48 protein-coding genes are annotated in these 57,671 nt (G+C 39.9%); 32 read left to right on the top strand and 16 right to left on the bottom strand.

What is annotated here, in order from left to right; all coding sequences use genetic code 11:
- Positions 1-130 precede the first annotated feature (130 nt).
- The 3 genes from BLR27_RS05925 to BLR27_RS05915 all read left to right on the top strand — a co-directional run bounded on the left by BLR27_RS05925 (position 131) and on the right by BLR27_RS05915 (position 6,918).
- Positions 131-3,256, top strand: coding sequence for a SusC/RagA family TonB-linked outer membrane protein (locus BLR27_RS05925; protein WP_090701854.1), 3,126 nt, complete (start codon positions 131-133; stop codon positions 3,254-3,256).
- Between the two features lie 11 nt (positions 3,257-3,267).
- Positions 3,268-4,713, top strand: coding sequence for a SusD/RagB family nutrient-binding outer membrane lipoprotein (locus BLR27_RS05920; protein ID WP_090702290.1), 1,446 nt, complete (start codon positions 3,268-3,270; stop codon positions 4,711-4,713).
- Positions 4,714-4,812: 99 nt separating this feature from the next.
- A complete protein-coding gene (locus tag BLR27_RS05915) occupies positions 4,813-6,918 on the top strand; it encodes a S9 family peptidase (RefSeq protein ID WP_090701850.1) in 2,106 nt (701 codons plus the stop codon).
- A gap of 120 nt (positions 6,919-7,038) precedes the next feature.
- Here the strand turns inward: BLR27_RS05915 and ispE are convergent, their stop codons facing one another.
- Entirely contained in the window at positions 7,039-7,842 is an 804-nt protein-coding gene (ispE, locus tag BLR27_RS05910) for a 4-(cytidine 5'-diphospho)-2-C-methyl-D-erythritol kinase (RefSeq protein WP_090701847.1), read from the bottom strand.
- Between the two features lie 238 nt (positions 7,843-8,080).
- On the opposite strand from ispE, the gene BLR27_RS05905 reads away from it, so the two are divergent.
- From BLR27_RS05905 to BLR27_RS05870, 8 genes are all read left to right on the top strand, one after another.
- Positions 8,081-8,875: a thymidylate synthase gene (locus BLR27_RS05905; RefSeq protein WP_090701843.1), complete on the top strand. Its 795-nt coding sequence runs from the start codon at positions 8,081-8,083 to the stop codon at positions 8,873-8,875.
- A gap of 5 nt (positions 8,876-8,880) precedes the next feature.
- The gene (locus tag BLR27_RS05900; protein ID WP_090701838.1) at positions 8,881-9,366 is read left to right on the top strand and encodes a dihydrofolate reductase; all 486 of its coding nucleotides are present in this window, start codon (positions 8,881-8,883) and stop codon (positions 9,364-9,366) included.
- Positions 9,367-9,479: 113 nt separating this feature from the next.
- The gene (secDF, locus tag BLR27_RS05895; protein WP_090701834.1) at positions 9,480-12,425 is read left to right on the top strand and encodes a protein translocase subunit SecDF; all 2,946 of its coding nucleotides are present in this window, start codon (positions 9,480-9,482) and stop codon (positions 12,423-12,425) included.
- Positions 12,426-12,533: 108 nt separating this feature from the next.
- Entirely contained in the window at positions 12,534-12,977 is a 444-nt protein-coding gene (locus BLR27_RS05890; protein WP_090701831.1) for a MarR family winged helix-turn-helix transcriptional regulator, read from the top strand.
- A gap of 45 nt (positions 12,978-13,022) precedes the next feature.
- Positions 13,023-14,027, top strand: coding sequence for an NAD(P)/FAD-dependent oxidoreductase (locus tag BLR27_RS05885; protein WP_090701827.1), 1,005 nt, complete (start codon positions 13,023-13,025; stop codon positions 14,025-14,027).
- 1 nt (position 14,028) lies between these two features.
- Positions 14,029-14,349 carry a 2Fe-2S iron-sulfur cluster-binding protein gene (locus BLR27_RS05880; RefSeq protein ID WP_090702287.1) on the top strand — a complete coding sequence of 107 codons (321 nt, stop codon included), beginning with the start codon at positions 14,029-14,031 and terminating at the stop codon, positions 14,347-14,349.
- Positions 14,350-14,385: 36 nt separating this feature from the next.
- Positions 14,386-15,720 (top strand): NAD(P)/FAD-dependent oxidoreductase, encoded by a 1,335-nt coding sequence (locus BLR27_RS05875; protein WP_090701823.1) that lies wholly within the window; start codon positions 14,386-14,388, stop codon positions 15,718-15,720.
- Between the two features lie 109 nt (positions 15,721-15,829).
- Positions 15,830-16,678, top strand: coding sequence for a hydroxymethylglutaryl-CoA lyase (locus BLR27_RS05870; RefSeq protein WP_090701820.1), 849 nt, complete (start codon positions 15,830-15,832; stop codon positions 16,676-16,678).
- 55 nt (positions 16,679-16,733) lie between these two features.
- On the opposite strand, the gene BLR27_RS05865 is transcribed toward BLR27_RS05870, so the two are convergent.
- Together BLR27_RS05865 and fbaA are read right to left on the bottom strand one after the other, a co-directional pair.
- Entirely contained in the window at positions 16,734-17,198 is a 465-nt protein-coding gene (locus BLR27_RS05865) for a GNAT family N-acetyltransferase (RefSeq protein ID WP_090701813.1), read from the bottom strand.
- A gap of 96 nt (positions 17,199-17,294) precedes the next feature.
- Positions 17,295-18,374, bottom strand: coding sequence for a class II fructose-bisphosphate aldolase (fbaA, locus tag BLR27_RS05860; RefSeq protein WP_090701809.1), 1,080 nt, complete (start codon positions 18,372-18,374; stop codon positions 17,295-17,297).
- A 165-nt stretch (positions 18,375-18,539) separates the two neighbouring features.
- On the opposite strand from fbaA, the gene accD reads away from it, so the two are divergent.
- The gene (gene accD / locus BLR27_RS05855) at positions 18,540-19,382 is read left to right on the top strand and encodes an acetyl-CoA carboxylase, carboxyltransferase subunit beta (RefSeq protein ID WP_090701806.1); all 843 of its coding nucleotides are present in this window, start codon (positions 18,540-18,542) and stop codon (positions 19,380-19,382) included.
- 65 nt (positions 19,383-19,447) lie between these two features.
- Here the strand turns inward: accD and BLR27_RS05850 are convergent, their stop codons facing one another.
- The 3 genes from BLR27_RS05850 to glmM form a co-directional block, all read right to left on the bottom strand.
- Positions 19,448-20,344, bottom strand: coding sequence for an MBL fold metallo-hydrolase (locus tag BLR27_RS05850; RefSeq protein ID WP_090701802.1), 897 nt, complete (start codon positions 20,342-20,344; stop codon positions 19,448-19,450).
- Positions 20,345-20,683: 339 nt separating this feature from the next.
- On the bottom strand, positions 20,684-21,826 hold the full coding sequence (locus BLR27_RS05845) for a cysteine desulfurase family protein (protein ID WP_090701798.1): 1,143 nt from the start codon (positions 21,824-21,826) through the stop codon (positions 20,684-20,686).
- A 120-nt stretch (positions 21,827-21,946) separates the two neighbouring features.
- The gene (glmM, locus tag BLR27_RS05840; RefSeq protein ID WP_090701795.1) at positions 21,947-23,338 is read right to left on the bottom strand and encodes a phosphoglucosamine mutase; all 1,392 of its coding nucleotides are present in this window, start codon (positions 23,336-23,338) and stop codon (positions 21,947-21,949) included.
- Positions 23,339-23,436: 98 nt separating this feature from the next.
- On the opposite strand from glmM, the gene BLR27_RS05835 reads away from it, so the two are divergent.
- The 3 genes from BLR27_RS05835 to BLR27_RS05825 are packed head-to-tail and all read left to right on the top strand — an operon-like array spanning position 23,437 to position 25,443.
- A complete protein-coding gene (locus BLR27_RS05835; RefSeq protein ID WP_090701791.1) occupies positions 23,437-24,174 on the top strand; it encodes a class I SAM-dependent methyltransferase in 738 nt (245 codons plus the stop codon).
- The gene (locus tag BLR27_RS05830) at positions 24,167-24,748 is read left to right on the top strand and encodes a phosphatase PAP2 family protein (protein WP_090701788.1); all 582 of its coding nucleotides are present in this window, start codon (positions 24,167-24,169) and stop codon (positions 24,746-24,748) included. Before BLR27_RS05835 ends, BLR27_RS05830 begins: the two co-directional genes overlap by 8 nt.
- Entirely contained in the window at positions 24,730-25,443 is a 714-nt protein-coding gene (locus BLR27_RS05825) for a ZIP family metal transporter (RefSeq protein ID WP_090701784.1), read from the top strand. Before BLR27_RS05830 ends, BLR27_RS05825 begins: the two co-directional genes overlap by 19 nt.
- Before the next feature lie 48 nt (positions 25,444-25,491).
- Here BLR27_RS05825 and BLR27_RS05820 read toward each other — a convergent pair whose 3' ends face one another.
- The 9 genes from BLR27_RS05820 to BLR27_RS05785 form a co-directional block, all read right to left on the bottom strand.
- The gene (locus BLR27_RS05820) at positions 25,492-25,941 is read right to left on the bottom strand and encodes a MarR family winged helix-turn-helix transcriptional regulator (RefSeq protein ID WP_090701781.1); all 450 of its coding nucleotides are present in this window, start codon (positions 25,939-25,941) and stop codon (positions 25,492-25,494) included.
- A gap of 74 nt (positions 25,942-26,015) precedes the next feature.
- The gene (locus BLR27_RS18485; protein ID WP_176767617.1) at positions 26,016-26,174 is read right to left on the bottom strand and encodes a DUF5522 domain-containing protein; all 159 of its coding nucleotides are present in this window, start codon (positions 26,172-26,174) and stop codon (positions 26,016-26,018) included.
- Entirely contained in the window at positions 26,164-27,144 is a 981-nt protein-coding gene (locus tag BLR27_RS05815) for an MBL fold metallo-hydrolase (protein WP_245704452.1), read from the bottom strand. The genes BLR27_RS18485 and BLR27_RS05815 overlap by 11 nt, the downstream gene beginning before the upstream one ends.
- The gene (gene coaE / locus BLR27_RS05810; protein WP_090701774.1) at positions 27,116-27,712 is read right to left on the bottom strand and encodes a dephospho-CoA kinase; all 597 of its coding nucleotides are present in this window, start codon (positions 27,710-27,712) and stop codon (positions 27,116-27,118) included. Before coaE ends, BLR27_RS05815 begins: the two co-directional genes overlap by 29 nt.
- A complete protein-coding gene (locus BLR27_RS05805) occupies positions 27,709-28,656 on the bottom strand; it encodes a CdaR family protein (RefSeq protein ID WP_090701771.1) in 948 nt (315 codons plus the stop codon). The genes coaE and BLR27_RS05805 overlap by 4 nt, the downstream gene beginning before the upstream one ends.
- A gap of 82 nt (positions 28,657-28,738) precedes the next feature.
- Positions 28,739-29,029, bottom strand: a complete 291-nt coding sequence (gene yajC / locus BLR27_RS05800; protein WP_221406300.1) for a preprotein translocase subunit YajC — start codon at positions 29,027-29,029, stop codon at positions 28,739-28,741.
- A 25-nt stretch (positions 29,030-29,054) separates the two neighbouring features.
- Positions 29,055-29,498, bottom strand: coding sequence for a DUF1573 domain-containing protein (locus BLR27_RS05795; protein WP_090701767.1), 444 nt, complete (start codon positions 29,496-29,498; stop codon positions 29,055-29,057).
- Between the two features lie 56 nt (positions 29,499-29,554).
- Entirely contained in the window at positions 29,555-30,502 is a 948-nt protein-coding gene (gene nusB / locus BLR27_RS05790; protein ID WP_090701764.1) for a transcription antitermination factor NusB, read from the bottom strand.
- Positions 30,503-30,540: 38 nt separating this feature from the next.
- A complete protein-coding gene (locus BLR27_RS05785; RefSeq protein ID WP_090701760.1) occupies positions 30,541-31,629 on the bottom strand; it encodes a Glu/Leu/Phe/Val family dehydrogenase in 1,089 nt (362 codons plus the stop codon).
- 311 nt (positions 31,630-31,940) lie between these two features.
- Between BLR27_RS05785 and BLR27_RS05780 the strand changes: the two genes are divergently transcribed.
- Positions 31,941-33,725, top strand: coding sequence for an ABC transporter ATP-binding protein (locus BLR27_RS05780; RefSeq protein ID WP_090701757.1), 1,785 nt, complete (start codon positions 31,941-31,943; stop codon positions 33,723-33,725).
- A 172-nt stretch (positions 33,726-33,897) separates the two neighbouring features.
- Positions 33,898-34,227: a DUF3276 family protein gene (locus tag BLR27_RS05775; RefSeq protein WP_090701754.1), complete on the top strand. Its 330-nt coding sequence runs from the start codon at positions 33,898-33,900 to the stop codon at positions 34,225-34,227.
- Between the two features lie 103 nt (positions 34,228-34,330).
- Here BLR27_RS05775 and BLR27_RS05770 read toward each other — a convergent pair whose 3' ends face one another.
- The gene (locus BLR27_RS05770; protein WP_090701750.1) at positions 34,331-35,350 is read right to left on the bottom strand and encodes a DUF3500 domain-containing protein; all 1,020 of its coding nucleotides are present in this window, start codon (positions 35,348-35,350) and stop codon (positions 34,331-34,333) included.
- Between the two features lie 363 nt (positions 35,351-35,713).
- Here BLR27_RS05770 and BLR27_RS05765 point away from each other — a divergent pair, with 363 nt between their 5' ends.
- The 15 genes from BLR27_RS05765 to BLR27_RS05690 all read left to right on the top strand — a co-directional run bounded on the left by BLR27_RS05765 (position 35,714) and on the right by BLR27_RS05690 (position 57,456).
- Positions 35,714-36,871, top strand: coding sequence for a Gfo/Idh/MocA family protein (locus BLR27_RS05765; protein ID WP_090701748.1), 1,158 nt, complete (start codon positions 35,714-35,716; stop codon positions 36,869-36,871).
- Positions 36,872-36,881: 10 nt separating this feature from the next.
- Positions 36,882-37,937 (top strand): sugar phosphate isomerase/epimerase family protein, encoded by a 1,056-nt coding sequence (locus BLR27_RS05760; RefSeq protein WP_090701744.1) that lies wholly within the window; start codon positions 36,882-36,884, stop codon positions 37,935-37,937.
- Positions 37,938-38,014: 77 nt separating this feature from the next.
- On the top strand, positions 38,015-39,388 hold the full coding sequence (locus BLR27_RS05755; RefSeq protein ID WP_090701740.1) for a Gfo/Idh/MocA family protein: 1,374 nt from the start codon (positions 38,015-38,017) through the stop codon (positions 39,386-39,388).
- Positions 39,389-39,772: 384 nt separating this feature from the next.
- On the top strand, positions 39,773-40,663 hold the full coding sequence (locus BLR27_RS05750; RefSeq protein ID WP_090701737.1) for a helix-turn-helix domain-containing protein: 891 nt from the start codon (positions 39,773-39,775) through the stop codon (positions 40,661-40,663).
- Between the two features lie 264 nt (positions 40,664-40,927).
- The gene (locus BLR27_RS05745; protein ID WP_090701733.1) at positions 40,928-44,173 is read left to right on the top strand and encodes a SusC/RagA family TonB-linked outer membrane protein; all 3,246 of its coding nucleotides are present in this window, start codon (positions 40,928-40,930) and stop codon (positions 44,171-44,173) included.
- A 25-nt stretch (positions 44,174-44,198) separates the two neighbouring features.
- A complete protein-coding gene (locus tag BLR27_RS05740) occupies positions 44,199-45,752 on the top strand; it encodes a RagB/SusD family nutrient uptake outer membrane protein (protein ID WP_090701730.1) in 1,554 nt (517 codons plus the stop codon).
- Positions 45,753-45,853: 101 nt separating this feature from the next.
- Positions 45,854-47,293: a 3-keto-disaccharide hydrolase gene (locus tag BLR27_RS05735; protein ID WP_090701727.1), complete on the top strand. Its 1,440-nt coding sequence runs from the start codon at positions 45,854-45,856 to the stop codon at positions 47,291-47,293.
- A 14-nt stretch (positions 47,294-47,307) separates the two neighbouring features.
- Positions 47,308-49,284, top strand: a complete 1,977-nt coding sequence (locus BLR27_RS05730) for a hypothetical protein (RefSeq protein ID WP_245704451.1) — start codon at positions 47,308-47,310, stop codon at positions 49,282-49,284.
- A gap of 459 nt (positions 49,285-49,743) precedes the next feature.
- Positions 49,744-51,456 carry an IlvD/Edd family dehydratase gene (locus BLR27_RS05720; RefSeq protein WP_090701719.1) on the top strand — a complete coding sequence of 571 codons (1,713 nt, stop codon included), beginning with the start codon at positions 49,744-49,746 and terminating at the stop codon, positions 51,454-51,456.
- Positions 51,457-51,472: 16 nt separating this feature from the next.
- A complete protein-coding gene (locus BLR27_RS05715; protein ID WP_090701715.1) occupies positions 51,473-52,240 on the top strand; it encodes an SDR family NAD(P)-dependent oxidoreductase in 768 nt (255 codons plus the stop codon).
- Positions 52,241-52,288: 48 nt separating this feature from the next.
- Entirely contained in the window at positions 52,289-53,155 is an 867-nt protein-coding gene (locus tag BLR27_RS05710) for a sugar phosphate isomerase/epimerase family protein (RefSeq protein WP_090701711.1), read from the top strand.
- Between the two features lie 65 nt (positions 53,156-53,220).
- The gene (locus tag BLR27_RS05705) at positions 53,221-54,960 is read left to right on the top strand and encodes a GMC family oxidoreductase (protein ID WP_090701706.1); all 1,740 of its coding nucleotides are present in this window, start codon (positions 53,221-53,223) and stop codon (positions 54,958-54,960) included.
- 45 nt (positions 54,961-55,005) lie between these two features.
- A complete protein-coding gene (locus BLR27_RS05700; RefSeq protein ID WP_090701702.1) occupies positions 55,006-55,692 on the top strand; it encodes a gluconate 2-dehydrogenase subunit 3 family protein in 687 nt (228 codons plus the stop codon).
- Between the two features lie 173 nt (positions 55,693-55,865).
- A complete protein-coding gene (locus BLR27_RS05695; protein ID WP_090702276.1) occupies positions 55,866-56,510 on the top strand; it encodes a 3-keto-disaccharide hydrolase in 645 nt (214 codons plus the stop codon).
- 73 nt (positions 56,511-56,583) lie between these two features.
- Complete coding sequence (locus BLR27_RS05690) at positions 56,584-57,456, top strand: SMP-30/gluconolactonase/LRE family protein (RefSeq protein WP_090701698.1); 873 nt, start codon at positions 56,584-56,586, stop codon at positions 57,454-57,456.
- The last annotated feature ends 215 nt before the right edge of the window (positions 57,457-57,671 follow it).

The raw sequence follows: 57,671 nt of genomic DNA, 5'->3' as shown, positions 1-57,671 counted from the left end.
ACTAATAATTCAAAATTTCATTTGAAACCCCTGAATCCATCTGCTTAATTCAATGAATTAGGGATTAATTTTCATTTCCCTATTATTTTTTCATAATTTTCCCAATTATTCACAATTTAATCGTGTTTTTATGAAAAAAATCTATACCCTCTTTTTTCTGCCCATTTTATTATTTCTGACTTTAAGCGCAAGCGCCCAGGTTAGAGAAATAAATGGCAAAGTTACCATCGCAGAAGACGGAAGTACACTTCCGGGAGTAAGCGTTAGAGTAAAAGGTACAAGTACCGGGGCTACAACAGACCCAAATGGTAATTACCGCATCCAGGTACCTAACAATGATGCTACTCTGGTATTTACATTCATTGGTTTCTCCATACAGGAGATTCGTGTAGGTACACAAAGTACAATCAATGTTGCGATGAATACTGATAGTAAACAACTGGAAGAAGTTATAGTAACTACAGGATTAGGTATTTCCCGTCAGCAGAAATCATTAGGATATGCTGCTCAGGGTGTAAAAGCTGAAGAACTGAATATTAATCGTCAGCCAAACATTCTAAACGCATTGCAGGGTAAAGTTGCAGGTGCAACCATTTCCAGTGTAGGTGGTGGTCCCGGTCAGGGAGCAAATATCCGCATCAGAGGTATAAACTCAATTGATGCATCTGCTTCAAATGATCCTTTGTATGTAATTGATGGTATACAAATTGACAACTCAACCTCTACTCAAGGATCTGGATCAGGTGCAAACGTACGTTCTGTGGGAAACAGAGCATCGGACATAAATCCGGATGATATTGAAACGATCAATATTCTAAAAGGTGGTGCTGCAACAGCTTTATATGGTCTTAGAGGATCAAATGGTGTTGTTTTAATCACGACAAGAAAAGGTAAAGGCGCAGGAGTAAGAACAAACTTCACAAGCACTTACGGTTTCGAAAACGTTAATAAAACACCAGCCATTCAAAAAGAATATACAGCGGGTATCCTTGGGGTTTATACACCAATAGGCCTGGGACCAGCATGGGGACCAACAATTGCTGAAGCAAAAGTAATTGACCCAACCCATCCTGATTTCATATATGAAAATTACAAAAACGCATTTGATACAGGCAGCCAGTTAAGAAACACTGTTTCTGTTGCCGGTGGTTCAGATGTAGTTAAATTCTTTTCTTCAGTATCTCAGTTCAATCATGATGGTATGTTACCATTCACTGATTATCAAAACTTATCAGCAAGGTTAAATACTGACATCAAGATCAGTCCGAAAATTGTTGCAGGTGTAAATATGAGCTTTAACAATTCCGGAGGTTATCGTTATGATGCCGACCGTTATGGTGAGAGTTTAACGTATTATTCAGGTCGTTGGGATGTTAGAGATTATATCAACGAAAATGGCACTCAAAAATACAGAGGAACCAATAACCCTATTTTTGGTGCTGCTACAAACAGATTAAAGGATAATGTTAACCGTTATATCGCTGGTGCGAATGTGGGTTACGCTCCAACCAGCTGGTTAAATTTCAACTACCGTGTTGGTGTTGATACTTATACCGACAGCCGTAAACGTACTGCTCCGGGAAGATTAGGTCTTCCGGGTGAGGCTGTATATGATAATGCTGATGGTTTTGTTGGAGAATATCTGACAACATACAGAGCAATTAACTCTACATTCCTTGCAACTGCAACCAAACAGATCACAAAAGATATCAGTGGAACACTGCGTTTGGGTTATGAACTTTATGACAGAAGTACTAAAGACAATGGTGTTTTAGGAAGTGTTCTAAGTATCTACAATGATTTCAGACTTGTAAACGCAAAAACTCTTGCTGTATCACAGGGAATGAATGAATATCGTTCAAACGGTTTCTTTGGTGAAGCTACTTTTGACTATAAAAACTACTTATTCTTAACATTAACAGGCCGTAATGATATCACATCTACACTTTCTGCAGATAACAGATCATTCTTCTACCCTTCTGCAAGTTTAAGTTATGTGTTTTCTGACAACATGAAGTTGCCAGCTTTCATCGGACAAAGTAAATTGAGGTTATCTTATGCTCAAATTGGTAAAGATGCTTCTCCTTACTCTACATCGACTGGTTTCTCAAACTACACAGGCTTACCTACAGGATCAACCGGACTTACTATCGCGTCTAACCTGGGTGATCTGAATTTAAGACCTGAGTTTACTGATACCTATGAAGCAGGACTTGAAATGGCATTTCTTAAGAACCGTTTAAGTTTTGACTTCACTTATTATTATTCATTAAGTAAGGATCAGATCACAAGAGCTCAAGTATCTTCAGCAACCGGATTCGTAACTGCTTCAATCAATGCAGGAACAATACGTAATAAGGGAATTGAGCTTGTTTTGGGAGGTACTCCAATCAAAACCAAAGATTTTACATGGGATGCATCTTTAAACTTTTCTGCTAACAGGAATAAGGTCATAAGCCTTAAAGAAGGTTTAAGCGAGATCGTTTATGGATCAGGAACTGGTGGTTATATTAACTCACCTGTAACTTTTAAAATCATTCCCGGACAACCTTATGGTAATATCTATGGTTCTTACTACCTGCGCTATTATGGCAGCAGTGTAGAAGATCCAATGGTCACTGATAAATCAAAACCATTATTGATCGGTGCTAATGGATTCCCAATTTCTTCTCTAACCAAGCAAAAATTATTAGGTAATTCACAACCTGACTGGATCGGTGGATTCTCAAATAACTTTACTTACAAGAAATTGACCTTATCTACACTTATTGATGCTCGTTGGGGTTTTGAAAAGTTCAACAGATTGGAAAACTTTAACTCAGCATTTGGTATTGCAGATTATACTGCAAATAGAAGATCATTCTACACTTTCCCTGGAAACCTTGCTGATGGATCAGCCAATACTAAATCAGTTTGGTTAGATCAGAGAGTAGGCCCTGATGGTGTAAATTATGGTGAAGGATATTACAGACTATACCATAGATCACTTTCTGAACCATTTGTTCAGGATGCATCATGGATACGTTTACGTTCTGCAAGTCTTTCTTATTCATTACCATCAAAATGGTTGCCTGCAAAGACTATTCGTAATGCGAATATATCTATCACAGGTAATAACCTCTTCCTGCGTACTGATTATTATGGATTGGATCCAGAATCATTATCTGCAGATAGCGGAAGTAATGTGGACGGTTCTGCAGGTATGACCTACCCGGCCGCAAGAACATTTTTATTTACACTTAATGTTGGATTTTAAAGATCATGATAATGCATAAAATATATAAATACTCCCTGATCATAGTTGCCGGTACTGCATTAGCCTTACAGGGCTGCGGCAAAGATTATTTTGATGAGCTTAGCACCAATCCTAACCAGGTAACGGTAGCTACACTTCCGGCTCTTCTGGCAACTTCAACAGCCAAAGCCGGATTAAATACGTTTACAGTTGGAAGTAATACTGCTTCCTATGTTCAGTACACTGCAAATCCAACAGCAGCCGCAGCCAGCGATATCTATGAAACCATAGATTATACAGGTATGTGGGATGCCCTTTATTTTGCAATGGCTGATGTCAATGAAATGAAGAAGCTGGCTATCAAACAGAGTTCAAGCGAATATTTGGGTGTTTCAAATGTTCTTCTGGCTTATAACCTGATGATGGTTAATAACCTTTGGGGAGCTGCTCCATATTCTGAAGCCTTCAACCCAAGCAATTTCACGCCTAAATACGATACCGATCAGGCTGTGCATACTGCAACTATGACTCTTATCGATGAAGCCATCACTGAACTTGCAAAAACCACAGCAACCATTAAATTAACTGCTGCAAGTGATCTGATTCATGCTGGTGACCGTGCAAAATGGTTAAAAACTGCCTATGCATTAAAAGCTCGTCTTCTTATTAAAACGAGTAAGACTACCACCTATAATGCTGCTTCTGTCTTAACCGCTTTAGGAAATTCGTATACTTCCAATTCAGATGATGCAGGAATGGCAACATTTGTATTGCGGAATAACTGGGCAACTGTTTCCAGAAATAATGCTGCCTTAAGTCTTGGCGGATGGTTATCAGAACAATTTGTTGATCACCTGAACGGAAAAACCTATGGTCTTTTTGATCCAAGGATCAAGAAAATCACAGATGTAACTGTAGTTCCTGGAAACCCTACCTACCCGGCTTATATAGGTACAGTAAATGGCGCTGGTAACAGAATCAATGGAACCTTCAACAATACAACCAAGGATGAGAACTATATTTCTTTCAACTCACCATGGACAAGCGATACCTCGCCCCTGTTAATTGTAACTTATGCCGAGCTTAAATTCATAGAAGCTGAAGCTGCATTCACATCTGATCGCCAAAGAGCTTATACAGCATATTTAGCTGGTATCCGAGCGAATATGGATAAATTATTGGTTCCAACAGCTGAGCGTGATGCTTATCTGGCTGATCCAAGAGTAGCTGTTGGCTTTACTAACCTAACTATGGATCTCATTTTCAAGGAAAAGTATGTAGCTACCTACTTAAACCCTGAAGCATTCAATGATGCACGCAGATATGATTTCAAGTATAAAGACTTCACTTTGCCGCAAAATGCAGTGCTTACATCTTTCCTCAGAAGACTCGATTATCCTTTAGGAGAACGAAGTAAAAACGGTACAAATGTTCCTGCAGGGGTTGCAAGAACTACCAAATTATGGTGGGATCTATAATAGCCTCCTGATATTAATTAGAGCCCTGACTTCGGTCAGGGCTTTTTTATGAATAAAGAATTTGTTAATGTTGAGGATCAACATAAAAAACAATAACCTATGATCAAAAAAATAATACTTCCCTTATTCCTGTTTCTTCTCTTCTTAAACTCCAGCAAAGTTCTGGCACAATCATTTTCACTGGAAAGTGTTTTAAGTTATCCCTTTCCTACAGAATTAACCAGCAGCTCCGCGGGTTCCAGAATTGCATGGGCAATGAATGAAAAAGGTTTAAGAAATGTTTATGTGGCTGAAGGACCTGACTTCAGTCCAAGAAGATTAACAGCTTACGATAAAGATGACGGACAAGAGATCAGCAGCCTGACGCTCTCAGACGATGGCAAATGGATCGTTTTTGTAAGAGGTGGAGATCATAGCTCCCGCGAAGGGAACACGCCTGTAAACCCTTCCTTTGACCCTATGGGTGCAAGGGTACAAGTGATCAGCATTCCTTTTGAGGGAGGACAGCCAATAGTATTGGCAGAAGCCGACAATCCTGTTATTTCACCTAATAGTGAAAAGGTACTTTTTACTAAAGGCGGACAGATCTGGTCAATAACTATAAATGGATCATCACCTGCAAAACCTCTGTTTAATTCACGCGGATCAAATGGCTCTGCTGTATGGTCGCCAGATGGTAGCAGGCTGGCTTTTGTTTCATCAAGGGGTGATCATTCATTCATTGGCATTTATACCGATGAAAAAACACCAATCAATTGGTTATTGCCTTCATTTTCAAGAGATGCTTCACCAAGATGGTCTCCAGACGGACAAAAGATCGCGTTTATTAGAACTCCGGGTTCTGGCGGTGAAACAGATTCCATATTTGCAAGAAAGCATCAGCCATGGGCAATCTGGACGGTGGATGTCTCAAATGGACAAGGCAGATCGATATGGAAGGCTCCTGAAACATTGGAAGGCTCATTCCCATCTACAGAAGGCGGAACTAATTTAAACTGGGCAGCTTCTGACCGGATCACATTTGTTTCCTACCAGGATGGATGGCCTCATCTTTACTCTATAAAATCAACAGGCGGGTCGGAATTATTACTTACTCCGGGGAATTTCATGGTTGAGCATATAAAACTTAGCGGAAATGGAAAATGGCTTGTATTTTCAGCAAATACAGGTAAGGAAAAAGCAGATATTGATCGCAGGCATATTGCAAGAGTTTCAGTAGACAAAGCTGACATGGAAATTCTTACTAAAGGAACCGGAATTGAAGCCTATCCAGTGATCACTGGTGACATGTCAAACATCGCATTTTTAAGTTCCAACGCACAAAGACCTCTGTTACCTGCTGTTATGGGTGTCAATAGTACGAAACCTAAACTTCTTTCGGAAGATTTGATCCCGGCAGGATTTCCTCATAATCAACTGGTTACACCCAGTCATATAAGCTTTAAAGCTGCTGATGGTCAAACAGTTTATGGCCAGTTGTTTGAGCCTAAACAATCTTCATCAGTTAAACGTCCGGCGATAGTTTATGTACATGGTGGGCCACAGCGTCAAATGCTGGTGGGATGGCATTTCATGGATTATTACTCCATTGATTATGCGCTGAACCAATACCTGACAAGTTTAGGATTTACAGTTCTTTCTGTAAATTACAGGCTGGGCATTGGTTATGGCTATAATTTCCAAAAAGCTGTAAATGCAGGAGCTTTAGGTGCTTCAGAATATCAGGATGTTAAAGCAGCCGGTGAATGGCTTGCCGCTCAGCCAGGAATTGACAGCAAACGAATTGGAATCTATGGTGGTTCATATGGCGGCTATCTGGTTGCACTCGGCCTGGCTAAAGATTCGCCTCTGTTTGCAGCTGGTGTCGATATCCATGGAGTAAATAATCGTTTCAGCAGTCCGCTTTCTACCGGAAGAGAACCCGCTCCTGACGCTGCGCTGGCAGAACAAGCGGTGAAAAGATCATCTCCTGTAAGCTACCTTGATACCTGGACCTCCCCCACTTTGATCATACATGCTGATGATGACCGAAATGTATCATTCAGCCAGAGTGTTGATCTTGCCAGACGTTTTGAAAACAAAAAATTCGCTTTTGAATACCTGGCAATTCCTGATGATACTCATCACTGGATGAAATTTACCAATGCAGTAAAAGTAAGTGAGGTTACTGCCGATTTTCTGAAAAGAAAGCTGATGATTAAGTAAGGATCAGGATTTTAGAATTTAAAGATTTAGGATCAATATTCCTGAATTTTTGAAAGCATTGAGTTGACAATTGGATAAAATGATTGAGTTTAAATCAGATATCCAATTGTCATTTTTTATTTATACTCCATAAAAAATCTTATTATTCTGCTCTAAATCAGGCAATTTCAGCTCTTCCTTAAATATCCCGAATACCGAAGAACCGCTTCCGCTCATGGAGGAAAATAAAGCTCCGGCATTGTACAATTTTGATTTAATCTCTCCAATTATGGGATATTGCGAAAAAACAGAAGGTTCAAAATCATTTTTTATGACAGACCTCCATTCCTCAACGGGCAATCTTATCAGATCAGATAGTGGACTTGAAACTGCTGCGGGACTTACTCCCCTGTAAGCTTCAGATGTAGAAACCTGAACTGCAGGCATCACCAAAACGATAAAATATTTGCCAAGATCAAGATCAATCGTTTGTAGTTGATCCCCCTTTCCTACCGCCAAAGCTGGCTTATTTTTTATGAAAAATGCACAATCTGAGCCTAATTGTGAAGCATATGCCTCCATTTGAATAACATCCATCCCTAATCCGAACTTCTCATTCATCAATCTGATAAAAAACGATGCATCCGCAGATCCACCACCAAGTCCGGCTCCAATGGGGATATGTTTATGAAGATGAATGTGTACAGGAGGCAATTTATGATCAAGAGCCAACAAATTATAAGCCTTTATGCATAAATTATCAGTGGCATTTCCCGGTATTGCCAAACCTGATGAAGTAAATTCAAGTTGATCAGCTTCAACTACTTCCAATGCATCCCTGATAACCAGAGGATAAAAGATCGTCTCAAGATTATGGTAACCATCAGTTCGCCGGCTTAAAATGTTTAATCCAATGTTTATTTTTGCATTTGGAAACAGGATCATATTGTGAACATCGCTATTATTTATGAACAATTGTAGGATGACAAAAATACATTTATTTTATTTGCAGATAAGTTGTAAGTTATAAGTGGTAAGTTATAAGTTGTAAGTAATAGGTTTTAAGTTTATGGTTATTCGATTGAAACTTTATTCTACTACACATTCAGACAACTGATAACAGATAACTGACAACTAACCATCTAACAACAAACTAACCACCTAACAAACTGATAACCCGATCATGAAACAATATCACGAGTTGATGCAGCAGGTACTGCACAATGGCACTCAAAAACATGATCGTACCGGTACAGGTACTATCAGCGTTTTCGGTTATCAGATGCGATTTAATTTGCAGGAAGGATTTCCATTGGTGACCACCAAGAAAGTGCACCTGAGGTCTATCATTCATGAGCTGATATGGTTTTTGAAAGGAGAAACCAATATCAGTTATTTAAAAGAGAACGGCGTAAGCATTTGGGATGAATGGGCTGATGAAAATGGAGAACTCGGACCAGTTTACGGCTCCCAATGGCGATCATGGCCCAAGCCAGACGGAGGACATATCGATCAGATCAGTCAGGTAATCGATCAGATCAAAACAAATCCGGATTCAAGGCGACTGATCGTATCGGCATGGAATGTTGCTGAGATTGAAAACATGGCACTCCCACCCTGCCATAGTTTTTTCCAGTTTTATGTTGCCGACGGAAAACTGAGCTGTCAGCTTTATCAGAGAAGTGCTGACATATTTCTAGGTGTACCATTTAACATCGCATCCTATGCCCTGCTTACCATGATGGTTGCTCAGGTATGTGGCCTACAAGCTGGTGATTTTGTACATACCCTTGGTGATGCTCATTTATACAATAACCACCTGGATCAAACCAGACTCCAGTTGAGCCGTGATTGCCGTCCGTTACCTGTCATGAAGCTGAATCCTGACATCAAAAATATTTTCGATTTTAAATTTGAAGATTTCGAGCTCGAAAATTATGACCCTCATCCTCACATTAAAGGAGCAGTAGCTATATAAAATATATGGAAATAAATCTGATAGTTGCCGTAGATGAAAAGAATGGGATTGGAAAAGACAATAAACTTCCATGGCATTTACCGGCAGACCTTCTTCATTTTAAAAAACTGACCACTGGATTTCCTATAATTATGGGAAGAAAGACCTTTGATTCTATTGGAAGGGTGCTCCCTAACAGACGGAACATTGTGATCAGCCGTCAATCAAACCTGGAAATACCTGGTGCAGAAGTGACTGACTCTCTTCAAGGCGCGCTGGATTTGTGCAAGGATGAAAAAGATGTATTTATAATTGGCGGTGCACAAATATTTGGGCAGGCTCTGCCGCTTGCTGACAGTATTTATCTGACAGTTATTAAGCATGATTTTGATGCAGACACGTTTTTTCCTCCCATAGATAAGCAAAACTGGAAAGAATCCACAGTTTGTATCGAAAAGCCTGATGAAAAGAATATTTATTCTTATAGTTTTATAAAATACATCAAGGCCTGATTTTACTTAATATTTCTCTGCTAAAGAATTATTCCAAAAAACAAAAATTTAATTAGCTTTGGCGTCTTAACCAAAATAGGCTTAAATCAACATTAATAGACAATTAAAATAAAATGCAAGGTAAAGGATTAATAAAATTCGCAGCAATAGCGCTTACAATCGCGTGTTTGTATTCCCTCTCGTTCACATGGATAGCGAATAAAGTTGAAAAAGATGCTCAGGAATTTGCAAAAGGAGATGCCCTTAAAGAGAAGAGTTATCTCGATTCGGTTGCATCTTTACCTGTTTTTGGTAGCCTGGATTATATAACCTATCAATACGCCAAGGAACGTGAAATTCCACTGGGACTTGATTTAAAGGGTGGTATGAACGTAACCATGGAGATTTCATTAAGTGAAATGGTACGTAACCTTGCTAATAACAGCACTGACGCAAATTTTAATGCGGCTATTAAAAATGCTGAATTAGCATTAGCGCAGGGTGATAATGATTTTATTTCTGCTTTTGGTAGAGAATTCGAAAAAGTTAGTCCGAATACCAGACTTGCCACCATATTTGCAACCAAAGAAAATTCAGCAAACCTAAAGGTTGATGCTGATAACAAGACAGTTTTAGATTTTCTGAGAAAATCTGCTGATGGTGCAATTGATCTTTCCTTCAATATTCTTCGTACACGTATCGATAAATTTGGAGTAACCTCACCTAATATTCAAAAACAGCAAGGTACCAATCGTATCCTGATCGAATTGCCGGGTGTTACAGATCCTGACCGTGTTCGTAAATTATTACAGGGATCTGCAAAACTTGAATTCTGGGAAACTTATGATAATACTGAGATCTTCGGATTGCTTCAAAATGTAAATAGCATTTTGGCAACTACAGTAAAATCTGTTGATACAACAAATGCAGCTGCTCAGGATACTTCAAAAAGTAAACTTGCTGCATTAGGTAAAAAAGATAGCAGCAGCACTGATAGCGCTGCAATTAAAAGCAAACTACAAGCTGAACAGGCTAAACAAAATCCATTATTTGCACTTTTAAATCCTGCAACTTTCCAGGGACAAGACGGTCAGTCTAATTTACGTCCGGGTCCGGTTGTAGGTTATGCTGCCCTAAAAGATACAGCGAAAGTTAATGCATACCTTTCATCTCCTGCAGTCAGAGCAGTAATTCCACAGAATATTAAGTTATACTGGGGTGTTAAAGCAATTTCTGAAGAAAGTAAAGTATTTGAGTTATACGCTTTAAAAACCAGCAGTATTGCCGGTGGACCAGCTCTTGAAGGAGATGTAATCTCTGATGCCCGTTCTGATTATGATCAGAAAGGAAATCCGGAAGTAGTTATGGTCATGAATACCGATGGTGCTCGTGCATGGCGTACAATTACCGCAGCTGCATCAGCAGATCCTAACAATAAAAGAAGTGTTGCTATCGTACTAGACAATCTGGTATATTCTGCACCTACAGTACAGGGAGAAATTCCAAATGGTATTTCATCCATTAGCGGAAGCTTTAAAGTAGAAGATACTCAAGATCTTGCAAACGTTCTTAAAGCAGGAAGATTACCAGCTCCAGCTAAAATTGTAAGTGACTATGTAGTTGGTCCTTCGCTTGGAGCAGCTTCTATCTCTGCAGGTTTACTTTCTACCATCGCAGGTATCATTTTCATTCTGATCTTCATGGGAATGTATTACAGTACTGCAGGTCTGGTTGCAAACATTGCTTTACTGGTCAATTTATTCTTCCTGATGGGTGTACTTGCTTCCTTAGGAGCTGTATTAACTCTACCGGGTATAGCAGGTATCGTTCTTTCCTTAGGTATGTCGGTAGATGCCAACGTACTGATCTATGAACGTATCCGTGAAGAAATTGCCGAAGGGAAATCTGTTCGATTAGCAATAACCGAAGGATTCCGTAAAGCCATGCCATCGATCTTAGATTCGAATATCACTACCTTCTTAACAGGTGTTATTCTCTATATCTTTGGTCAGGGCCCAATTGTTGGATTCGCGACTACTCTGATGATCGGTATCATAACCTCACTGTTTGCTGCCATATTCATTTCACGTTTAGTATTCGAATGGTTATTAGACAGAAAAAAACCAATCAGCTTCTCTATCAAAGCAACTGAGAATTTATTTAAGGATTCTAAATTTGACTTCATTACAGGTCGTAAACGATTCTATTTTCTATCTGCGGCAATCATTGTTGCTGGTATAATATCAGCATTCACGCAAGGGTTTAGCCTGGGTGTAGATTTCCAGGGAGGAAGAGCTTATTTTGTAGCTTTTGACAAACCAGTTGAAGTTGAGAATGTACGTTCAATTCTGATCGATGAGTTCGGAACCGCTGTTGAAGTTAAAACATTCGGTACCTCTAACCAGGTTAAAATTACAACTGCATACCTGATCAATGATAATTCAGATCAGGCTAATGCTCAGGTAAATGAAAAACTTGCTTCAGGATTGAAAAAGATAAATCCGGTTTACGAGATCAAAGATTCACAAAAAGTTACTCCGACAATCGCTGATGACATTAAAAAGTCAGCTATATGGGCAGTCATTTTCTCAATACTTGTCATCTTCCTGTACATTTTGGTACGATTCAGAAGAATGGCCTTTGGTTTTGCGGCAATCCTTGCACTAGTGCATGATGTGCTTGTATTGCTTGCCATATTCACCATATTCAACGGATGGCTTCCATTCTCTCTGGATATAGATCAGGCCTTTGTAGCAGCTATATTAACTGTTATGGGTTACTCGATCAATGATACGGTTGTTGTATTTGACCGTGTTCGTGAATACATCGGACAACATCATTCTAAGAACGAAGATTTACCTTCAGTTATAAACAATGCCCTGAACAGTACTTTAAGCAGGACCGTTATTACCGGTATCTGTACAATTGCAGTTCTCCTTATCATCTTCATCTTTGGTGGTGAGATCTTAAGAGGATTCTCTTTTGCGATGCTGATAGGTGTTATTTTCGGTACCTATTCATCCCTTTTCGTTGCAACACCATTTGTTGTAGAATTCATTAAGGAAAAAGGAAAAGCTTAATTCTAAAAATAAAATCACAATGTATTTTAAAAGCATCCGCAAAAGCGGATGCTTTTTTTTTTGTTAAATATTAAATTTATATAGATATTTGTCACACTAACAATAAGTATGGCAACAGAATTATTCAGTACCTATTCTTATCTGCTCGATCGTACGGCAAGAAAGGTAAAGCAATACGCACAGCGTCGCTTTAATGCAGAAAATTACGATATCACGGTTGATCAATGGTTAATTTTAAAGAACCTGAGCAGCGACAATGACTTAAATCAAAGTCAGCTGGCAGAAATAACCGGTAAAGATCATCCCACACTAACCCGCATAATAGATCTGCTATGCAGAAAGGGACTCACAGAAAGAAAGGTTCATCCTACTGACAGAAGGTCTTTTCATGTTCACCTGACCGATCTTGGAAATAAACGAGTATCTGCATGGAGTCCTAAAATGTCGGAGATCCGGATGAAAGCATGGGAGAACCTTACGGAGGATGATTACATGAATTTGAAAAGAATTCTGGACACCATATATAAAAATCTTGACGAGGAGAACGAATAATCCTTGTTTTATTAAGAAAGACAAATTTAATATCAATAAAATAAAATGATTTCAACAGACATATGTATAATCGGTGCCGGCCCTGTCGGACTTTTTGCAGTATTTGAAGCAGGTTTACTAAAGATGAGATGCCACCTGATCGACACCTTGCCTCAGGTTGGCGGACAACTATCCGAGATCTATCCACAAAAGCCCATATATGATATACCGGGATATCCGGAAATAAAAGCCCAGGAACTGGTAGAAAGGTTAATGGAACAAATAGCACCTTTTGATCCGGGATTTACACTTGGGGAAAGAGTTGAAACATTAGTTAAACAAGATGATGGATCTTTTTTAGTAGGAACAAATGATGGCACCATGATACATTGCCAGGTGGTAGTTATTGCCGGTGGACTGGGATGTTTTGAACCACGTAAACCAGATATTGAGGGACTGATCGATTTTGAAGGCAAGGGAGTGGAATACATGGTGAAGAATCCTGAAACATTCAGAAACAAACAGGTGATTCTGGCCGGCGGAGGTGATTCAGCGCTTGATTGGACCATATTCCTTTCTGATGTAGCTAAGCGAGTTACCCTGATTCACCGGGGCGATACCTTCCGGGGAGCACCGGACTCAGCTGAAAAAGTACATGAACTGGCAAATAATGGCAAAATAGACCTGATCCTTCAATCTAACCTTCTGAGTATATCAGGCACTGAACAACTTAGAGAAGTATTCTTTATAGGAAGAGATCAAGTAAAAAGGTCGGTTGAAACGGATTTTCTTATCCCTTTATTCGGGCTTAGTCCTAAATTAGGCCCGATCGCAGATTGGGGATTAAATATTGAAAAATCAGCCATTCAGGTAAATACATTTGATTATTCTACCAATGTAGATCGTATTTATGCTATTGGAGACATCAACACCTACCCTGGCAAACTTAAACTGATCTTATGTGGATTTCATGAAGCCGCCATAATGGTACAAAGTGCATTCAAATATGTTTACCCTGATCAGAAACTAAGTTTTAAATACACAACCGTTTATGGAGTAAATGCATTTTAAAATGATCAATATTACCATTGAAGATAGAAACGGGGAACAACAGCCCGTTGAAATACCTGAAGAAATAAGTCTTAGTCTGATGGAAGTCCTGAAGGCTTCAGGCTATAATATATTAGCTACCTGCGGCGGTATGGCCCTTTGCGCTACCTGCCATGTACAGGTATTAAAAGGACTGGATAATTTGCCAGCAGCCGGAAATGATGAAATGGATATGCTGGACACCCTGCCTGATGCAGGTTTCGATAGCAGATTGGCTTGCCAGATCCGCATGAGCGAAAACCTGAATGGCATGGTTTTTAAGATCAGAGGTGACGAACAATAGCAATTTTGCTTTTATGATTTTTATAGATCAATTACCATGGACCAGTCTGTTAATAATTCCAGTGCATTCCCAAAAATTGTCATTATAGGCGGAGGTTTCGGAGGAATTGAGCTTACTAAACGCTTAAAAAACAAAGAAACAGAGGTATTAATGCTTGACAGGCATAATTATCATACTTTCCAGCCGCTGCTCTATCAGGTTGCAACCGGCGGACTTGAAGCTGATTCTATTGCATTCCCGCTTCGTAAAATATTTAAAGATCAAAAGAATTTTACGTTCAGAGTTACAGAGGTTGAACGTATTGATCCAAATCTAAAAAAGGTTTATTCCACTATTGGTGAGATCGATTATGATTATCTGGTCATAGCTACTGGTTCAGACACCAACTTCTTCGGACAGAAAGAGATCGAGCGCTATTCAATGCCAATGAAAACTATTCCTGAAGCATTAAATCTGAGGAGTATGATCCTTCAGAATCTGGAAGAAGCTTTAATCGAGAATGACCCATTAATTAAGAGCTCTTTGTTAAATTTTGTAGTTGTTGGCGGGGGACCTACTGGTGTTGAACTCTCAGGGGCCTTAGCCGAGCTGAAAAAACATGTTCTTCCAAAAGATTATCCTGAACTCAGCATTAATGATGTAAAGGTTTATTTGGTAGAGGGTTCTGCAGAGGTTCTGGGTGCGATGTCTGAACAGGCTTCTACTAAGGCAAAAGCTTTTTTAGAAAAACTTGGAGTACAGGTCTTAACAAATATAAGAGTAGTAAGCTATGATGGTAAACTCATTAAACTATCTGACGGACAAGCTATTGATACTAAAAATGTATTATGGTCGGCAGGAGTTAAAGGCTCTATTCCGGAAGGCCTTAGTCCTGATGCGATTACCCGAGCTAACCGGATTCTGGTAAATGAATTTAATCAGGTAAAAGGCTATGAGAATATTTTTGCTATTGGAGATGTTGCTGCATTCATTACTGACGAAAAACCAAATGGATTGCCAGGAGTAGCACCGGTAGCTATCCAACAAGGTAAAATGCTTGCAAAAAACCTGATCAGCTTTATCAATAATGAAAAACCAGAACCTTTTCAATATTTCGATAAGGGCTCCATGGCTACCGTTGGCAGAAACCTGGCTGTAGTTGATATCGGAAAGATCCGTTTTCAGGGAGTATTTGCCTGGTTTGTTTGGATGTTTGTTCACTTAATGTCTTTAGTTGGATTTCGAAATAAAGTAGTGACATTTGTGAACTGGGTATGGAGCTATTTTAGCTATGACCGGGGAACGAGGCTGATCATTAGGAGGTTTTCACGGATCGAGCCCGTGATGACAAAGGGTCGAGACCATGATGATAGCGGATCAAGTCCGCTATGACGAATGGATCAAGTCCGCTATGACAGCGGATCAAGTCCGCTATGACAAATGGGGCAATCCCGCTATGACAGGGGGGCAATTAATTATTAATTAGATTGGATAGACATTGATGACAAAATTGATTGAATGCCCCCGGGATGCGATGCAGGGAATGCACGAATTTATACCAACAGAAATTAAAGCAGAATATATCAATTTGTTACTGAAGGTTGGGTTCGATACCATTGATTTTGGAAGTTTTGTTTCAGAAAAATCAATCCCACAACTAAAAGATACAGCGGAAGTTCTTGAAATGCTTGAGATAAGTCCCGAAAGCACAAAATTACTTGCTATAGTTGCCAATAAAAGAGGCATTGAAGAAGCTGTTAAACATCCCCAGATCTCCTATCTGGGCTTCCCATTTTCTGTATCAGAAACTTTTCAGCAGCGAAATACAAATTCAGGTATAGAACAATCACTAAATACGGTAGAAGAACTACTTAACTTATGCAGCAAATCAAATAAAGAAGCCGTAATTTATCTATCGATGGGATTTGGTAACCCTTATGGTGATGCATGGAGTAACGAGATCGTTGAACACTGGGCTGGCGAATTAGCAAAACGTGGGGCTAAAATATTATCCCTGTCAGACACTACAGGTGTTTCAAGTCCGGAGAAGATCAACTACCTCTTTCCTCACCTGGTTTCCTGCTTTCCTGAGATCGAATTTGGTGTTCATCTTCATAGTAACCCTGCCAGCTGGTTCGAAAAAATAGAAGCTTCATGGAACAGTGGCTGCAGACGCTATGACAGCGCCCTCAGGGGGTTCGGTGGGTGCCCTATGGCAACTGATGATCTTACAGGAAATATTGCGACAGAAAGCCTTATTTCATTTCTGGAATCAAAAGGAGAAGATCCCGCACTGGATATGGAAAAATGGAATGAAGCGATGAACTATTCAGGAAGGATTTTCAGGTAAAAATATCTGTTGTCTGTTGTCTGTTGTCTGTTGTCTGGCTGCCGTACCCAAACTGTTAACTGTTAACTGTTAACTGATAACTGTTAACTGACAACTCATCCAGGACCATCTTAAAATGCTGAATCCCGGCTTCTTCAAATTGTTCTCCAGCCTTTTCAAATCCAAATTTAGCATATAATGGCATTGCAGCTAATTGAGCGTGCAGGTAAACATAAGTGGCATCCTTAGGAAGATCTTTTAGTACAGCGCCTACAAGAGCCTTCCCCAGCCCTACTCCCCTATACTCTTTTAATACCGCAAAGCGCTCCAGTTTATATCCCTTATCTGTTTTCCGCCATCGCGATGCAGCTGCAGGTTCGCCATTCACAGTCCCCAGAAAATGAACAGATTCATCTTCATATTCCCATTCGAGTTCAGGAGGACAGTTCTGCTCATCCACAAATACCTTCCTTCTGATGGCAAATACATGTTCCAGTTCTTCTGCATCACTCACCCTTCTGACTTCGATCGATTGTTGCATATTATATAAAGATTATAATTGTCAGTTTAAATAGTTCTGTTTTTAAAAAACTATCAGAAAAGGGCCCTTTTGAGGCCCTTGAACTAATATAAAAGCTTAAAGCTTATCGTTAACATTAATACAATTGAGGTCGTCAAATGCCTGAGCCAACCGCTTTACAAATGTATCTTCTCCTTTACGCAACCATACGCGCGGATCATAGTATTTTTTATTTGGTGAATCTTCTCCCTCCGGGTTTCCGATCTGGCTTTGCAGATAGGCTTCCTTTGATTTATAATAATCTTTGATACCCTCCCAGAATGCCCATTGCATATCAGTATCGATATTCATTTTGATCGCCCCGTAAGAGATCGCTTCTCTGATTTCTTCCTTGGTGGAACCTGAACCGCCATGAAACACAAAATTTACTGGCTTCTCTTCAGCGATCTTAAATTCTGAACGAACGTAGTCCTGAGAATTTTTCAGAATAACCGGCTGTAGTTTCACATTTCCTGGCTTATAAACCCCGTGAACATTACCAAAAGCAGCAGCAACAGTAAATTTCTCACTAATTGTACTCAATTCTTTGTAAGCATAAGCAACTTCAGATGGCTGAGTATACAATTTTGAGCTATCCACATCGCTGTTATCAACACCGTCTTCTTCTCCACCGGTTACACCCAGTTCAATTTCAAGAGTCATCCCCAGACCCTTCATACGACTAAGATACTTTTTACTGATCTCTATATTTTCTTCGATAGACTCTTCAGAAAGATCGAGCATATGCGATGAATAAAGTGGTTTTCCATTCACGGCAAAGAATTTTTCACCATGATCAAGCAAACCATCGATCCATGGTAAAAGTTTTTTAGCAGCATGGTCTGTATGTAATATTACAGCAACACCATAATGCTCAGCAAGAAGATGAACATGCTGTGCTGCTGATACACCTCCTAGAATGCAGGCGTTCAGATTATCATTATTTAAAGATTTTCCAGCGTAGAACTGAGCTCCGCCATTTGAAAGCTGGATGATCACAGGTGAATTCACAGACTTTGCCGTTTCCATCACCGCATTTATTGAATTTGTTCCAATTACATTAACTGCTGGCAGTGCGAACTGATGTTTTTTGGCAATTTCGAATAATTCCTGAACTGCATCACCATGCAATACACCCTTAAATCCTTTTAAATTCATCTTTTTTAGTTTAATTATCGGATACTAAATTATGAAAAATAGGCTCAAATTCAAGGGAACAGGCTGATAAATCTGTACAATTCAGTTTACAATAATTCAATGTTCAGGCAAGAGCATTGCTTTCTTAAAATTTTTGTTTCTTTGTACGTTATACAAATATCCAAAATGGCCTGGTTTAAGAGAGAAAAAAAGGGGATAATTACTTCTACCGAGGAGAAAAAAGAGACACCTGATGGGATGTGGAATAAATGCCCCTCCTGTAAAAAGCCCTTGCACTATGCAGAGCAAGTGGAGAATAAATATGTTTGCCAATATTGTGCATATCATTTACGAATTGGCTCTAAAGAATATTTTGAAATCCTATTCGATGATAATCAGTTCACAGAACTATTTGAAAATATCCGCTCCGGAGACCCTCTGAATTTTACTGATTCAAAAAAATATACAGAACGACTGGAAGAAAGCTATTTGAAAACCGGACTAAATGATGCAATTCGTTCAGGAACAGGAAAATTAGCCGGACAGGATATTGTTATTGCCTGTATGGACTTCAACTTTATCGGTGGTTCAATGGGATCAGTTGTAGGTGAAAAAATTGCCCGCTCCATTGATTATAGTATCAAAAATAAGATCCCATTCATGATGATCTCTAAATCGGGAGGCGCCAGAATGATGGAGGCTGCATTTTCATTAATGCAGATGGCTAAGACATCCGCAAAATTAGCTCTTTTAAGCAAAGCAAAGATACCATATATCTCATTGCTCACCGATCCTACAACTGGAGGGGTAACGGCCTCTTATGCTATGCTGGGCGATATTAATATATCTGAGCCAGGGGCATTGATCGGATTTGCAGGCCCGAGGGTAATTAAAGAAACCATTAAAAAAGATCTTCCGAAAGGTTTCCAGACCTCAGAATTCGTTTTAGAACATGGGTTTCTGGATTTCATCGTTGACAGACGACAAATGAAAGCTAAACTGGGATCTTTCCTGAAGATGATCTCCTAGATATTAAGGATTACGAGTTATGAGCGCTTTGCCCATAACTCGAAAATAAATCATTGGCTTTAATTCTAGGCAGTCAATTCTTCATACGCTGCCGTCAAACTCCTTTGTATCCCCTGACCCTGAAATTCATCAGCACCAGGAATACTCACTGCTTTTATTATATCATCTTTAGACTTACCTGCCTTAATCTCATTCCTGACAAAAACAAGCAGTTTTTCAAGATAGTTCTGCATTGCTTTCAGATCTTCTTTATTTCCTGTAACCTTTTCCGGATCAAGTGAATGTCCAAAAATGAACAATGTATCCTTATCATATTTAGCAATCGCTTTTTCAAGCACTTCGGTCCAGCTCTGAATATTAGCACCAGCACTCTTATCAATAAAAGGATAACGTCTGTTAAACATCAAATCACCCATATGGGCGATATTGGCATCCTGAAAATGGACAATGATATCCCCATTGGTATGGCCTGCGCCAAAATATTGTGCCTGAATACGTTCAGATCCAACTTTAGCCTTCCATTGATCCTGAAATACAGTATCTGCAAACAACTGTTTATCCTCTGATTTCTGTGCAGCCGCTGTTTTCTGATGGTTGGCAAGACAATTAACATGACCTACCACTTTTTCAGCCAAACCTTTAAATGCAATATTACCACCGGTATGATCTCCATGATGATGAGTATTGATCAAATATTGAAGAGGTTTTTCTGATCCCTTTTTCAATTCAGCAATAAGATGCATTGCAGGATCCTGAAATTGAGTATCTACCACTACCATTCCAGCACTGTTAGATAACCAGGCAATAGTTCCACCCTGTTCTGTAAATATTCCAACATTATTCCTCAGAAGGCTGAATTTATATTTTGGCTGTAATAAAATATCTGCAAAGGTCTTGTTATAGGATAAGGCTATCATTCCTAAAGACAGACCTGTATATTGTATGAATTTTCTGCGCTGCATTAAAATAAAGATTTATAGAAATAAATATAGTTAAAAAAAATCCCGCCTAAGCGGGATTTTTAATTACAAAGTACCGGGTTCATGGTTAAACCCAATTGAATGATAATTGACCCGGTTGTGGGAATGGTGACTGAAGCTATATCCAGGACCCAAACCGGTATAATGATGTTTGGTGACGGGTCTTTCTTTTAAGACATCTTTCGAAACATCCTTATTTAAACTTTTTGAAACATGTTTTTTAGTCATGACATCCTCCTTACCTTAGTGTTTCGGTAGTACTAATTTACGAAATACTGCTGAAATTTACAAACTAATTTAGCATTCAAATCATGTCTCTAATTATGCCTTCGAGGGCAATGAACAAAGCTCTTTCACCTTTCCAACCACATAATCAATTTCTTCACGGGTATTAAATTTGCTGAATGAAAATCTAACAGCAGGACGATCAGGGTTGGCATGTATTCCATTTAAAACATGTGACCCTATATTTGTTCCGGAACTGCAAGCACTACCTCCGGAAGCTGATATACCGGCTATATCAAGACTGAAAAGCAACATTTCTGCCATTTCCATCTCTGGAAAAGACACATTCAATACTGTGTAAAGACTTTTTTCAGGAGCTGTTTCACCATTAAATTCTATTCCAGGAACATTTTTGACCAACTCTTCCATCATGTATGTTTTCAGTCCCTGAATATATTCATGATGCTTTTCCATTTCCTCATAAGCGATCTCGAGAGATTTGGCCAGACCAATGATGCCGTACACATTTTCCGTTCCACCCCTCATGTTTCTTTCCTGTGATCCGCCAAAGATCATGGGATTGATCTTAATAGCATGATTAATATAGAGGAAGCCTACACCTTTTGGTCCATGGAGCTTATGCGCCGCACAAACCAGAAAATGCACCTTTAATTTACTTAGATCATGGGGATAATGTCCCATGGTCTGAACTGTATCGCAATGATATATGGCATTATATTGTTCACATAATTCTCCTATTGCTTCAATATCAGTCAGAGTTCCCAATTCATTATTTGCGTGCATCAATGAAACAAAGCTGCGATCATTGGTGCTCAATAATTCTTCAAGATGTTTGTAATCTATAGAACCCTTTAAATCAATATTGACATAGCTGAGACGAATCACACCGCTTTTCTCCAGAGCCTGAAGCGTATGAAGAACCGCATGATGTTCAATGGAAGAAGTGATAGCATGTTTTATTCCGTGATCAATGATCCCACAACGAATAGCCATATTATCAGCTTCTGTGCCTCCGGAAGTAAAGAAAAATTCAGATGGTGACGCATGCAGTAACCCAGCAACCGTTTTACGGGCCTTTTCAATGAGTGTACGAACCTCACGGCCGTGTGCATGAATTGAAGATGGGTTTCCATACTGGGTTTCCATCACTTCGTACATTGCCTTTAAAACCTCTTTATCAAGAGGTGTTGTTGCAGCATTATCCAGATATACACGCATTTCTAAAAATTATAATAAACGAATAAAGAGCTTGCATAAGCCATTGGTTAAAACGTATGCAAACATGAAGAGAGTTTTTCGCTCCTGAATTTAAGCGATATTAAATAATTGTTAAAAAGACTATTCAGTCAGCCTTAATATTTCTTTTATATCTGATATTATTTTTTGAGCCAGATTGTTTGCAACAGTTTCTGAACTACCTTCAGAGTATATCCTGATTATAGGCTCTGTATTCGACCTTCTAAGATGTACCCATTGCTTATCAAATTCAATTTTCAATCCGTCAATTGTACTATGAGGCTGATTTTCGTATCGTTTTTCAACTTCGGCAAGCAATGCATCGATATCCATCTCAGGCGTTAGTGTGATCTTATTCTTCGATATAAAGTAAGCAGGATAAGATGCTCTCAGAACAGAAACAGTCTGACCTTTTTTAGCCAGATGGCTTAAAAACAAGGCGATCCCAACCAGGGCATCACGGCCATAATGAGATTCGGGATAAATTACCCCTCCATTACCTTCTCCACCTATTATCGCATTGGTTTCCTTCATTACATTGACCACGTTTACCTCACCAACTGCTGCTGCAGTATAAGTGCATCCCGCAGATTCAGTAACATCCCTCAAAGCACGTGTGGAAGATAAATTTGAAACAGTATTTCCGGGAGTATGCTTTAAAACATAGTCAGACACTGCAACAAGAGTATATTCCTCTCCAAACATAGAACCATCTTCACAAACAAAACACAAGCGATCAACATCCGGATCAACGGCAATACCAAGATCGGCCTTTTTGGAAACTACTTCACGTGACAGATCAATCAGATTTTCCGGAAGAGGTTCAGGATTATGAGGAAATTCACCGTTGGGTTCACAGTAAAGTTCATGAACAGTATTCACTCCTAATGCTTTTAGCAACGCAGGAACAAAAATGCCTCCCGATGAATTAACACAGTCGATCACTACCTTAAAATCTGCCTTACGAATGGCATCCACATCAACAAGTGGCAAAGCCAGAACTTTATCAATATGTTTCTGAAGATAGCTATCATCATAAACCACTGTACCCAGATCGTTTACCTCAGCATACTCAAGATCAGTCTTTTCAGCCATTGTTAAAACCCACTGTCCATCCAGATCAGAAATAAACTCTCCTTTTTCATTAAGCAGTTTTAAAGCATTCCATTGCTTTGGGTTATGACTCGCTGTAAGAATGATCCCCCCACCTGCATTTTCATCAGGAACGGCTACCTCTACGGTTGGAGTAGTTGAAAGTCCGAGATCCACAACATCGATCCCGATGCTCTGAAGAGTTCCTACGACTAAATTTCTGACCATCTCGCCAGATATCCTGGCATCCCTGCCGATTACAATTTTCTTCTTTCCGGTATTCGCGATTACCCATTGACCGTAGGCTGCGGTAAATTTAATGATGTCAGGCGGTGTTAAACCGTTGCCTGCCATTCCACCTATTGTACCTCTGATTCCTGAGATTGATTTTATTAAAGCCACATTATATGATTAAAGACCCAAAAATAACAAATCCATTGTATACACGAACTGTAAAAAGGTAAATGTATATATTTGCAGTATAATACTGATACCTGCATATGCCAAAAAAATGGTTTCAAAACTGGTTTAGTTCCCCCTATTACCATATCTTATATCATCAAAGAAATGACGAAGAAGCTGAATTCTTTATAGATAATCTTTGCGCATTTCTAAAGCCAGCAGAAAACTTTCAGCTGCTTGATATTGCATGTGGCCGTGGAAGACATTCTGTGTACCTGAATAAAAAAGGATATGATGTTACGGGCATTGATCTTTCAAATGCAAGTATAAAATTTGCCCAGCAATTTGAGAACGAGAACCTTCAGTTCTATGTACATGATATGCGGTATACATTTTATATTAACTATTTCAATATTGCCTTCAACCTTTTTACTAGTTTCGGATACTTTGAAACCGAAAAAGATCATGTTAAGGCCCTCAAAGCATTCCATAAATCATTAAAAAAATCGGGCATATTAGTTCTGGATTATTTTAACAGCGAAAAGATCATGCGAAATCTTGCACATCAGGAAGTGAAGCATGTTGATGGTATAGATTTTTATATCAGTAAGAAGATCGCGAATGGAAAAATAATCAAAAGCATTTCTTTTGAGCATAAGAATAAAGATTTTGCATTTAAGGAAGAAGTAAAAGCCTTCACAAAAGGCGACTTTGAAAGAATGTTTGAAAAAAGCGGATTCAAGATTTTAAATCACTTTGGTGATTATGCATTAAATCCTTTCGATGAAAACAAATCTGACCGTTTAATATTCATTTGCCAAAAAGATAATGCTTGAACAATTAATTCAGTTTGATCAGAATCTCTTTTTTGCCATCAACCATGGTTTAAACAATCCTTTTTTTGATTGGCTTATGCCTGCTCTCAGAAATCGTTTTTTCTGGACGCCTTTATATCTTTTCATCATTGTGTTTTTTATCCGTAATTATGGGAAACAGGGCTGGATAATGATATTATTTCTGGGTTTGACCTTCGGATTCACTGATTTTTTTTCCTCGTCTATTGTAAAACCAAGTGTTCAAAGGCTCAGGCCCTGCAATGACCCTGATATTAAGGCTGATGTAAAAAACATCATTGCCTGTGGCAGCGGCTATAGTTTTCCATCGTCACATGCAACTAATCATTTTGGACTAGCTGCATTTTTAATAGTGATGTTCTACCCCAAATGGAAGATGATCTTGCCATTGGGATTATTCTGGGCAGCATCCATAAGTTTCGCACAGATCTATGTTGGGGTCCACTATCCTGTTGATATCCTTGCAGGGGCAATACTTGGGGGAATGATAGGGTATATTATGGGTACAATTTTATTGACAAGCAAAACATTCAAATCATGGAAACCTGGGAACTGATACTTCTTTTCAGCAGTTCTTTATTGGGCGGACTGGGAATATTTCTATTCAAAAAAGATAATTCGAACCGTTTAAAACTGGTATTGTCTTTTAGTGGCGCCTATTTATTCGCAATAACAGTATTGCATCTGATGCCCGACGTTTATTCTTCGGGAAATCCGCAAATCGGTTTGTATATACTTGGCGGATTTCTTCTTCAGATATTAATGGAGCAATTTTCTGAGGGAATTGAACATGGACATATTCACAAACACAGCCATAAACACTATATTTTCCCTTTCGGGATAATGATCAGCCTTTGCTTACATGCATTTCTTGAGGGTATGCCATTAGCTCAGGGACAGCATAAAGAACTTGTTTACGGAATTGCTTTACACCATATCCCGGCCGCATTCGCATTAGGAAGCGTTCTATTAGAGAATAAATTAAGTAAAGGCTCAGTCACATCACTTTTGATACTATTTGCACTGATGAGTCCTTTAGGCTACTGGCTGAGCTTCGAGATCGGACAAGGCTCCATCGGCAATATTGAAGTTTATTTCGACAGAATAATGGGTGTGGTGATCGGAATATTCCTCCATATTTCTACAACCATATTATTCGAATCGAGCGTTGATCATAAATTTAATTTAAAAAAGATCGTTGCGGTTCTTCTTGGAGTAAGTATTGCCCTGGCAGGTTTTTTTATGCACTAAGTGAAATTCTGTTAAAAAAAATCGCTGAGGCATAAAGTCAACTTTTGTCTATCCCCTCATTTTATCAAGCAGATCGCTCAATACCCCTGCTTCTGTAGTACTGATATTTTTGTCGAGGATGTTTTTAGACGACATTTCCACATCTAATTTAAGAAGAAGGTCCAAACCTTTGGTTGTGATCAGAATATCCACTGCCCGCCGGTCTTTGCTATTGATACATCGTTTAACCAGCTCCTTTTGTACCAGGCGATCAACAATTCTGGAGGCATCCGACATCTTATCCAGCATTCGCTCTTTCAGCATATTGATCGTTGCCGGATTCGGGTGTTGTCCGCGTAAAATTCGCAGGATATTGTATTGCTGAAGGGTTATTTTATATTTATTAAGCTGTTTCCTAAGTAAATTAGTTATCCAGCCATACGTATAGATCAGATTAATGATTGCCTTCTGGTGATTATTCTCAAACTTATTACTATAAATTTCCTTCTCTATTTCCATGTATGATATACAATTTCAATTTTGTTTAAGAATTTTGACAGCCAGGAATACCAACAAATTTGCAAAAAAGCATTCTATTTATCCTTCTCTGTCTGATTAGTATCCTGACCATATTTCCAGGGACAGTGTCTGCATTTGTTTTTACAGCAATTCCCTCTTTTCAAATGGTAAGCTTCAGTAAAAACAAGATCTCCCTCCTCATCCAGGTAGTAATCAATATTTTCAATCAGCATTATTCAGTAATTTAACCAATAACTTACCTTTAAAATGTTCCTTTAGATAGGTTCCATTACCATGAAGTGTCCAAACTTGTCTTGGCTCTACCTCTTTTAGCATAGTAATTATATCATCCCAGTCAACATGATCAGAGATCAGCAACTGAAGATCGTTATTCATTTGCAGTTTCATCCAGCCAGAAGCAAATGCCCTTACCACATTCTTTGCTCTAATATAGCTATTGAAGGTTAAAGGTGGAATAATATAAACCAGATTCTGATCAGGTTGTTTCATTTGCTTTCTATTATAAAGCTCATATTTACCCGGGCTAAACCCAAAAGATTCATAGAGCTTATTCAGGCTGAAAATTGAATGATGTACGAGTGTACTGCGTTGCGGACAATGGTCTGAGATCAGTCTGGACAACCTTTGTGCCTTACCTAATGAATAGGCTCCAAGCAATACATTATGATTAAATGCATTCAGTTTAATGATCTCGTCAACCGCATCCGGGTGCTTCACAGATGGATCAGCAAAAGTAGTTTCAGTGATCAATACATCTGCTTTCACAAATTCAATCCTTTCACAAGTTGGATCTTCCTGTAGTTTATAATCTCCTGTATATAAGTATCTTATGCCTAAGTACTCTAATAGAATCTGGGCCGACCCCAGTATATGACCAGCAGGTATAAAACTGATCTTAACCCCGTTCAAATCAAAAATATCAGACCATGAATAGATCAAAAAGTTCTTTCCCGCCTGCTTATGGTATCTGTGCTGTATAATTGCGGCACTAGCAGCCGTACAATACACATTGACATTCCCTCTTACCGCATGATCACCATGTGCATGAGATATGACTGCATGTTCAACAGCGTGTTTTGGATCAAGGTAAAAATTACCAATACGGCAATACAATCCATTGTCAGTTAGTATTAAAAAATCTTCGATGATCATCTCAGGTGCCAATCTTGAGGAACTGCTCATGCAGAGTTAGAATTTGGGGGATCAGTAAGCGACTTTCATCATTGATCAGAATATGATCTGCCAGTTTTATCTTTTGTTCATCACTAAATTGTCTGTCCATTCTCAGCAATATTTCTTCTGTGCTGATACCATCTCTGGCTATTACCCTGCGAATACGGGAAGCTTCGGGCGAAATCACCAAAACAGACAAGTCACACATTTTATAAGATTCAGTTTCAAATAAAAGTGCGGCCTCCTTGATAATATAAGGTGCATCACTATGCTTGGCTAGCCAAGCATCAAAAGCCCTGAATACAGCAGGGTGAACTAAAGCATTTAATTTAGTTAGCTCTGATTCATTATTGAAAACAATGGATGAAATATAGGGTCTGTTCAATTCTCCATCACTGAAATATGATTTTTCTCCAAATGTTTTCAGGATCTCTTGCTTTAAAACAGGATCAGTGTGCATAATCGATTTTGCAACAGTATCAGCGTAAAACACCGGGATTCCCAATAACTCAAAAACCTTACAAACGGTTGTTTTACCGCTCCCTATCCCTCCTGTTATACCAATTTTCAGCATCATTTCTGAATTATAAAATCAAGGTTCTGGGGCTCAATTTTCACCAGCTCACAAAAGTCGGGAAACTTGCTTATTACAACCGGAAATTGTTTATACCCCTTTGATTTCCAATTATTTAAATCAACATTTACCTCAAAATCGCCCCGCTCTATTTTGGAATAATTACTTAATGCAGTTAGAAAAGTAATTTTAACCTTATCAGGCAGCAACTTAACATTGCTGAATTCAGTGTTATTAAGTACCATTACCGGCACTTCAATTACTTTTTCGGTGTACTCATCAACCATAAGCTTAAGATCGACAACCCTTGGATAAATGCTAATATTAGCCTTTAATGGTCGCTGCAATGATATTTTACTTGTGATATTGCTATTAATATTTTTCAATTTCAGGGTATCTGTATACCAGTAATCGATCTGGTCAAGTTCCTTTCCAGGTCCGGTAACTGTAACATAGGATGGAGATATCTGTATCGTATCTGAGATGCCGTAATGACTCTGAAACCGAATGTTATAATTCAGACGGATCGGGATCTTTTTTACTGCACGGGATGAAAAATCAAAATAAAGGGTATCGGGACTTACTTTTACTACCTTCTGGGTAGATTCAAATTGCCTGTTTATATAACTTAACTGGTCAGAAAGATCAATAAATGTTTGTTTTTTGAGTTTCTCCAGGTCAACATCCACTGATTGGGGGTTTATCCTCAGTTTAGAGAATAACAATTGCCAGCCTGTACCTTCAACCCGAAGATCTACTGTGTCGGATTGCAATGAATGAAAGGCCTTATTATCGGGAAAATTAACATAACGAACCAAGGTTTGAACCTGATAAACATACCTGTTTGACAGTGCGAAGAACATCCAGGCTCCAACTGCAAATATCAGGCAGATGAAAAAAAGCGAAATTCGGCGACGTTCAACTTTACTGAATTTTATAAATGGCATATTTAACTATCGTTTATCAAATTTAGTTAAATAAAAACGCCGCCTCCAAAAGAAGCGGCGATCGTATAATTTATCGCAACAATTATTTGGCTGCTGGCTGGTTAAGAGCTTTAGAAGCCTCTAAGGATACTGAAGATTTCTCAAAACGGATCTTTGTACCACTCTCTACTTCAATAAGAAAGGTTGAGTCATTCATTTCAACAATTTTACCGTGTATTCCTGATGTTGTGATCACTTTATCACCTTTTTTTAATTCTTCAACATACTTTTTATGATCCTTTGCCTTCTTCATTTGAGGGCGTATCATAAAAAAGTAAAACACTACAATAATTAGCAGCATTGGTAAAAACTGCCCGATCTGTTCCATATTCATATATTATATTCTTTTTGGTTTTTAATTATTCTGCAGCCATTACATTACCCAATATATTCAACTCAGTAAGTGAGGGTATTGTATTTGCTGTGATACTAACGATCTTGTTTTGCATGCCTGGTTTACCTGCGCTATTGAATACTACACGAATAACTCCTTCAGCACCCGGTGCAACTGGTTCTTTCGGATATTCAGGAATTGTACACCCACAGGTTGCGGTTGCACTGCTGATAATTAAAGGACTGTTACCAATATTTTTAAATTTAAAATCATAGGTTACTTTTTCGCCTTCCTTTATTTCGCCGAAATCATATACTTCCTTTTCGAATTTGAATGCAGGGGCATTGGATGTATCAACTGCTGCAATTTCACTTGTTTCCTTTGAATCTGCAGTGCTTTCTACTGTTTTCTGATTATTGCATGCTGCTAAAACTACAAGACAAGCAATTGATAAAAAAATTTTTCTCATTCTTATTTAATATTTATTCTGCTCAAAATAACATTTATGAAAATCCTTGTTCAAATTTACTCCATTAATCCACGTCCTGACTTACGAACTTTTCCTGAAGCCTTCAGATCCGCCAAAATTTTATCTAAAATACCGTTTATAAATGAATTGCTTTTAGGTGTACTGAATTCTTTTGATATTTCAATGTATTCATTCATCGTAACCTTAACAGGTATGGATGAGAAATGAATAAGTTCAGTTATAGCCATTCGCATCAATAATGTATCCATTAATGCAATCCTTTCTGAGTCCCAGTTTTTAGTTTTCTGGGCTATGAGTTCCTGATATTCTTTTTCAAAGGCAATCACCTTTTTAAAGAGATCCAAAATAAAAGGCCGGTCTTCATCCCAATTGGGGCAGATCTGGGCAAGTTTATTATCATCAGGTACTGTACTGGAAAAATTCTTGAATGTTTTTGCGACCAATGCCTGAAGAACATCCTTATCCACCGGCCAGTTAATGAACTTCTCTTCGAATATCTGCTCAATACCAGGGGATTTCAGGATAAGTTTTTTGAAAATATACTTGATAATATCTTTATCAGATTGGATAGTATGTTCTGTAAGATTTAAGAAAGAAGTATACTCTGCTGAAGCCTTTAATGTGATAAAAATGGATTTACAGATCTCCGGATCAAAATCCCATGATATCTTATACTTCTTAACTGCAGCAAGATATTCAGTGTTTTGTTTTAAAGAAACAATAAAGAGATTATTCTGAATCTTGACACTTGCATTCAGGTCTTCCTCTGATGGCAAATGCTTATTAGCACGCTCTTCAGCATCAATTATACTATAATCTGCTACTTCTACAAGCAATGATAGTAACCAGATATACATTTCATATACTTTGTCAACACTTTGTAGTAAAGCCTTTTCATAAGGCAATATTTCCTTCACGTGCGATTGCTGATATGAATACAATACCTGTAACGCTTTTACCCTCAGATGCCTTCTGTTTAACATGTATAAGAACGATTTTGTGTTTAATAAATCCTATTAAATTAATAGGAAGCTTTTATTTTTCTGATATCCTCAATACGTTTCTCGGCAATTTTATTTGCCGCTTCGTTTGTTGGGATATTCTCAAGTTTTGATTTTTGCAATACTCTTCTGGTGGCATCATAGATGTTTTCAGCCATCTGAAGCGTTTTCTTTTTATTGAACCCTGCAATCTCGGAGTAACAATTGATCAGACCACCGGCATTGATCAGATAATCCGGTGCATACATGATCCCTTTCTCAAGCAACATATTACCATGAACCACTTCATCAGCAAGCTGATTATTAGCTGAACCGGCTATGATCGAGCATTTTAACCGGTTAATAGTTTCTGTGTTCACTGTAGCACCAAGGGCACAAGGCGAATAAATATCAATATCAAGGTCAAAAAGACTATTATTTGCAACGGCAATTGCTCCATATTTTTGTGCAACCTGACCTAAACGTTCCTCATCAATATCGCTGATATAAACCTTAGCGTTCTCATTTCTGAGTAATCCAACAAGATTTTCTCCAACATGGCCAATTCCCTGAACTGCAATTGATTTTCCTGCGAGACTATCATTCCCGAAATGTTCCTTCAGACATGCCTTTATTCCCATGAACACGCCTCTTGCAGTTACAGGAGAGGGATCACCACTACCGCCAATTGATTCAGGAATTCCTGTAACATACTTGGTTTCCATGCGGATATATTCCATATCCCTGGGGTTGGTACCAACATCTTCTGCAGTTATGAAAGAACCATTGAGATTCTCAATAAAGCGACCAAACCGGCGCATCAGAGCTTCAGATTTATGTAAACGACTATCTCCGATGATCACTGCTTTCCCGCCACCCAGATTTAAACCTGTAATCGCAGATTTGTAGGTCATACTGCGCGACAAACGCAATACATCATGCAATGCCTCGTATTCTGACTTGTATGGCTGCATCCGGGTTCCACCTAAGGCAGGCCCCAAAGTTGTATCATGAATGGCAATAATTGCCTTTAATCCTGTACCCGGATCACTACAGTAAACTACTTTTTGATGTCCAAAAGCATCAAGCTGACTAAAAACTGAATGTTCATCAAATTGAGATAATATCATGTTACTTGCCTGACTTTAGGCCACAAAAGTAGTAAAAATTCCAAACTATGACCTAATTCAAAATTCTAAATCATTTAAAAGTAAAACTATCTCCTTCCTCTTTTGATATTTAGGAATATCGGCAGGATTAATAACAACCACTTGCTAACAAGAACCATACAGTTGGATACTATCATTTTCTCTTCGAATAAACCAGCCCACAAAACATATTATTACAAATATCACTCTTAAATCATTTACAGTAAATAAACTTAAGACGTAAAACGTATAAGCTAAAACATAAATACCTATTTTTGCAAGCCAAGGATCAGATGAAAGAACTGGCATATCTCAATAAATTTTTCTACAAATATCGCTGGCGCTTTCTGCCTGGTGTTCTGTTTGTAATTATTTCCAATCTTTTTGCTGTGCTTCCGGCGCAGGTCATTCGTATTGCATTTGACCTTGTTAATGAAAATATTGCCATTTACAGGCTTTTTAATGGCTTTGAAAGGCAAAAACTAATTGAGATAATTTTTGGGCAGAGTTTATTGTTTTTTGGTCTGATTGTATTGGCCCTTGCTTTACTCAGAGGCCTTTTTCTGTTTTTCATGAGGCAAACAATTATCCTCATGTCAAGGCATATTGAATATGATCTTAAAAATGAGATCTATCAGCATTATCAAAAGCTATCCATGGCATTTTACCGTCGTAATAATACTGGCGACCTAATGAACAGGGTTACAGAGGATGTCAGCAGAGTAAGAATGTATCTTGGCCCTGCCATCATGTACACCATCAACACAACGGTTCTATTCATTCTGATCATTGTGGCTATGTTTAGTGTAAACGCCAGACTTGCCTTTTTTTCCTTATTGCCCCTACCCCTTCTTGCAGTCACGATCTATTATGTGCATACCATCATAAACCAGAGGAGTGAAAAAATACAACAGCAGCTTTCATCCATGTCTAGCTTTGTGCAGGAAACTTTCTCAGGAATCAGAGTGATCAAAGCCTATGTGCGGGAAGATGATATCCGTAAAAAATTCAATCAGGAAAGTGAAGATTATAAAACACATTCCATGTCACTGGTCCAGATCCAGGCCTTATTTTATCCGATGATGCTATTGCTTGTTGGTTTGAGTACCATCATAACGGTTTATATTGGTGGCATTGAAGTAATTAAGGGAACGATCAGTTCTGGTAATATCGCCGAATTTATTGTTTATGTCAATCAACTTACCTTCCCTGTTACCTCATTAGGCTGGGTAACTTCATTGGTCCAGAGAGCTTCCGCTTCTCAGAAAAGGATCAATGAGTTTTTAAAGACCCAACCAGAAATTGTTTCTTATTCTAATGAAAAAATTGACTTAAAAGGCGGAATAGAATTTAGGGATGTTAGCTTTAAGTACCCTGATACCGGCATTCAGGCAATTAAAAACATCTCATTTAAAGTTGAACCAGGGCAATTTCTTGCAATTATTGGCCGAACAGGTTCCGGAAAGTCAACGATAGCGAACTTATTAATGCGAATGTATGATGCTGATAATGGCGAAATATTAATTGATAATCATCAGGTTGAAAAGCTGGATCTGAACAATTATCGTGATCAGGTAGGTTTTGTTCCTCAGGAAGTATTTCTCTTTTCGGATACGATCTTTAATAATATAGCATTTGGCCTAACCGTGGCAGAACCCGGTCAGGTGGAAAAGGCTGCCCAAAATGCAGCCCTGCATGAAAATATAATAGGTTTTGAAAAAGGCTTTCAAACGATGATAGGTGAACGGGGTATTACCCTTTCCGGCGGACAAAAACAGAGGCTTTCCATTGCAAGAGCGATAATAAAAGAGCCTCAGATCCTTATTTTTGATGATTGCCTTTCTGCGATTGACACCCGAACTGAAGAAGAGATACTAAATAATCTTGGACGTTTAATGAATAACAAGACCAGTATTTTAATTGCTCACCGGGTATCCACTATAAAGAATGCCGACAAAATTCTGGTGATGGATGGAGGAGAGATCATTGAGCAGGGCACTCATGAGGCATTAATGGCACTAAAAGGAAGTTATTTCGAGCTATTCGAAAAACAGCTTCTGGAAGAGCAGACACCCTGATATGGGTAGTTCATATAATTAAAGGCCAGGTGGTTCACATTGGCTTCTAATTAACCAATATGAATATGTATCCCCTTAGAATTCCATTCTGAAATATGCCATCACCCTAAAAAAATCAATTTGTTACTTTCCGAATATCTATTATATTTACCCCAAGAAACTAAAAAAAACAATGGGAGATTTCGACAACAAAGAAAGAGAAGAGGTTTTTTCGAAGAAGGTAAGAGCCGGGAAGCGCACCTACTTTTTCGATGTTAAAGCTACGCGTTCAAACGATTACTATGTAACCGTAACAGAAAGTAAGAAACGGTTGGAAGATGGTGTTTTTATAAAGCACAAGATCTTCCTTTACAAGGAGGACTTTGAAAAATTTGCAGAAGGCCTGAAGGATACCATCGATTATATTAAGGCTAATCAGGAAGTCGTAGAAAAAAGATACGAATATTCAGAGAATCATACAGAGCAGACAAAAGCAGATGACGATTTCTCATTTGAGATATAACTGATTTAAAATATTTCTGGTCTAAAATAAAGGCCCCGATTCAAAAAACTGAATCGGGGCCTTTATTTTATGTCCTGATTTTTTTAACCCTGAAATCAGCTGATTATTTATGTGAATGCCCCTTTTTGTAATGCTCTAACAACAGATCTCCTCCAAAATCATGTTTTAAGTCGCGAAGTACAGAGTGAACATGGTTAGCATTATTCTGAGTATTATCGTATTCAATAAGAATTGTTGGCCCCTGTACACGGTAGTATGAACCTTTACCTATTACTGGCCTGGTATGGCCAGCCCATGCAAACCAAATATTTTCTAAACCCTCCTTTTGAATCTCCTGCATCATTTTTTCGGCAAAATCATGCTTGTAGCGATGAACATAAAGACTGATCAGCTGCAGCATTAAAGATTGCTGTTCTTTTGACAATTCAGAATACCTGATTCCAACAGGTTTTCCAAGCATCGCATCACGTTTATTAAATGTTTGGATATCTGCAAATGCTACTGTATCGATGATCGCCTTTTTTATTTGTGGATTTGTCAGGGAGTTCAATAAAGCAAATCCCCTATCTGCCTCCTGTTTCAATACCTGCTTGCCTGCCAGTGGTCCGTCAAGTACTATTGCAGGATTGCTTCCAAGAAATCCTGGAGTGCCTGCTACCAGTGTTTTTTTATTAAATGAGAAATTGAAAGAAATATGATGCCCTTCAAATCGCCAACCCCAAATGGTTTTTGATGAGGGCGTTCCAAAAATTGTAAAATGGTAATTTCCCGGATCACGAAACCGATCCTCTGGTTTTCTATTTTCCAATTCTTTCAGCACATTTTCTAATTGCATGATATCATTGGTCTTTTTGAAAGTTTCTTCACCAAGGCATGACCGTAATAATTCCAATGCCAGTTTATGTTGCGGGGGATTCATTTCATTAAAGGTGATCCCTCTCCTCTGCTTTGGAACAAAATGAAAATTATACCGTTCTTCCACATCAAAAGGGAAAACGCTTTCGGTCTTTTGGGCCTCACTGAGCAATGCGATAAAACGGTTAGCTAGTGAAACTGCATCCTGTCCAAAGACAATACCCTGCATTAGCAACAATGTGATCAGCAAAAAAAGAGTTTTCTTCATTTTTATTTATATTTTTTTTTAAATCCCTGTTAATTAATATTAAAGACAAGCAATAAATCGAATTATAGAGTTAATTATAAATTAAGACTAAAAACAAGAGAAAGAATAGTTAGCTTTTACTAACTATTTAGTAATAGGCAAAGCGATTTTTTAAAAATAATATTCAATTTCTGATTTATGATATTTTAATTTAATTTTTTTTGATCACCTCCCAAGAATATACTGTCAAATTATTTAAAAAGGCAAAATTGTTTTAAATGTGATAGTTATTGTTAAATCAACGACATTTTAGCTAAACCTGATTAATTACTTTAGTTTCTGACATATTGTTTTAATACTAGTTAATATTTTAAACAACATAGTATGAACAGAAAATTAAGAATGGGAATGATTGGCGGAGGAAAAGGTGCCTTTATCGGCGGCATTCACCGGATTGCTGCCAACATGGACGGCCTGATCGAGCTCGTATGCGGGGCACTCAGTTCCAGCCCGGAAAAAGCTCTCGAAAGCGGAAGATCGCTTTTTCTTCCGGAAGACAGAATCTATCCCAATTTTGAAGAAATGATTCTGAAAGAGAGCCTGCTTCCTGCGGACAAGAGAATGGACTTTGTGAGCATTGTCACCCCAAATCATGCCCACTTTGCTCCGGCAATGATGGCACTGGAACATGGTTTCCATGTTGTGATCGACAAGCCGATCACTTTTACTCTTGATGAAGCAAAGCAGCTTAAGAAAAAAGTGGAAGATACTGGACTGAGCTTACTCCTTACGCACACTTATGCCGGTTACCCTATGGTGAAACAGGCTAAACAAATGATCCGGGAAGGTGCCATGGGTAAGATCAGGAAAGTAATTGTGGAATACCCTCAGGGATGGTTAAGCCGATTATCTGAAAAAGATGGAAATCCACAGGCTGAGTGGCGTACAGATCCGGCAAGGTCAGGAAAAAGTGGTTGTATGGGCGATATCGGTACCCATGCCGCACATCTGGCGGAATATATCAGTGGTTTAAAAATCACAAAGCTTTGCGCCGACCTGAACATTATGGTTGAGGGCAGGGCACTGGATGATGACGGAAACGTTCTGCTAAAATTTGACAATGAAGCAAACGGTGTACTGATCGCATCCCAGGTTGCAGCAGGAGAAGAAAATGCTTTAAAGATCCGAATTTATGGTGAAAAAGGCGGACTTGAATGGGCCCAGCAGGAGCCGAACACCTTAATTCTGAAGTGGCTGGATGAGCCTGTGCAAATTTTAAGAACAGGAGGACATAATCTTTCAAACTTTGCCGCCTTCAATTCCCGCACACCAGGCGGACATCCCGAAGGTTACCTGGAAGCTTTCGGTAACCTCTACCGTAATTTTGCACTGTGCCTTTCGGCCCGGACAGATGGAACAGTACCTGCTCCTGAAGCTCTGGATTTTCCATCGGTGAATGAAGGAGTAAGAGGAATGGCCTTTATCGACAATGTAGTTAAAAGCAGTTTGAGCAATGATAAATGGACAAATTTTGAAGTTTAATTAATAAAATATGACTACTATAAAAGGACCCGGAATATTCCTGGCTCAATTTTTAGGTGACGAAGCACCATTTAACAGTTTGGAATCCATTTGCAAATGGGCAAAAAGCCTTGGATACGCCGGCGTACAGATCCCTACCTGGGACAGCCGCTGTATTGATCTTCAAAAGGCAGCTGAAAGCAAAACCTATGCGGATGAAATTAAAGGGATAGTAAATGAATGCGGCTTAGAGATCACCGAATTATCGACCCATTTACAGGGACAGCTCATTGCCGTAAATCCCGCATATGACCTGCTGTTTGATGGCTTTGCACCCCCATCGGTACATAACAATCCGAAAGCCCGGACAGAATGGGCTGTTCAGCAATTAAAGTACGGTGCTGTTGCCTCTAAAAATATGGGACTCAATGCGCATGCAACCTTTAGCGGGTCATTATTATGGCATACCTGGCATCCATGGCCGCAAAGACCGGCCGGACTGGTGGATGCAGGATTTAAGGAACTGGCTAAGAGATGGCTGCCGATACTTGACCATTTTGATGAGCATGGCGTGGATGTTTGTTATGAGATCCATCCCGGTGAAGACCTGTTTGACGGTGTGACCTATGAAATGTTCCTTGAAAAGGTTAATAATCACCCCAGGGCATGTCTCTTATACGACCCATCCCATTTTGTATTGCAATGTCTGGATTATGTTCAATATATCGATCATTATCACGAACGTATCAAAGCCTTTCATGTGAAAGATGCTGAGTTCAACTCAACAGGCAAACAGGGAACCTTTGGTGGCTACCAGAACTGGGCTGACCGGGCTGGCAGATACCGCTCTCCGGGTGATGGGCAGGTTGATTTTAAAAAGATATTCAGTAAACTCACTCAATATGATTATACTGGCTGGGCGGTGATGGAATGGGAATGCTGTATCAAGCATCCTGAAGATGGCGCGCGCGAAGGAGCTGCTTTTATCAATGACCATATCATCAGAGTGACTGAAAAGGCATTTGATGATTTTGCCCGAGCCAGTAAAAATGATGAGTTTAACCGAAGAATCATCGGCATAAATTAAGGGGATTGCTATTTTAAGAAGCATCTACTCTACAGTTTAACAAAGCAAATTAAATATAAAAAAAATATCCCTGAATTATGAAAGGTAAGAATCGTTTAGTATCGCGCCGGCATTTTTTGCTAACTGCCGCAACTGCTGCTATTGCCGGGCCCCTGATCCTCAGGCCATCCGCCAAAGCTGCATCACCGGTAGGCAAACTTAACCATGCCTGCATTGGCGTGGGAGGGATGGGATGGGGCGACTTGCAAAATTTCAAAATGCATCCGAATCTGCAAATTGTTGCAATATGCGACGTGGACGCAAACAATTTAAAAAGGGCATCAGAAGCAATTCCGGGTGCCCGCACTTATACAGACTGGCGCGAACTGCTTAAGGTGGAGGGTAACAGGATAGACTCAGTAAACGTAACAGTTCCTGACCATAATCACTTTGCCATCGCAATACAGGCAATTCGTAATGGAAAACATGTTTATTGTCAGAAGCCTATGTGTCACGATGTCGCGGAAGTGCGCATTCTCACTAATGAAGCGGTCAAGGCCGGAGTAATTACACAACTCGGAACACAGGTTGCCTCTACCTTTGGCGACCGCACAGCTGTTCAATGGCTTAGAGAAGGAGCTATCGGAAAAATCAAACATGCCTATCTTTGCTCCAATCGCCCTGGTGCTGTCGCAAAATACCGGCTCGAAGGGCCACGTCCAGCACAGGGACAGGAGCCGCCACCACAATTGAACTGGGAGAATTGGATCGGCACAGCACCGATGCGCCCTTATGTACCTGGCATCTATCATCCTTCCATATGGAGAACATGGCAGGACTTCGGGACTGGATGGTCTGGTGACATAGGCTGCCATATATTCGATGCAGTCTGGAAAGGTTTAGATATGAAACCACCCAAATCTGTAATGGCAGAAGTACAGAAATCCTGGCAAGACTCTTCTGAACGCCGGGCTGACACATGGCCTCAAGGCAATCATATTACATGGATGTTTCCTGGCAATCAGCTCACCGAATCGAATGTGCTTCCCCTGGAATGGTTCGACGGTGAGTTCTATCCGCCAAAAGAAGTCCGAGCCCTATACTCAGTGGAAGATTATCCGGCTGAATCAGCGATGCTAATCGGTACTGAAGGTGCCTTGCTCATACCGCATGGCGGGATGCCTAAACTTTTGCCGGAGAGTAAATTTAAGGATTATATACATCCGAAACTCGAAAACCGCAATCATTATCATCACTTCATAAATGCTTGCCTCGGTGGTGAAAAGACCGAATCTCACTTCGCCCAGTCCGGGCCGATGACCGAGGCTATAATCCTGGGCACAATAGCTATTCGCGTTCCTGGCAAGGTGCTGGAATGGGATTCTGCCAGGATGAAGTTCCCTAATTACCCGGAAGCCGAAAAATACTTGCGTCGCAAGTATCGCAAAGGCTGGCGAGTAAATGGAATTTAGCAGGCAACATTAATTATTCCTATTATATTAATCCTATTAAGGTCTGCAGGCATTTGCTGAAATTAACAGTGAATGCCTGTAGACTTTTTTGGCAGAAATGTATTTTAATAGGAATAGACGTAATGCCGACAATTTTGCGTTGATCAACTGGCTTTCTTACATTCACAAATCTTTATCCTGATAAGCCCCATATTCAAACTTTCAGAAGTGATAATATTAAATTAATTTCAGAATCCTTATTAATTTATATATTGCAAACCGAAATGCTTCTTTTGAAGGAGTTTACCAGCTTTGCATAATTGCTCTCTTTTTTTGTTTTACATAAATGCTGATTATAAAAACAGAAGAAATGAAGAATAATAACCATAAATTACTTTTCAAAGGATGAGGCTATTACAAACGGAAATAACGCCGTTTATCAATAACAGCCTGCATGTAGAGTTGAGAGATCAGGCCTATTTATTCTCTCCCCTGCATGGCCGGCCTTGCTATCACTCACATCCTGAACTTGAATTGGTATTTATTATAGAAGGTTATGGGAAAAGGATAATAGGAAACAAGGTGACTCAGTATGAAACTGGTGATATGGTATTTATCGGTCCCGATGTTCCGCATCTCTGGTTGAGTGATCCTGTTTTTTATAAAAAGGATTCAACCCTACGCTCCAGGGTGATCGTTATGTACATTAATCCAAAAATATTTGAGCCCATGCTAGCCTCTGTTACAGAATTTGATGGGCTTAAGGAAATGTTCCAGCAGGCTACAAAAGGAATTAATATCTTTGGTGATACAAGGACTATAATATCTGAAAAACTAATTGCGCTGGCTTCGAAAACCGGTTTCGAAAAAGCGAATGGCCTTTTGGAAATCATGCACCTGATATCCATTTCACAGGACAGAAATTTTATTGACAATAAAGAACTAAATGCCCCTACTGGTCTGAATTCCGACAGGTTGATCGATGTGATCAAATTCATCAAAGATAATATTCATGAACCTATTTCCTTAAAACAGGTTGCTGAAGTTGCCTGTATGGCAACACCATCTTTCTGCCGCTTCTTTAAAAACAGGACCAAAATGAGGTTTTCCCAATACCTCGTCGACATGCGTATGACCCACGCATGTAAATTATTAATTGAGTTAGATAAACCCATCTCCGAAATAGCATATATGTGCGGTTACACTTCCAATTCGCATTTTTGTAAGGTTTTTAAGGATTATACCTGCCAAAGCCCTTATCAATACAAATGCAGTATCCATAAAAGCGCAAGCTGATTTCCCAATTTAATCTTAACATTCTTCAAGAATACCTTTTTTATTGTTAACACTTTAACCGGCTCAAGCTTGCTGATCATTGTTTTGAAATGAGGTAAGAATATTATACTTTTTGCTAAGCTCAGGACATTTCCGTCACTCTACTCTGCCTATTTTTAATGATGGATTATCCCGGATTATTAGGGTGTACATAAAACACTAAACTATATAAATTCTTGTACACAAAACTACTCTTAAATAAACTAAACCATAAAATCTAATTACATGGAAAAACAAATTACTACACCAAAAAACAGGTATTTAACAGGAAAATGGAGGATTAGCATGAGCTTATTATCCCTGGCTCTGTTTATTAGCTCCAGTCTTCTACCTGTAACAGCAGCTCTGAAAAATCAGAGCGGCCGACTGGCAATTACCTCAGGCAACAATATCGTTCGGGGATCCAAAGCAGATATCCCGGTAAAAGGGAAGGTCACCGACCAGAAAACACGTGAAGCGCTAATAGGTGTTTCTGTGAAAGTTAAAGGAACTACTAGCGGTGTTTCTACAGACGTTAATGGTAACTATTCTTTGAATGCACCTGAAAATGGAACTTTGGTTTTTGCTTATATCGGTTATGAAACAATAGAGGTATCTGTGAACAACAGAGGAATTATTAATATTCCTTTGGTAAGTTCCAGCACATCTTTAAGTGAAGTAGTTGTTATTGGGTACGGTACACAAAGGAGATCTGACCTTACAGGTGCTGTTGGGTCTGTGAATGAAGAAAAACTAAAGGAACGCCCTTCCTCCTCTCTTAATCAAGCTTTATCCGGTAAAATTGCAGGTGTACAGGTAAATACAAACTCTGGCCGTCCGGGTGGGAGAACAAATATAAGAATACGGGGTTTCAGTTCAATCAATTCCTCAAATAATCCTTTGTATGTAATTGATGGAGTTATGCTGCCTATTGGTAACCAAGTGCAAAGCAGCCAGGCTATTGACTATATTAACCCAAATGATGTGGTGTCTGTTGAAGTGCTAAAGGATGCTTCTTCCACTGCAATTTACGGTGCAAGAGGTGCCAATGGTGTTATCCTTATTACAACTAAACGTGGGAAATCCGGTGAAGGGAGGGTAACCTATGACTCCGATTTCAGCGTTCCTACTATTGGCCCTAACAGAACTGAAGTGCTGAACGCCAAAGAATACCTGGCTACAGAAGATCTGGCATGGAAAAATATGGAAAAATATGACCCGGCCGGATGGGCGGCAGGTAAATGGGCCTATTTAAACCCTAAGCTGCGCAGAACGGATCCGCGGATTTTTGATAGCTCCGGTAACCCATTATTTGATACCGACTGGTTGAAAGAAACAACTCAAAATAAGCTTTCACAAAACCATCAATTAGGGTTTAGCGGCGGGAATGATCGCAATACTTATTCCCTCTCCCTTGGTTACCGGGATGATCAGGGACTGCTTAAAAATTCCTATCAAAATCGCTATTCAGGCAGATTTACTATTGACGACCAAATAAAAAAATGGTTGAAAATCGGAGGTACACTAAGTTATACAACTCAAGCGGAAAATCTGGTGGATATAAATGATGCAGTTGCGCGGCAGATTGTTGAAGATTTTCCTTTCCTGCCTGTAAAATATGCTGACGGGACCTTTGCAAACAACAGAGATTATCCTTTTGCAGAAGGTACAATGAGTTCGATGCATCGATTATCCGGCACTAAATATATATTGAACACTCAAACTGCTTTAGGAAGCATGTATTCAAATATTAATCTGGCTAAAGGTTTAGAAATGCGTACCGTATTAGGAGCCAATATCCTTACTCAGGAAAATAACCAATCCCTGACACGAACATTAGCAATAACCCAGCAGGGCACAGCTTCCACCAATAACAGGAAGGAAAGATTCTGGTCTTTAGAGAATTATCTGACCTATAATAAACGCATTGCGGAAATTCATTCTTTCACAGGCCTTCTGGGTATTTCATGGCAGGAAACGAACTTCTTTAATATGAACGCAAGTATACAGGGCTTTGCAACCGATTATTTTAGTTTTAATAATTTAGGAGCAGGCAGCCTACTTCCGCAAGTAGGATCAGGTGCGTCAAGAAATGCTTTTAACTCCTATTTTGGAAGGATCAATTACAGCTTAAAAGATAAATACTTAGCAACATTTACCGGCCGGGCAGATGGTGCATCAAAGTTCGGAGAGAATCACAAATTTGCTTTCTTCCCATCCGCAGCTTTAGCATGGAGGGTTTCAGAAGAAGAATTTTTAAAGGGAAGTAATACTATTTCAAGCCTGAAGCTGCGGGCAAGTTTTGGATTGACAGGTAACTCTGAAATACCGGCTTATTCATCTTTATCCCTTTTAAGTTCAAACTACTCCACTGTTTACAATGATGGCCGTGTAGGCGGAACAGGGATTAACCGTTTAGCCAACCCCGATCTGAGATGGGAGAAAACTGCCCAAAGCGACATTGGTATTGAACTGGGTTTGCTAAAGGGCAGGATATCATTAGAAGCAGATCTATACTATAGAAAAACAACAGATATGCTACTGGATGCACCCGTTCCACGAACCAGTGGTTATGCAACCATCAGAAAGAATGTGGGTTCTATGGAGAACAAGGGTATAGAGCTTGCATTGAATACTATTAACATGGATGGTGAAAATTTCTCCTGGAATACCACCTTTAATATTTCTTTCAACCGTAATAAGGTTCTTTCCTTAGCTACACCATCTGATATTTTCGGCGTTGGGGGACCTAATTTTACCAATCAAACGAATATCATCAGGATTGGAGAACCTGTAGGCTCATTCTGGGGCCTGGTACGATTGGGTACATGGAGCGAAGCCGAAAGGACTGAAGCAGCAAAATTCAGAAGCTATCGTAATGGAATTACTATCCTCCCTGGCGACATTAAATACCAGGATGTGAATGGTGACTATGCAATTACTGATGCTGACCGGATGATCATTGGTAATGGCAGTCCTAAAGCCTGGGGGGCCTTCACAAACAGCTTCCGCTATAAAAACCTGGATTTAGCAGCCGAGTTGCAATATTCTTATGGAAATGATGTGCTGGATATGACCCTGCATCCAAGTGAGGATCGCCAGGCATTGGCAAATAGTTACAAAACAGTTTTGAATGCATGGACACCCCAGAATCAAAATTCTCCCATCGCTGAGGTACGTGATACCAGAGCCGGTTATGTAACCAACGTAGATAGCCGCTGGGTTCAGGACGGTTCATTCATCCGCGGCAGAAACCTGTTATTGGGCTATACCTTCCCTGCAGCTACCACTGCAAAAATGAAATTAAACAGGCTTAGAATCTACGGATCTGCACAAAATTTCTTTCTAATTGTAGGCGATGAAGTAAATGGTGATCCTGAGACCGTAGGAATACGCGGAGGTGATGGTGATAATGCCTTCTCCCAGGGACAAAACTGGCATGGCTATCCTAAACCCAGAACCTTTATGTTGGGTCTGCAGATTGGTTTGTAATTAATTAATTTAAAAAGATATTCATATGAAATTTAATATATCAATAAGTGTAGCCAAAATATTTCTCTCCGTAGGGATATTGCTTGGATCTGGCTGTTCCAGTTTTCTTGATGAGGCAGCCCCTTCAAACCTGACACCGGAAAGTTTTTATACTATACCGGACCATGCCGAGGCTGCAATAGCTTCTGTTTATGCCGATACCAGGTTTATAGGTGGTGATGGAGGAATTTTTTCATCGACCTGGCAATTACTTGAGGCCCCTACGGGCACCTCGACGACCGAAACTGCTCAAAACTCAGATCTCAACAACCTTTATTCACTCACCTATGACGGAAACACACAGCATGTGATCAATTGGTGGAATGGTTTGTACAGGGTTATTGCGCAGGCTAATTTGGTTCTTGAGAAAGTACCGGCAATTACTCCAATGAATGAAGCACAGAAAAAGCGAATTTTAGGTGAGGCCCGCTTTCTTCGTGCCTGGGCCTATTTTTATGCAGTCAGGTTATGGGGCGATGTGCCGATTATTACAAAACCGCAAACTGTAACGTCCGAAGATTTTAGCCCTGCCCGTAGTCCCCAGGAAGCGGTATACAAGTTAATTGTCGAAGACCTGTTAGCCGCAGAAGCTGCTGGTTTTGCGTGGATGGATGTTAGCGGAAGGGTTTCCCAAGCCGCTGTAAAGTCACAGCTATCCAGGGTTTACCTGACTATGGCCGGACAACCCCTGAATAAGGGTGCAGCTCATTATAAATTAGCAGCAGATAAAGCGTATGAAGTTATTACCTATGCTAACGCTAACCCCGGAACAATTAACCTTTTTCCTACTTATGCCGATGTTCATAATGAAAGTTTGAAGAATAGGACTGAGCATATTTTTATGCTTCAGTATAATGTTCTGGTGGCGGGCAACCCTATGGGCAACATGCTTCCTAACTTTAAGCCTGTGACATTCTCTGGTCCGGGTGGTACCGGAAGCACTATTCCAACACCTGCATTCTATAATTCCTATGAAGCCGGTGATTTAAGGGCAAAAAATCAGGTAGGCTATTTTTATACCAGCTATTTTACCAATGGAAGCGGTGCTCCCTTTGAATTAGGCGCTCCTTATATTTTTAAGCACTTTAATACCACTGCATTTGGCGCTTCCGGTGCACCTGGTACACGCAATAACAATCTTAATGTCCCACTTATCAGGTATGCAGAAGTACTTCTAATTTATGCAGAAGCTCAAAATGAAGCGGGCGGCCCTAATATGGCAGCTTATGATGCCTTTAAACGAATCCGGGACAGGGCCCAGCTCAGCACTCCTGCATTTGGAACATACAACCAATCTACGTTCAGGGAAGCCGTATGGAGAGAGCGCTGGCATGAACTATGTTATGAAGGTATCACTTGGTTTGATATGGTCCGTCTGCGAAAAGTATATAATGAAAGCACAAATGGGTTTGATAACTTTGTTGGGCATATCAATAAAAGTACAACTCAGCCCCTGCAGACAAAACATTTATTATTCCCTCTGGGTATTCAAGAAATGAATAATAATCCTAACTTGAAACCACAAAACCCGGGATACTAATTTTATATTATTCCTTATAGTCCTCATCTGTAAATCATGCAGATGGGGATTTTTTAATAATAAACATTCACCCTTAACAAAATAAGTTCAAAAATCCAATTATGCTAAGATTGAAAATTACTTCTTTAAACTTCGTGGCAGCTACCGGAATTATTTGGTTGTGCAGCACCGGTTTGTCCTTATGCCAACAGGTACAATCTAATACTCCCCTCACAGATTTGTCCTCTTTCAAAAGTTCAGGAAAAACCTGGCAGATCGTCGGCGATGTCACCGTGAATTTGAACAAGCCAAACATGTTAAACACTTCCAAAGGCACCGGTATCCTGATTAATCTTTCGGATGAAAAGAATCATGGGAGCGATCTGTTTACCAATACCGAACATGGCGATATGGACCTTGAACTTGATTATATGATGGCAAAAGGCGGTAACTCTGGAATTTATTTACAGGGGCGTTATGAATTACAGTTACAAGACACCTGGGGGGCAAAAACTCCTACATCCGGCAATAATGGCGGGATATACGAACGCTGGGACGATAACCGCCACGAAGGTTACGGTGGCTATGCACCCCGTCAGAATGCCAGTCGTGCACCGGGTTTGTGGCAACACCTGAAGATATCATTCCAGGCCCCGCGTTTCGATGCCGGCGGTAAGAAGGTTGAAAATGCCAGGATGCTGCGTGTAGAGCTAAATGGAGTGATTATACACGACAACATTGAACTGTCAGGGCCTACACGCGGAGCCATGAGCAATGATGAAAAAGCTACAGGTCCCCTGCGTTTCCAGGGCGATCATGGTGCGGTAGCCTTCCGCAATATTAAGATCACCAGATTTGATACGCCACGCCCGGCCGAAAGTGTGGCTAACAATCCTAATGTGGTGGATCCGATACTGATTGATGCCCCGGTAAATACCATTCTCCGCAGTTTTGTTGATCTCCCGGATGGCCCTAGGGTGGTACATGCGGTTTCTGTCGGCAGTCCGGAACAGGTGCATTATACCTATGATATGGATAATGCCATGATTATTCAGCTTTGGAGAGGCGGATTTTTGAATGCAACCCCGATGTGGCATAGCAGGGGTGATGGTTCCTCCCTTCCATTAGGGACAGTACAGCGCTTTGGTAAGCCCGTACTGGCTTTAGCCAGGCTCGGCTCTCCGCAGGCCGCATGGCTCAGCGATACTGCAGGTACTTCTTACAGGCCCAAAGGTTATGTGATCGATGATCAGGGAAGCCCCGCATTCCGTTACCTGAGCTATGGCTCCCTGGTAAGTGATTTTACAAAAGCGATGGAAAATGGCCGTGGCATCAGTAGGAAAATCAGTGTGGCTAATCCAACTAAAGATCTGTATTTCCGACTGGCTGAAGCAGCATCCATTGAAGAAATTTCAAACGGTATGTACCTGATCGATGATAAGTCGTATTATCTGCGTTTGGAAAATACTGGTGGCTCAAAACCTATCCTACGCGATCTTAATGGCCGTAAAGAGCTTATTATCCCTGTCGGTGCAAGTTTAAGCTATTCAATTTTATTCTAATTCCGAAAAGAAACATGAAACATATCATAAAATTAAACAAAGCATTTCTGGTAATCTTTTTTATTGGATTTACCGGAATTTCTGCCTTTACACAGGAAACACCTAAGGAGGAAGATTTCTTTAAAATCATGAAGGTTGCTACTCCTGAAGGAATAATTCTTGAAGTTGGTGGCCTGGTTAATCTCCCGAATGGCGACCTGGGTATATCAACCCGTCGCGGCGATATATTCATGGTGGAAAACCCGACCAGCAGCAGGCCGTATTTCCGCAAATTCGCCTCAGGTTTGCATGAGGTTTTAGGATTGGCGTATAAAGATGGCGCATTTTATTGTGCCCAGCGTGGTGAGCTTACAAAACTTGTGGACACCAATATGGATGGCAAGGCCGATGTATATGAAACAGTTTATTCCTGGGGACTATCCGGGAACTATCATGAGTATAGTTACGGGCCAAAAATCGCCCCGGATGGATCATTTTTTGTATCGGGCAATCTGGCTTTCGAGAAAGAAGAATGGTGGCGGGGGAAAAGCCGTCAGCCAGGGCGTGGTTGGATGATGCATATTTTTGAAGATGGACGTATGGAACCATGGGCTACGGGGATGCGTTCGCCAGCTGGTTTAGGAATGATTAATGGCGAATTATTTTACACCGATAATCAGGGTGATTGGATAGGATCAGGCGGTTTATGGCAGGTTGCTAAAGGTGATTTTATGGGGAATCCCGGTGGTTTGGCCTGGACAGGCTTGCCAAATTCACCACTTAAGTTGACAACCGCGCAGTTTTATGCAAAAATTAATCCCCGCCAGGAAAAAGATGCTCAAGGACGTTACATTAAGCCGGAAAATGTGGTTAATGAGAAATTCGTAACATTATTTGACATGAAGAAGGAAATTCCGGACTTGCGTTTACCAGCTGTCTGGCTGCCGTACGGTTTCCTGGGTATTTCCACTTCAGAACCTATTTCCATTCCCGAAGGCAATTTTGGGCCATTTGCAGGGCAGGTATTAATAGGCGATCAGGGAATGAGTATGATCTCCAGGGTATTCATGGAAAAGGTGAATGGTGAATATCAGGGTGTATCCTTTGCTTTCCGCAGCGGTTTTCGTTCAGGGGTATTGCGTATGGCATGGGCAAAAGATGGTTCCCTTTTTGTAGGCGAAACCAATCGCGGATGGGGCTCTGCCGGTGAGGCCAACGAAGGGCTGGAACGCCTGGTATGGAATAATAAGATCCCCTTTGAAATGAAAGCCGTGCGGGCAATGCCTGATGGCTTCGAAATTGAATTCACCCAGCCGGCTGATCCTAAATCTGCGGAAGACCTGGCTTCTTATTCGGTGGGAAGTTATATCTATAAATACCACCCGGTTTACGGAAGTCCGCCGGTTAATACAGAGAAATGTACGGTTAAGGGAGTGAAATTATCAGCTGATGGTCTGAAAGTGAGAATTATTGTCGATAATCTTCGCAGGTATTATATTCACACGATTAAACTTGACGGCATCCGCGAAAAGGAAAACTATTATTCCCTGGTTCATCCTACCGCATATTATACGCTGAATAATATCCCCCAGGGAGAGAAAATGTCTATGAATGGGGTAAGCACAAAGAACTCTTCAATAGCTGATAACTCAGCTTCAAGCTCATCTGCTTCTAAAAGTACCACGGTTAAAACTTCCATCACAGTAAAACCATCTGCAGAGCAGGCCATTGATATGAAGGTTAATGGAAAAGCCCCAAGTTATTTTGATGTTAAAGGACTTCTAGTTAATTATACTTGTTTATCCTGCCACAATCCTGAAAAGAAACTGATCGGGCCATCCTTTACGGACATTGCTAAACGCAAACACAGTAATGATAAAATAGTGGAGCTGATCCATAATCCGCAACCTCAGAACTGGCCGGAGTATCCAACAGAAATGGCACCAATGCCACAGGTAACGAAAGAAGATGGGCTGAAGATTGCTGCATGGATTAATTCATTAGCTAAATAGTGGAATTAAATAGTTTAAATATTAAGATAAGCAGCAAAATCCCGCTTTTTTTAGGTGGCCTATACTTCCATTATTTTTGAAATGAGTTAAGTATATTATAATTCCTGCAAAGCATAGAATATTTTTATCTGCTTATTCTGCCGATCTTTATGTAGATTGAAAATGTACTGATTTAAGGAATGCTTGTATTTTCTGCTGATATGGTTTGCAGAATCCTCCACTTGCTGAATGTCTCATCATGGGCTTTTACTGGAAATGTTCAAGCTCATCCCTTGCTGGTACAGTATGGCATAAAATTACCTGGAAAACCATTGAAAAATATAGATAAAGTGCTTGTGTATTTATTAGCAGGTCAGGGGTAGATGTAAAACAGTTCTCCCTCAAATGTTTTACAAAATGCTAAAGGCCTTCACTTAATCAAAAATTTGAATATCTTAATTGCAAAAAATAAAAAGTGTCATGAAACAGGTTTTACGCAGCCAGCAATGGTTTGGCAAGAAAGGTAAAGATGGGATAATCTACAGAGCCTGGATGAAAAATCAGGGTATTCCGGATTATGAGTTTCAGGGCAAACCAATAATAGGAATATGCAATACCTGGTCGGAACTGACACCCTGCAACGCGCATTTCAGAGAGCTTGCTGAGTCGGTAAAAAGAGGAATCTTCGAAGCCGGCGGTTTTCCGGTTGAGTTTCCGGTTATGTCATTGGGAGAAACTCTCATCAAACCAACGGCCATGCTTTACAGGAATCTGGCCAGCATGGATGTGGAGGAATCGATCCGGGCAAATCCTATGGATGGAGTTGTATTATTGTGCGGATGTGATAAAACCACACCTTCACTGGTAATGGGAGCCTGCAGTGTCGATATTCCCACAATCGTGGTATCGGGCGGACCGATGCTTACCGGTAAATATAATGGCCGGGATATTGGCACAAGTGATGTCTGGCGATTTACAGATGATGTAAAATCAGGTATCATGTCGGAAGAGGAACTAAATATTGCTGAGGCGGGTTTGTGTCGTAGCCAGGGGCATTGTGCGGTTATGGGTACAGCATCTACAATGGCCTGCATGGTTGAATCTCTGGGACTCACTCTTCCCCAGAATGCAGCCATTCCTGCCGCCGATTCAAGACGTAAAGTTCTGGCACAACTGTCAGGTAAAAGAATTGTTGAGATGGTCAGAGAAGACCAAAAACTATCCGGCATTCTGACGAAAAAAGCTTTTGAAAATGCCATCAAAGTAAATGCCGCTATCGGTGGTTCAACCAATTTCGTCATTCACTTACTGGCGATCGCCGGCAGGATCGGCGTTCCTCTGGAGATCGGGGACTTTGACCGCCTCTCAGCCTCCATTCCGCTTCTGGCAAACCTGCAGCCTTCGGGAAAATTTTTCATGGAAGACCTTTATTATGCCGGCGGAATACCTGCCCTCCTGAAGGAACTTGATGCTTTCCTGAATACAGATTGCATCACTGCCAACGGAAAAACAATCCGGGAAAATTACCAGAGAGCAGAGTGCTATAACCGGGAGGTAATTGCCTCCATCGATAAACCATTTAATACTGCTACTGCACTGGCTGTTTTACATGGTAATATTTGTGAAAACGGTGCAGTGATCAAACCAACTGCCGCAAGTCCGCACCTTTTTCAGCATAGTGGTAAAGCGGTAGTATTTGAAAATATCGAGGATTATAAATTAAGAATTGACGATCCGGATCTTCCGGTAGATGAAAACAGTATCCTTGTTTTAAAGAATGTCGGCCCCAAAGGCTATCCGGGAATGCCGGAAGTAGGCAATATGACCTTGCCTTTAAAACTGCTCGAAAAAGGGATCAAGGATATTGTCAGGATCTCTGATGGCCGTATGAGCGGAACAGGTTTTGGAACGGTTGTATTGCATGTATCTCCGGAGGCTACACTGGGAGGAAATTTCAGTGTACTTGAAACCGGCGATCTGATCACCCTGGATCTGAATGCCCGTTCACTGAATGTCGATCTCAGCGAGGAGGAATTACAAAGCAGAAAGGATAAGTGGAAGCCTTCCCCGATTCTTGCAGAGAGAGGATATACCAGCCTCTACATCAACAATGTAGAACAGGCGCATTTGGGCGCAGACTTCGATTTCTTAAAAGGTGGTTCCGGAAGCGAGGTTACAAGAGACTCTCATTAAATTCAAAAATTAGAACATGCAAATAAAGTCTTTCGATAAAAAAGTTGCGATTGTTACGGGCGCCGGGCAGGGAATTGGTTTCGAAATATGCAGGCAATTGGCTAAAGAAGGAGCTGTGGTCATATTAAATGATCTGGATTCAGATCTGGCAGAGGATGCAGCAAATAAAATTCGCGGGGAGAATGGCAATTGCATTGCCCTTCCGGGTGATTCAAGTGATCTGAGTTTTATTCAGAGCATGGTTGATCTGGCCGTCAAACAGTTCGGACATCTGGATATTGTAATTGCTAATGCCGGCATTACTTTATTCGGAGATTTTTTAACCTATTCCACCGAATCTTTTAACCGGGTTTTGAAGGTTAACCTGGAAGGCACTTTCTTTCTGGCACAGGCTGCGGCTAACCAGATGAAAAAACAATCATCGGGAGGGTCAATTTTATTTACTTCTTCGGTTACCGGACATCAGGCACATAAAGATCTTGCCGCTTATGCTATGACTAAAGCTGCTATAGAGATGCTGGCAAGAAATCTAGTCATAGAACTTTCTTCCTATAAAATTAATGTCAACACAATTGCGCCAGGTGCCACCATAACAGAAAGAACACTGGGAGACCCTGAATATGAAACGACCTGGTCTAAACTTTCTCCTACGGGTCGTCCATCTACTACAAAGGATATTGCAGATGCAGCCCTCTTCCTTGTTTCTGATAAAGCTAAGCAAATAACCGGGCAATGCCTCATTATTGATGGTGGATGGTCATGCATTAGCCCATCGCCATTTTAATAATAAACCTTTTTGATATAAATAATTTTTTAACGTAGAACTGATAAAATGGAAAGATTTGTATACTATTTCTGGCAGCTTATTATCATCACCGTTTGTTTCACAGCATGTAACCCCATAAACAAGAGCAGAACTAGCAGCAAAATCTCTCCTGAAATAAGTGCAGAATGGCAAACAGGCGTGGCTTTATATTCTTTTAACAGATTTTCTTTTGCTAATGCCTTGGCAAAGGCAGACAGTGCAGGTGCCAAATACGTTGAAGGCTTCTTCTTTCATAAACTGGGAAATGAATTTAATAACAATACTATGGGCACTGTTTCCAAAGAAGAGATAAGTAAGATGAAGCAGATGATGGACAAAAAAGGCATTAAGATGAAATCTATGTATGTTGGCGGAGCCAAAAATGTGAGTGAATGGAAATTCTTTTTTGATACCGCTAAAGAACTTGGAATGCAATATTTGGTTTGCGAACCTCAGAAAGACCACTGGGATATGCTTGACAGCCTGGCAGGCCTGTACAAAATCAGAGTAGCCATTCATGAACATTCGAAAGAATCAAGTATTTACTGGCATCCGGATTCTGTACTGGCTGCTTTAAAAGGCCATCCAAACATGGGTGCCTGCGCTGATCTTGGTCATTGGGCAAGAAGCGGACTTGATCCGGTAAAATGCCTGGAAAAACTAAATGGGAATATACTGGGTATACATCTAAAAGATATAGACAGGTTTAATGATACAAAAGCGAATGATGTAAATGCAGGAACAGGCGTAATCAATTTTCCGGGTGTTGTCAGAGAGTTAAAACGTCAAAATTTTAATGGGATGATCTATGTAGAGTGTGAACATAATATGGATAATAATCTGGCCGACGTGGTGCAGACAATCAGGTATTTTGAGAATCTGGCTAAAAAATAAAAAGATATAAGGTTAATTTTTCACAGCAATTAAATAAGTATTATTATAAATAATTAAGCAATCTTATGGCATTTGAAATTAAAAAGAAGGGTGAATTATACGATGTCATTATCGTAGGATCAGGAGCAGGTGGCGGTATGGCTGCCAAAATACTGTCTGAAGCTGGTATTAAAGTAGCATTATTGGAAGCTGGTCCTGATTATGATCCTGCTAACCCGGAACAGCAAACCCAATTAAAATGGCCATACCAATCTCCGCGCCGCGGAGCAAACACAAACCGTGCTTTTGGCGATTTTGATGCGGCTTACGGTGGATGGGAAATAGATGGTGAGCCATATACAAAGCAGGAAGGTACTGAATTTGACTGGTTCCGTTCCCGGATGCTGGGGGGACGTACCAACCACTGGGGTCGGATTTCACTCCGCTTTGGCCCGAATGATTTTAAACGTAAAAGCATAGATGGACTGGGAGATGATTGGCCGATCTCATATGATGATATAAAACCTTTTTATGACCGTGTAGACAAAATGATCGGTGTATTTGGCACGAAGGAAGGTATATACAATGAGCCAGATGGCCATTTCCTGCCACCTCCCAAACCGCGTTTGCATGAGCTAATGATCAAAAAAGCGGCTACCAGCATTGGAATTCCTGTTATACCTTCCAGGTTATCTATACTTACCAGGCCGGTAAATAAAGATCGCGGATCCTGCTTCTTTTGCGCTCAGTGTAGCAGAGGCTGTACCGTTCACGCTGATTTTTCTTCTTCTACGTGTTTAGTTAAGCCTGCCAGAAAAACAGGTAATGCAGAGGTCTATGTCAATGCTATGGCGCGTGAAGTTCTTACTGATAAAGAAGGAAAAGCTACTGGTGTTTCGTATATCGACAAAACAGATATGCAGGAATATCAGATTAATGCTAAAGTGGTCGTATTAGCAGCCAGCGCATGCGAATCAGCCCGTTTATTACTTAATTCGAAATCATCACAACATCCAAATGGCCTTGCCAATTCCAGCGGCTTAGTCGGAAAATACCTTCATGATTCCACCGGATCGTCCCGCAGTGCATTTATACCCAGCTTGATGGACCGTAAACGGTACAATGAAGATGGAGTGGGTGGCATGCATCTGTATATCCCCTGGTGGAAGGATAATAAAAAGCTGGATTTTGCCCGTGGTTATCACATCGAATTTGGCGGAGGTATGGGAATGCCCTCTTATGGCTTCGGATCAGGAATTGAAAGGAATAATGGAAAATATGCCGGTAAAGATGGGAAGATGAAAGATGCAGGTGGTTATGGTGCCTCACTTAAAGATGATTATCGCCGTTATTATGGCGCGTCTGTAGGGTTTTCTGGCCGTGGTGAATGTATTCCACGCATTGATAATTTATGTGAAATAGATTCTAATGTGGTAGATAAATACGGAATACCAGTGCTGAAGTTTAATTATACATGGAGTGATCATGAGATAAAACAGGCCAGGCATATGCAGGATACATTTGAAGAGATCATTCAGGCGATGGGCGGAGTAGCCAATGGGGATAAACCAGGTGAAGATAAAAAATACGGACTCTTAAACCCGGGAAGGATCATTCATGAAGTAGGAACAACCCGTATGGGTAATGATCCTAAACATTCTGTGCTAAACAAATTTAACCAGGCTCATGATGTAAAAAATCTGTTTGTGGTAGATGGAGGAGCTTTTGTATCTCAGGCGGATAAAAATCCTACCTGGACTATACTGGCTCTATCTATGCGTGCTTCAGAGTATATTATTGATGAACTTAAAAAGCAAAATATATAATCTGAAATAATCAGATCTGGAAAATATTAAATTAAATAGGATATTATGGATAGAAGAGAATCCCTTAAAGCCCTGGCTTTAGGCTCACTAAGCGCAGGCACATTATTGTCAGCCTGCAATAAAAAAACTGACGATAAAAATATAGCAGGTAACCTGGAAGATTACGGTCGCACACCAGAGGAGAAGGCAATTGACACAAAACTTATGAAGGAGAAATTCTTCACCGATTCTGAAATGGCAACAATCACTATTTTATGTGATATAATCATTCCTGCCGATAGCCAATCGGGCAGTGCTTCTGATGCAAAAGTGCCTGAATTTATTGAGTTTATGGTTAAAGATCAGCCTAAAAATCAAACTCCCATGCGTGGCGGACTACGCTGGCTGGATATAAAATCATCCAAAATGTTTAAAAAATCATTTTCTGATGCAAGTAAATCGCAGCAGCTGGAATTGGTGGATCTGATTGCATATCCGGATAAAGCTAAAGCTGAAAATATGCAGGGTGTGTCATTCTTTAACACGATGCGCAACCTTACGGCTTCCGGATTTTTTACCAGTAAAATAGGTATTGAGGATATGAACTACATGGGCAACCAGCCCAATGCCTGGGATGGCGTTCCGGAAGATGTATTGAAGCAATACGGTTTGGAATATGATGAGAAAACCCTGGCTCAATGCCTTAAAAATGAAGACAGAGGCAAAATAATGACATGGCCTGAGGCGGGATAAAAAATTTGTTATCATTATTATGTTCGGGGGTGCAATTTGAGTATATGAAGGCTTTCATGTGAAAAGCATTTGCTAAAAAGGCTTGATCCCGAAGGTAAAATTTTGCTATTTATAAACAGTTTATAACAAGAATGTTAAAATTCAAAAAACAAGACTCTAATTTCAGATCAATTATGAAAAAACTTATTATACTTTGCGCAATCAGCTTATTTCTGATATCATGCTCAAACTTATCCCGGAAAAATAAAGCAGGTGCTTGGATTAACCTGTTCGATGGCAAATCACTCAATGGCTGGAAAGCCAGTGAAAATCCGGGTACATTCAAAGTAGAAAATGGATCCATTATAGTTGAAGGACCAAGAGCACATTTGTTCTATGTAGGAACCGTAATGAATCATGATTTCAAAAATTTTGAATTCAAGGCCAGGGTAATGACCATGCCGGGTGCTAATTCGGGCATATATTTTCATACAGACTATCAGGAGAAAGGTTTTCCCTCCAAAGGCCATGAAGTGCAGGTTAATAACTCACATACCGATTGGCGCAGAACAGGTAGTTTGTATTCTATTCAAGATGTTAAGGAAGTTACAGTAAAGGATAACGAATGGTTTACTGAGCATATCATTGTCCGGGGTAAAAAGGTAACTATTAAAATAAACGACAAGACTGTTGTTGAGTATATAGAACCGGACAATGTAGAGCGTTCTAAAGACCAGGCTGGGAGGGTGATATCTAATGGAACCTTTGCTTTACAGGGGCATGATCCTAAAAGTAAAGTGTTTTATAAGGAGGTGATGGTAAGGCCACTACCCTACTAAGGGCATTTTTTAAAGACATCTGGGAGTAAGTTAAAAAGTATCAGATTAGTAATCATTATTTCATAATCAATAAATGAAAGCCTCTGTACTATATCCATCGCAATGTATTCTTGGAGAAGGACCAATATGGCATGCGGAAAGAAAATGCTGCTTTTGGGTTGATATTGAAAGAGGCATTTTGTATGAATATAATTGGGTGAGTAAAGTAACCAAAACCTGGAGATTTGATTATAAGGTTACAATGGTTACTCAGGGGACAAATAACAATCTTATTTTAGGATTAAACGGTGGTATTGCAAGATTTGATTTAAAATCAGAAAGGCTGGAATGGCTTCTGGATATTGAAACGGAATTAAAAGAAAACCGTTGTAATGATGGTGCATGTGACAGCCAGGGAAGATTATGGATAGGTACTATGCATATGGACTTTAAACAAGGGGCTGGTTCTTTATATTGTATTGACAAAAATCTGAATATTCTCAAAAAAATAGATAAGGTTACCATTTCAAATGGAATTGTATGGTCTTTGGATAATAAAAGATTATACTACATTGATAGCCCAACACAGGGGGTGCAATCTTTTATTTTTAAGGAGGAAACCGGGGAAATTTTTTTTGAAAAAAATGCAATTCGGATACCTGTCGAAATGGGAACACCTGATGGTATGACTATAGATCAGGAAGGAATGTTGTGGATCGCACACTGGGGTGGATATGGCATTTATAAATGGAACCCACACGATGGTTCCCTTTTGGATAAAATCGAAATCCCAGCCCCTTATGTTACTTCCTGTACTTTTGCGGGCGAAAACCTTGATCATCTTGTCATCACAACAGCCAGGGGTGATTTAAATGAAGAGGATCTTGCCCGGTACCCGGATAGCGGAAATGTATTTTGGGCAAGAGCAGACGTATTCGGGACTGAATCCAATACATGTATAATATGATAATATATTATTTCGAATACTATATCATTCCTAAAGAACCTCTTAAAATAAGCAGTAAGTGTAAGTTCAATTAAGAAATGCAACAAAGGTGTAATTAAATTCTAATGAATTTACTAATTAATATCATTACTGTCCACTTAAAACAAGCTGAGTGACAGTTGGTTACAATTTAGTTCTTTGACATCTTTGTAGTCTATATTTTTAAGTAGCTCATT

The sequence above is a fragment of the Daejeonella rubra genome (genome assembly GCF_900103545.1).
In the GTDB taxonomy this organism is placed as follows: domain Bacteria; phylum Bacteroidota; class Bacteroidia; order Sphingobacteriales; family Sphingobacteriaceae; genus Daejeonella; species Daejeonella rubra.
The sequence above is the reverse complement of the archived record's forward strand: the minus strand, read 5'-3'. Positions and strand labels throughout refer to the sequence as shown.

What these genes read in the sequence shown, in the direction of transcription:
- coaE (WP_090701774.1), bottom strand. Translation starts at nt 27,712, where the DNA reads ATGATGCTGAAAATTGGTATAACAGGAGGGATAGGGAGCGGTAAAACA.
- BLR27_RS05905 (WP_090701843.1), top strand. Translation starts at nt 8,081, where the DNA reads ATGAAACAATATCACGAGTTGATGCAGCAGGTACTGCACAATGGCACT.
- fbaA (WP_090701809.1), bottom strand. Translation starts at nt 18,374, where the DNA reads ATGAATTTAAAAGGATTTAAGGGTGTATTGCATGGTGATGCAGTTCAG.
- BLR27_RS05920 (WP_090702290.1), top strand. Translation starts at nt 3,268, where the DNA reads ATGCATAAAATATATAAATACTCCCTGATCATAGTTGCCGGTACTGCA.
- secDF (WP_090701834.1), top strand. Translation starts at nt 9,480, where the DNA reads ATGCAAGGTAAAGGATTAATAAAATTCGCAGCAATAGCGCTTACAATC.
- BLR27_RS05735 (WP_090701727.1), top strand. Translation starts at nt 45,854, where the DNA reads ATGCTAAGATTGAAAATTACTTCTTTAAACTTCGTGGCAGCTACCGGA.
- BLR27_RS05850 (WP_090701802.1), bottom strand. Translation starts at nt 20,344, where the DNA reads ATGCAGCGCAGAAAATTCATACAATATACAGGTCTGTCTTTAGGAATG.
- BLR27_RS18485 (WP_176767617.1), bottom strand. Translation starts at nt 26,174, where the DNA reads ATGCTGATTGAAAATATTGATTACTACCTGGATGAGGAGGGAGATCTT.
- BLR27_RS05780 (WP_090701757.1), top strand. Translation starts at nt 31,941, where the DNA reads ATGAAAGAACTGGCATATCTCAATAAATTTTTCTACAAATATCGCTGG.
- BLR27_RS05715 (WP_090701715.1), top strand. Translation starts at nt 51,473, where the DNA reads ATGCAAATAAAGTCTTTCGATAAAAAAGTTGCGATTGTTACGGGCGCC.
- BLR27_RS05875 (WP_090701823.1), top strand. Translation starts at nt 14,386, where the DNA reads ATGGACCAGTCTGTTAATAATTCCAGTGCATTCCCAAAAATTGTCATT.
- BLR27_RS05700 (WP_090701702.1), top strand. Translation starts at nt 55,006, where the DNA reads ATGGATAGAAGAGAATCCCTTAAAGCCCTGGCTTTAGGCTCACTAAGC.
- BLR27_RS05835 (WP_090701791.1), top strand. Translation starts at nt 23,437, where the DNA reads ATGCCAAAAAAATGGTTTCAAAACTGGTTTAGTTCCCCCTATTACCAT.
- BLR27_RS05825 (WP_090701784.1), top strand. Translation starts at nt 24,730, where the DNA reads ATGGAAACCTGGGAACTGATACTTCTTTTCAGCAGTTCTTTATTGGGC.
- BLR27_RS05885 (WP_090701827.1), top strand. Translation starts at nt 13,023, where the DNA reads ATGATTTCAACAGACATATGTATAATCGGTGCCGGCCCTGTCGGACTT.
- ispE (WP_090701847.1), bottom strand. Translation starts at nt 7,842, where the DNA reads ATGATCCTGTTTCCAAATGCAAAAATAAACATTGGATTAAACATTTTA.
- BLR27_RS05760 (WP_090701744.1), top strand. Translation starts at nt 36,882, where the DNA reads ATGACTACTATAAAAGGACCCGGAATATTCCTGGCTCAATTTTTAGGT.
- BLR27_RS05880 (WP_090702287.1), top strand. Translation starts at nt 14,029, where the DNA reads ATGATCAATATTACCATTGAAGATAGAAACGGGGAACAACAGCCCGTT.
- BLR27_RS05815 (WP_245704452.1), bottom strand. Translation starts at nt 27,144, where the DNA reads ATGAGCAGTTCCTCAAGATTGGCACCTGAGATGATCATCGAAGATTTT.
- BLR27_RS05845 (WP_090701798.1), bottom strand. Translation starts at nt 21,826, where the DNA reads ATGCGTGTATATCTGGATAATGCTGCAACAACACCTCTTGATAAAGAG.
- BLR27_RS05770 (WP_090701750.1), bottom strand. Translation starts at nt 35,350, where the DNA reads ATGAAGAAAACTCTTTTTTTGCTGATCACATTGTTGCTAATGCAGGGT.
- BLR27_RS05795 (WP_090701767.1), bottom strand. Translation starts at nt 29,498, where the DNA reads ATGAGAAAAATTTTTTTATCAATTGCTTGTCTTGTAGTTTTAGCAGCA.
- BLR27_RS05720 (WP_090701719.1), top strand. Translation starts at nt 49,744, where the DNA reads ATGAAACAGGTTTTACGCAGCCAGCAATGGTTTGGCAAGAAAGGTAAA.
- BLR27_RS05870 (WP_090701820.1), top strand. Translation starts at nt 15,830, where the DNA reads ATGACAAAATTGATTGAATGCCCCCGGGATGCGATGCAGGGAATGCAC.
- BLR27_RS05915 (WP_090701850.1), top strand. Translation starts at nt 4,813, where the DNA reads ATGATCAAAAAAATAATACTTCCCTTATTCCTGTTTCTTCTCTTCTTA.
- BLR27_RS05730 (WP_245704451.1), top strand. Translation starts at nt 47,308, where the DNA reads ATGAAACATATCATAAAATTAAACAAAGCATTTCTGGTAATCTTTTTT.
- yajC (WP_221406300.1), bottom strand. Translation starts at nt 29,029, where the DNA reads ATGAATATGGAACAGATCGGGCAGTTTTTACCAATGCTGCTAATTATT.
- BLR27_RS05830 (WP_090701788.1), top strand. Translation starts at nt 24,167, where the DNA reads ATGCTTGAACAATTAATTCAGTTTGATCAGAATCTCTTTTTTGCCATC.
- BLR27_RS05705 (WP_090701706.1), top strand. Translation starts at nt 53,221, where the DNA reads ATGGCATTTGAAATTAAAAAGAAGGGTGAATTATACGATGTCATTATC.
- BLR27_RS05775 (WP_090701754.1), top strand. Translation starts at nt 33,898, where the DNA reads ATGGGAGATTTCGACAACAAAGAAAGAGAAGAGGTTTTTTCGAAGAAG.
- BLR27_RS05710 (WP_090701711.1), top strand. Translation starts at nt 52,289, where the DNA reads ATGGAAAGATTTGTATACTATTTCTGGCAGCTTATTATCATCACCGTT.
- BLR27_RS05740 (WP_090701730.1), top strand. Translation starts at nt 44,199, where the DNA reads ATGAAATTTAATATATCAATAAGTGTAGCCAAAATATTTCTCTCCGTA.
- BLR27_RS05765 (WP_090701748.1), top strand. Translation starts at nt 35,714, where the DNA reads ATGAACAGAAAATTAAGAATGGGAATGATTGGCGGAGGAAAAGGTGCC.
- BLR27_RS05925 (WP_090701854.1), top strand. Translation starts at nt 131, where the DNA reads ATGAAAAAAATCTATACCCTCTTTTTTCTGCCCATTTTATTATTTCTG.
- BLR27_RS05750 (WP_090701737.1), top strand. Translation starts at nt 39,773, where the DNA reads ATGAGGCTATTACAAACGGAAATAACGCCGTTTATCAATAACAGCCTG.
- BLR27_RS05755 (WP_090701740.1), top strand. Translation starts at nt 38,015, where the DNA reads ATGAAAGGTAAGAATCGTTTAGTATCGCGCCGGCATTTTTTGCTAACT.
- BLR27_RS05900 (WP_090701838.1), top strand. Translation starts at nt 8,881, where the DNA reads ATGGAAATAAATCTGATAGTTGCCGTAGATGAAAAGAATGGGATTGGA.
- BLR27_RS05820 (WP_090701781.1), bottom strand. Translation starts at nt 25,941, where the DNA reads ATGGAAATAGAGAAGGAAATTTATAGTAATAAGTTTGAGAATAATCAC.
- BLR27_RS05690 (WP_090701698.1), top strand. Translation starts at nt 56,584, where the DNA reads ATGAAAGCCTCTGTACTATATCCATCGCAATGTATTCTTGGAGAAGGA.
- BLR27_RS05805 (WP_090701771.1), bottom strand. Translation starts at nt 28,656, where the DNA reads ATGCCATTTATAAAATTCAGTAAAGTTGAACGTCGCCGAATTTCGCTT.
- BLR27_RS05695 (WP_090702276.1), top strand. Translation starts at nt 55,866, where the DNA reads ATGAAAAAACTTATTATACTTTGCGCAATCAGCTTATTTCTGATATCA.
- nusB (WP_090701764.1), bottom strand. Translation starts at nt 30,502, where the DNA reads ATGTTAAACAGAAGGCATCTGAGGGTAAAAGCGTTACAGGTATTGTAT.
- BLR27_RS05865 (WP_090701813.1), bottom strand. Translation starts at nt 17,198, where the DNA reads ATGCAACAATCGATCGAAGTCAGAAGGGTGAGTGATGCAGAAGAACTG.
- BLR27_RS05745 (WP_090701733.1), top strand. Translation starts at nt 40,928, where the DNA reads ATGGAAAAACAAATTACTACACCAAAAAACAGGTATTTAACAGGAAAA.
- BLR27_RS05785 (WP_090701760.1), bottom strand. Translation starts at nt 31,629, where the DNA reads ATGATATTATCTCAATTTGATGAACATTCAGTTTTTAGTCAGCTTGAT.
- accD (WP_090701806.1), top strand. Translation starts at nt 18,540, where the DNA reads ATGGCCTGGTTTAAGAGAGAAAAAAAGGGGATAATTACTTCTACCGAG.
- BLR27_RS05890 (WP_090701831.1), top strand. Translation starts at nt 12,534, where the DNA reads ATGGCAACAGAATTATTCAGTACCTATTCTTATCTGCTCGATCGTACG.